This window comes from Flavobacterium sp. GW821-FHT12A05 (genome assembly GCF_058807735.1).
Window position 1 is genome coordinate 57,672 of sequence record NZ_JBXAQY010000005.1, and the last position, 56,394, is coordinate 114,065.

61 protein-coding genes (2 of these 61 running past the window's edge) are annotated in these 56,394 nt (G+C 34.3%); 21 read left to right on the forward strand and 40 right to left on the reverse strand.

The window, feature by feature from the left end:
• Positions 1–1,720 carry the 5' portion of a GAF domain-containing protein gene (locus AC1RRQ_RS12605; protein WP_493023384.1) on the reverse strand. It extends 650 nt beyond the left edge of the window, so only the first 1,720 of its 2,370 coding nucleotides appear in the window; the start codon lies at positions 1,718–1,720; the stop codon falls past the left edge of the window.
• 231 nt (positions 1,721–1,951) lie between these two features.
• Here AC1RRQ_RS12605 and AC1RRQ_RS12610 point away from each other — a divergent pair, with 231 nt between their 5' ends.
• Both AC1RRQ_RS12610 and AC1RRQ_RS12615 read left to right on the forward strand, forming a co-directional pair.
• Positions 1,952–2,704 (forward strand): SDR family oxidoreductase, encoded by a 753-nt coding sequence (locus AC1RRQ_RS12610; RefSeq protein ID WP_493023385.1) that lies wholly within the window; start codon positions 1,952–1,954, stop codon positions 2,702–2,704.
• 72 nt (positions 2,705–2,776) lie between these two features.
• Positions 2,777–3,358 (forward strand): TetR/AcrR family transcriptional regulator, encoded by a 582-nt coding sequence (locus AC1RRQ_RS12615; protein WP_493023386.1) that lies wholly within the window; start codon positions 2,777–2,779, stop codon positions 3,356–3,358.
• A 91-nt stretch (positions 3,359–3,449) separates the two neighbouring features.
• Here AC1RRQ_RS12615 and AC1RRQ_RS12620 read toward each other — a convergent pair whose 3' ends face one another.
• The 9 genes from AC1RRQ_RS12620 to AC1RRQ_RS12660 form a co-directional block, all read right to left on the reverse strand.
• A complete protein-coding gene (locus AC1RRQ_RS12620) occupies positions 3,450–4,508 on the reverse strand; it encodes a nucleoid-associated protein (protein WP_493023387.1) in 1,059 nt (352 codons plus the stop codon).
• 42 nt (positions 4,509–4,550) lie between these two features.
• Entirely contained in the window at positions 4,551–4,910 is a 360-nt protein-coding gene (locus tag AC1RRQ_RS12625) for a four helix bundle protein (protein ID WP_493023388.1), read from the reverse strand.
• A gap of 101 nt (positions 4,911–5,011) precedes the next feature.
• A complete protein-coding gene (locus AC1RRQ_RS12630; protein ID WP_493023389.1) occupies positions 5,012–5,554 on the reverse strand; it encodes an IS1096 element passenger TnpR family protein in 543 nt (180 codons plus the stop codon).
• A gap of 202 nt (positions 5,555–5,756) precedes the next feature.
• Positions 5,757–6,356 (reverse strand): HPP family protein, encoded by a 600-nt coding sequence (locus AC1RRQ_RS12635; RefSeq protein ID WP_493023390.1) that lies wholly within the window; start codon positions 6,354–6,356, stop codon positions 5,757–5,759.
• Positions 6,357–6,416: 60 nt separating this feature from the next.
• Complete coding sequence (locus AC1RRQ_RS12640) at positions 6,417–7,697, reverse strand: chloride channel protein (RefSeq protein WP_493023391.1); 1,281 nt, start codon at positions 7,695–7,697, stop codon at positions 6,417–6,419.
• A 366-nt stretch (positions 7,698–8,063) separates the two neighbouring features.
• Complete coding sequence (gene gloA2 / locus AC1RRQ_RS12645) at positions 8,064–8,453, reverse strand: SMU1112c/YaeR family gloxylase I-like metalloprotein (RefSeq protein ID WP_493023392.1); 390 nt, start codon at positions 8,451–8,453, stop codon at positions 8,064–8,066.
• Positions 8,453–9,028, reverse strand: coding sequence for a sugar O-acetyltransferase (locus AC1RRQ_RS12650; protein WP_493023393.1), 576 nt, complete (start codon positions 9,026–9,028; stop codon positions 8,453–8,455). Before AC1RRQ_RS12650 ends, gloA2 begins: the two co-directional genes overlap by 1 nt.
• Before the next feature lie 8 nt (positions 9,029–9,036).
• Entirely contained in the window at positions 9,037–9,495 is a 459-nt protein-coding gene (locus tag AC1RRQ_RS12655; protein WP_493023394.1) for a YciI family protein, read from the reverse strand.
• A 10-nt stretch (positions 9,496–9,505) separates the two neighbouring features.
• The gene (locus AC1RRQ_RS12660; protein WP_493023395.1) at positions 9,506–9,964 is read right to left on the reverse strand and encodes a DinB family protein; all 459 of its coding nucleotides are present in this window, start codon (positions 9,962–9,964) and stop codon (positions 9,506–9,508) included.
• A 145-nt stretch (positions 9,965–10,109) separates the two neighbouring features.
• Between AC1RRQ_RS12660 and AC1RRQ_RS12665 the strand changes: the two genes are divergently transcribed.
• The 9 genes from AC1RRQ_RS12665 (at position 10,110) to AC1RRQ_RS12705 (ending at position 17,267) form a co-directional block, all read left to right on the forward strand.
• Entirely contained in the window at positions 10,110–12,269 is a 2,160-nt protein-coding gene (locus AC1RRQ_RS12665; RefSeq protein ID WP_493023396.1) for a TonB-dependent receptor, read from the forward strand.
• Positions 12,270–12,636: 367 nt separating this feature from the next.
• Positions 12,637–13,044, forward strand: a complete 408-nt coding sequence (locus AC1RRQ_RS12670) for a DUF2141 domain-containing protein (protein WP_493023397.1) — start codon at positions 12,637–12,639, stop codon at positions 13,042–13,044.
• A 45-nt stretch (positions 13,045–13,089) separates the two neighbouring features.
• Positions 13,090–13,713 carry a hypothetical protein gene (locus AC1RRQ_RS12675; RefSeq protein WP_493023398.1) on the forward strand — a complete coding sequence of 208 codons (624 nt, stop codon included), beginning with the start codon at positions 13,090–13,092 and terminating at the stop codon, positions 13,711–13,713.
• 27 nt (positions 13,714–13,740) lie between these two features.
• Entirely contained in the window at positions 13,741–15,099 is a 1,359-nt protein-coding gene (locus AC1RRQ_RS12680; protein ID WP_493023399.1) for a histidine kinase, read from the forward strand.
• A 2-nt stretch (positions 15,100–15,101) separates the two neighbouring features.
• Positions 15,102–15,431 carry a 2TM domain-containing protein gene (locus AC1RRQ_RS12685; RefSeq protein WP_493023400.1) on the forward strand — a complete coding sequence of 110 codons (330 nt, stop codon included), beginning with the start codon at positions 15,102–15,104 and terminating at the stop codon, positions 15,429–15,431.
• 68 nt (positions 15,432–15,499) lie between these two features.
• Positions 15,500–15,763: a 2TM domain-containing protein gene (locus AC1RRQ_RS12690; protein WP_493023728.1), complete on the forward strand. Its 264-nt coding sequence runs from the start codon at positions 15,500–15,502 to the stop codon at positions 15,761–15,763.
• Between the two features lie 2 nt (positions 15,764–15,765).
• Complete coding sequence (locus AC1RRQ_RS12695; RefSeq protein ID WP_493023401.1) at positions 15,766–16,071, forward strand: 2TM domain-containing protein; 306 nt, start codon at positions 15,766–15,768, stop codon at positions 16,069–16,071.
• A 15-nt stretch (positions 16,072–16,086) separates the two neighbouring features.
• Positions 16,087–16,458, forward strand: a complete 372-nt coding sequence (locus AC1RRQ_RS12700) for a 2TM domain-containing protein (protein ID WP_493023402.1) — start codon at positions 16,087–16,089, stop codon at positions 16,456–16,458.
• 41 nt (positions 16,459–16,499) lie between these two features.
• A complete protein-coding gene (locus tag AC1RRQ_RS12705; RefSeq protein WP_493023403.1) occupies positions 16,500–17,267 on the forward strand; it encodes a LytR/AlgR family response regulator transcription factor in 768 nt (255 codons plus the stop codon).
• A 320-nt stretch (positions 17,268–17,587) separates the two neighbouring features.
• Here the strand turns inward: AC1RRQ_RS12705 and AC1RRQ_RS12710 are convergent, their stop codons facing one another.
• Entirely contained in the window at positions 17,588–18,613 is a 1,026-nt protein-coding gene (locus AC1RRQ_RS12710) for a COX15/CtaA family protein (protein WP_493023404.1), read from the reverse strand.
• Between the two features lie 358 nt (positions 18,614–18,971).
• Positions 18,972–20,402: a CCA tRNA nucleotidyltransferase gene (locus AC1RRQ_RS12715; RefSeq protein WP_493023405.1), complete on the reverse strand. Its 1,431-nt coding sequence runs from the start codon at positions 20,400–20,402 to the stop codon at positions 18,972–18,974.
• A 470-nt stretch (positions 20,403–20,872) separates the two neighbouring features.
• Here AC1RRQ_RS12715 and yaaA point away from each other — a divergent pair, with 470 nt between their 5' ends.
• Positions 20,873–21,631 carry a peroxide stress protein YaaA gene (gene yaaA, locus AC1RRQ_RS12720; RefSeq protein ID WP_493023406.1) on the forward strand — a complete coding sequence of 253 codons (759 nt, stop codon included), beginning with the start codon at positions 20,873–20,875 and terminating at the stop codon, positions 21,629–21,631.
• Positions 21,632–21,912: 281 nt separating this feature from the next.
• Here yaaA and AC1RRQ_RS12725 read toward each other — a convergent pair whose 3' ends face one another.
• The 15 genes from AC1RRQ_RS12725 to AC1RRQ_RS12795 all read right to left on the reverse strand — a co-directional run bounded on the left by AC1RRQ_RS12725 (position 21,913) and on the right by AC1RRQ_RS12795 (position 36,757).
• Positions 21,913–23,502, reverse strand: a complete 1,590-nt coding sequence (locus AC1RRQ_RS12725) for an MDR family MFS transporter (RefSeq protein ID WP_493023407.1) — start codon at positions 23,500–23,502, stop codon at positions 21,913–21,915.
• A gap of 4 nt (positions 23,503–23,506) precedes the next feature.
• Entirely contained in the window at positions 23,507–24,586 is a 1,080-nt protein-coding gene (locus tag AC1RRQ_RS12730) for an HlyD family secretion protein (RefSeq protein ID WP_493023408.1), read from the reverse strand.
• Positions 24,587–24,598: 12 nt separating this feature from the next.
• Positions 24,599–25,918 (reverse strand): TolC family protein, encoded by a 1,320-nt coding sequence (locus tag AC1RRQ_RS12735; RefSeq protein WP_493023409.1) that lies wholly within the window; start codon positions 25,916–25,918, stop codon positions 24,599–24,601.
• Complete coding sequence (locus AC1RRQ_RS12740; RefSeq protein WP_493023410.1) at positions 25,908–26,537, reverse strand: TetR/AcrR family transcriptional regulator; 630 nt, start codon at positions 26,535–26,537, stop codon at positions 25,908–25,910. Before AC1RRQ_RS12740 ends, AC1RRQ_RS12735 begins: the two co-directional genes overlap by 11 nt.
• Before the next feature lie 278 nt (positions 26,538–26,815).
• Positions 26,816–27,577: a tryptophan synthase subunit alpha gene (gene trpA / locus AC1RRQ_RS12745; protein ID WP_493023411.1), complete on the reverse strand. Its 762-nt coding sequence runs from the start codon at positions 27,575–27,577 to the stop codon at positions 26,816–26,818.
• Positions 27,578–27,686: 109 nt separating this feature from the next.
• A complete protein-coding gene (locus AC1RRQ_RS12750; protein WP_493023412.1) occupies positions 27,687–28,004 on the reverse strand; it encodes a gamma-glutamylcyclotransferase family protein in 318 nt (105 codons plus the stop codon).
• A 149-nt stretch (positions 28,005–28,153) separates the two neighbouring features.
• On the reverse strand, positions 28,154–29,335 hold the full coding sequence (trpB, locus tag AC1RRQ_RS12755) for a tryptophan synthase subunit beta (protein ID WP_132989783.1): 1,182 nt from the start codon (positions 29,333–29,335) through the stop codon (positions 28,154–28,156).
• A gap of 12 nt (positions 29,336–29,347) precedes the next feature.
• Positions 29,348–29,980, reverse strand: coding sequence for a phosphoribosylanthranilate isomerase (locus AC1RRQ_RS12760; RefSeq protein WP_493023413.1), 633 nt, complete (start codon positions 29,978–29,980; stop codon positions 29,348–29,350).
• 165 nt (positions 29,981–30,145) lie between these two features.
• On the reverse strand, positions 30,146–30,925 hold the full coding sequence (gene trpC, locus AC1RRQ_RS12765; RefSeq protein WP_493023414.1) for an indole-3-glycerol phosphate synthase TrpC: 780 nt from the start codon (positions 30,923–30,925) through the stop codon (positions 30,146–30,148).
• Between the two features lie 73 nt (positions 30,926–30,998).
• Positions 30,999–31,991: an anthranilate phosphoribosyltransferase gene (gene trpD, locus AC1RRQ_RS12770; RefSeq protein ID WP_493023415.1), complete on the reverse strand. Its 993-nt coding sequence runs from the start codon at positions 31,989–31,991 to the stop codon at positions 30,999–31,001.
• Between the two features lie 82 nt (positions 31,992–32,073).
• Positions 32,074–32,478 (reverse strand): GNAT family N-acetyltransferase, encoded by a 405-nt coding sequence (locus tag AC1RRQ_RS12775; RefSeq protein WP_493023416.1) that lies wholly within the window; start codon positions 32,476–32,478, stop codon positions 32,074–32,076.
• A 108-nt stretch (positions 32,479–32,586) separates the two neighbouring features.
• Positions 32,587–33,153 (reverse strand): anthranilate synthase component II, encoded by a 567-nt coding sequence (locus AC1RRQ_RS12780; protein ID WP_493023417.1) that lies wholly within the window; start codon positions 33,151–33,153, stop codon positions 32,587–32,589.
• 77 nt (positions 33,154–33,230) lie between these two features.
• The gene (locus AC1RRQ_RS12785; RefSeq protein ID WP_493023418.1) at positions 33,231–33,674 is read right to left on the reverse strand and encodes a hypothetical protein; all 444 of its coding nucleotides are present in this window, start codon (positions 33,672–33,674) and stop codon (positions 33,231–33,233) included.
• A gap of 104 nt (positions 33,675–33,778) precedes the next feature.
• On the reverse strand, positions 33,779–35,179 hold the full coding sequence (locus AC1RRQ_RS12790) for an anthranilate synthase component I family protein (RefSeq protein ID WP_493023420.1): 1,401 nt from the start codon (positions 35,177–35,179) through the stop codon (positions 33,779–33,781).
• Positions 35,180–35,479: 300 nt separating this feature from the next.
• Positions 35,480–36,757 (reverse strand): beta-helix domain-containing protein, encoded by a 1,278-nt coding sequence (locus tag AC1RRQ_RS12795; protein WP_493023421.1) that lies wholly within the window; start codon positions 36,755–36,757, stop codon positions 35,480–35,482.
• A gap of 227 nt (positions 36,758–36,984) precedes the next feature.
• On the opposite strand from AC1RRQ_RS12795, the gene AC1RRQ_RS12800 reads away from it, so the two are divergent.
• Together AC1RRQ_RS12800 and AC1RRQ_RS12805 are read left to right on the forward strand one after the other, a co-directional pair.
• Entirely contained in the window at positions 36,985–37,221 is a 237-nt protein-coding gene (locus AC1RRQ_RS12800) for a hypothetical protein (protein ID WP_493023422.1), read from the forward strand.
• Entirely contained in the window at positions 37,212–37,535 is a 324-nt protein-coding gene (locus tag AC1RRQ_RS12805; protein WP_493023423.1) for a type II toxin-antitoxin system RelE/ParE family toxin, read from the forward strand. Before AC1RRQ_RS12800 ends, AC1RRQ_RS12805 begins: the two co-directional genes overlap by 10 nt.
• 67 nt (positions 37,536–37,602) lie before the next feature.
• Here AC1RRQ_RS12805 and AC1RRQ_RS12810 read toward each other — a convergent pair whose 3' ends face one another.
• The 7 genes from AC1RRQ_RS12810 to AC1RRQ_RS12840 form a co-directional block, all read right to left on the reverse strand.
• Positions 37,603–38,169, reverse strand: coding sequence for a YceI family protein (locus AC1RRQ_RS12810; RefSeq protein WP_493023424.1), 567 nt, complete (start codon positions 38,167–38,169; stop codon positions 37,603–37,605).
• A 32-nt stretch (positions 38,170–38,201) separates the two neighbouring features.
• Complete coding sequence (locus AC1RRQ_RS12815) at positions 38,202–38,834, reverse strand: NAD(P)H-dependent oxidoreductase (RefSeq protein WP_493023425.1); 633 nt, start codon at positions 38,832–38,834, stop codon at positions 38,202–38,204.
• A gap of 16 nt (positions 38,835–38,850) precedes the next feature.
• Positions 38,851–39,312: a MarR family winged helix-turn-helix transcriptional regulator gene (locus tag AC1RRQ_RS12820; RefSeq protein ID WP_493023426.1), complete on the reverse strand. Its 462-nt coding sequence runs from the start codon at positions 39,310–39,312 to the stop codon at positions 38,851–38,853.
• A 259-nt stretch (positions 39,313–39,571) separates the two neighbouring features.
• Entirely contained in the window at positions 39,572–40,339 is a 768-nt protein-coding gene (locus tag AC1RRQ_RS12825) for a hypothetical protein (protein WP_493023427.1), read from the reverse strand.
• Between the two features lie 28 nt (positions 40,340–40,367).
• On the reverse strand, positions 40,368–41,099 hold the full coding sequence (locus AC1RRQ_RS12830) for an MIP/aquaporin family protein (protein ID WP_493023428.1): 732 nt from the start codon (positions 41,097–41,099) through the stop codon (positions 40,368–40,370).
• Between the two features lie 15 nt (positions 41,100–41,114).
• Positions 41,115–42,611, reverse strand: coding sequence for a glycerol kinase GlpK (gene glpK / locus AC1RRQ_RS12835; protein WP_493023429.1), 1,497 nt, complete (start codon positions 42,609–42,611; stop codon positions 41,115–41,117).
• 52 nt (positions 42,612–42,663) lie between these two features.
• Positions 42,664–44,241 (reverse strand): glycerol-3-phosphate dehydrogenase/oxidase, encoded by a 1,578-nt coding sequence (locus tag AC1RRQ_RS12840; RefSeq protein ID WP_493023430.1) that lies wholly within the window; start codon positions 44,239–44,241, stop codon positions 42,664–42,666.
• A gap of 155 nt (positions 44,242–44,396) precedes the next feature.
• Between AC1RRQ_RS12840 and AC1RRQ_RS12845 the strand changes: the two genes are divergently transcribed.
• Positions 44,397–45,167 carry a DeoR/GlpR family DNA-binding transcription regulator gene (locus AC1RRQ_RS12845; protein ID WP_493023431.1) on the forward strand — a complete coding sequence of 257 codons (771 nt, stop codon included), beginning with the start codon at positions 44,397–44,399 and terminating at the stop codon, positions 45,165–45,167.
• A 68-nt stretch (positions 45,168–45,235) separates the two neighbouring features.
• Here AC1RRQ_RS12845 and AC1RRQ_RS12850 read toward each other — a convergent pair whose 3' ends face one another.
• From AC1RRQ_RS12850 to AC1RRQ_RS12865, 4 genes are all read right to left on the reverse strand, one after another.
• Positions 45,236–45,757, reverse strand: coding sequence for a GNAT family N-acetyltransferase (locus tag AC1RRQ_RS12850; protein WP_493023432.1), 522 nt, complete (start codon positions 45,755–45,757; stop codon positions 45,236–45,238).
• Positions 45,758–45,774: 17 nt separating this feature from the next.
• On the reverse strand, positions 45,775–46,254 hold the full coding sequence (locus AC1RRQ_RS12855) for a DUF6691 family protein (RefSeq protein WP_493023433.1): 480 nt from the start codon (positions 46,252–46,254) through the stop codon (positions 45,775–45,777).
• Between the two features lie 10 nt (positions 46,255–46,264).
• A complete protein-coding gene (locus AC1RRQ_RS12860; protein WP_493023434.1) occupies positions 46,265–46,828 on the reverse strand; it encodes a YeeE/YedE family protein in 564 nt (187 codons plus the stop codon).
• 114 nt (positions 46,829–46,942) lie between these two features.
• A complete protein-coding gene (locus AC1RRQ_RS12865) occupies positions 46,943–48,358 on the reverse strand; it encodes an MBL fold metallo-hydrolase (protein ID WP_493023435.1) in 1,416 nt (471 codons plus the stop codon).
• Between the two features lie 227 nt (positions 48,359–48,585).
• Between AC1RRQ_RS12865 and AC1RRQ_RS12870 the strand changes: the two genes are divergently transcribed.
• The 4 genes from AC1RRQ_RS12870 (at position 48,586) to AC1RRQ_RS12885 (ending at position 52,789) form a co-directional block, all read left to right on the forward strand.
• On the forward strand, positions 48,586–49,176 hold the full coding sequence (locus tag AC1RRQ_RS12870; protein WP_493023436.1) for an HD domain-containing protein: 591 nt from the start codon (positions 48,586–48,588) through the stop codon (positions 49,174–49,176).
• 298 nt (positions 49,177–49,474) lie between these two features.
• Positions 49,475–50,821 carry a cytochrome ubiquinol oxidase subunit I gene (locus AC1RRQ_RS12875; protein WP_493023729.1) on the forward strand — a complete coding sequence of 449 codons (1,347 nt, stop codon included), beginning with the start codon at positions 49,475–49,477 and terminating at the stop codon, positions 50,819–50,821.
• A 2-nt stretch (positions 50,822–50,823) separates the two neighbouring features.
• Positions 50,824–51,900 carry a cytochrome d ubiquinol oxidase subunit II gene (gene cydB, locus AC1RRQ_RS12880; protein WP_493023437.1) on the forward strand — a complete coding sequence of 359 codons (1,077 nt, stop codon included), beginning with the start codon at positions 50,824–50,826 and terminating at the stop codon, positions 51,898–51,900.
• A gap of 433 nt (positions 51,901–52,333) precedes the next feature.
• Positions 52,334–52,789: a GNAT family N-acetyltransferase gene (locus tag AC1RRQ_RS12885; RefSeq protein WP_493023438.1), complete on the forward strand. Its 456-nt coding sequence runs from the start codon at positions 52,334–52,336 to the stop codon at positions 52,787–52,789.
• A gap of 137 nt (positions 52,790–52,926) precedes the next feature.
• Here AC1RRQ_RS12885 and AC1RRQ_RS12890 read toward each other — a convergent pair whose 3' ends face one another.
• Together AC1RRQ_RS12890 and AC1RRQ_RS12895 are read right to left on the reverse strand one after the other, a co-directional pair.
• Positions 52,927–53,712, reverse strand: a complete 786-nt coding sequence (locus AC1RRQ_RS12890; RefSeq protein WP_493023439.1) for a sulfite exporter TauE/SafE family protein — start codon at positions 53,710–53,712, stop codon at positions 52,927–52,929.
• Positions 53,713–54,064: 352 nt separating this feature from the next.
• Complete coding sequence (locus AC1RRQ_RS12895) at positions 54,065–54,691, reverse strand: Crp/Fnr family transcriptional regulator (protein WP_012026836.1); 627 nt, start codon at positions 54,689–54,691, stop codon at positions 54,065–54,067.
• Between the two features lie 439 nt (positions 54,692–55,130).
• On the opposite strand from AC1RRQ_RS12895, the gene AC1RRQ_RS12900 reads away from it, so the two are divergent.
• Both AC1RRQ_RS12900 and AC1RRQ_RS12905 read left to right on the forward strand, forming a co-directional pair.
• Positions 55,131–55,442, forward strand: coding sequence for a rhodanese-like domain-containing protein (locus AC1RRQ_RS12900; RefSeq protein WP_493023440.1), 312 nt, complete (start codon positions 55,131–55,133; stop codon positions 55,440–55,442).
• Positions 55,443–55,516: 74 nt separating this feature from the next.
• A protein-coding gene (locus tag AC1RRQ_RS12905; protein WP_493023441.1) for an NADP-dependent glyceraldehyde-3-phosphate dehydrogenase crosses the window boundary here: on the forward strand, positions 55,517–56,394 show its 5' portion. It continues 703 nt past the right edge of the window; 878 of the gene's 1,581 nt are visible here — the first part of the coding sequence; it begins with the start codon at positions 55,517–55,519; its stop codon lies beyond the right edge, outside the window.

A 56,394-nucleotide genomic window follows, 5' to 3' on the forward strand; every position in this document is an offset into this window, starting at 1 on the left:
ACATGGCGTTATCAAACTTCTTTCTTTCCTGATAAAACATTCCTGTTTTTTCATCCAGACTTTCAAAATACAATTCTTCTAACTCTTCGTTTTTAGCATTGTTTTTGGTGTTTTTTAATATCGGATGAATTTCTTCTTCGATATAACGTTGAATATGTTGTTCGGTATCTGCTTTTAACGGAAAATCTAATTCAGTTCGAAGCGATTCCAACTCAAACTTTCTTTGTTCCAAAAGAACCAGATTTGAATTTGGTTTTTGGTTGTCGAATATTTCCAATAAAGCCGTTAACTGATTTTTTAAATCAATTTTTACAGTTTCATTTCGATGTTCAGACGAACTTTTAATATCGATTTGTCCGTATAATGGGAAAACGTTTTTGAATACAATTTCCTTAAAAATGTAATCTTTTGTATGATTTATATTTTGGAAATAGTTTTGTGATTCTTTTTTAAATTTCCAATACACGCTAGGGTGAATCGTAGTATACTCACGCTGGATAATGGCTTCTATCTGATGCTGCATATCTGTATTGTAGCGATCGATAGTATCTGTTAAATACGGTAAAACCAATTCTAATTTTGTGGCATTTACGCTGTTTAAATCTCTAGGATTTTCAGAAACTAATTCGACAACGCCCAGTAAATGACCGTCTTTTACAACAGGAGCAAAAACACAGCTTTGGATCCCTTGTTTTAATAAATGTTCTCCAAGTTTTTTGTTTGAAGATTCTTCAATGAATTTTTTCACATTCGAAATGGCGAATGGTTCTTTATTGTCTAAAAGATTTTCAAATGAACATCCAAAGAAAGCATTTTTACAATCGACTTCCTGATCTGTTTTTAATAAAAAACTCTGCAGCTGATTATCAAATTTTACAGGTCTGATGAATTTTTCTTCTTCGGGATTATAAATAATGAAACCAACTTTTAAACTCGGAATTTTAAATATCGATCTAAAGATATTTTCAATGATATCATTAGACGCAACCGTTGTAGAATCTGGTTTTAATAAATTACTTTTTAAGTTTGAAATGGCACTTTCTGTAGTGGCATCAAATAAAGAAACAATACCAAAACCTTTTAAAATCCAGCTTCCCGGAGGAAATTTCGATTTCCAAAGATCAATATCATTGTAGTTATCAAATAATAAATCCATATCGTCCTGAGTTAAATGCACTGATTTATCTGTTGGAATAATTTCCATAAAATCAGCATTATACAAAATACGATAATGTTTTTCGACTCCATCTTCATCCGGAATATCGTAAAAGAAAGGTTTATTGAAATCTATTTTTTGTTTATAATAAACCCCTAAAATAAGACAGCAGTTGTTGACATAAAATTGGTGATCATCAAAATCACGAATTTCCATATAAAATTCGTCGCCGGCATTGCGTAATATTTTCTTGAAACGTTCTGTATAGTTGAAAGAGATATTTTGAAAAGGAATTGTTATAGCCTTTATTTCGTTGTTTGTCAAAGCTGTAGGGAATAAATCGGCCGTAATATTTTTAATTAATGCTTCATTATTCTTAATAATACTGTAATCGCGAATTCCGGTTCTAAATTCCGGATAAGCTTCAACTTCTTTTAAAATCGCTTTGGCGTAGTTAGATCGGTAATCAACATCTGATAAAGCAATCTGCTCAAAAGACTCAATTAGTTTATGAAATGAGATTATCGTTTCGAAAGGGCTTTCGTTGGGTAAAAGACGATCCATCTGTTTTTTTGTTTTAGAGATACAAAATTAAGCATAAATTAAGAATCAACGGCATTTTATAATCTCTTTCGTTTATAGTTCGATAGATATAAGACCTTATAAATCGGGCTTTTTTAAGTGCTATAATTATTTTAACTAAACATTAACATTATAGATAATGGAACGATCGTTCCGTTATTATATCTTTGTACCATAATAATTGAATAATCAATAACTTAAATAACAAATAAAATGAAAAATTTAGAAAACAAAACAGCTATTGTAACTGGTGGAAATAGCGGAATTGGATACGCAGCTGCTGCCGAATTAGTATCAAGAGGTGCACAGGTAATTGTAACTGGAAGAAACAAAGAAGCATTGGCAAAAGCCGAAACAGAATTGAATGTTACAGGAATCGTGGCTGACCAATCTGACTTAAAATCAATTGATAATTTAGTTGAAGAAGTAAAAGCAAAATTTGGTAAAATTGACATCGTGTTCTTAAATGCCGGAATTGCCTCTTTTTCTCCGCTTGAATCTGCTCCCGAAGATCACTACGACAGCATCATGAACGTAAATACAAAAGGAGTTTATTTTACGGTTCAAAAATTACTGCCAGTTTTAAACGACGGTGCCTCTATTATTTTTAATACTTCTATAAATGCTCATGTTGGAATGCCAAATTCAAGTGTTTATGCAGCAAGCAAAGCAGCAGTTTTATCTTTTAATAAAGTATTTGCTGTAGAATTAGCTTCAAGAAAAATCAGAGTAAATGCGGTTTCTCCCGGTCCTGTTGAAACACCGCTTTATGGAAAATTAGGTTTGCAGAAAGAAGAAGTTGAAGGTTTTGGAACAATACTTGGCGAAAAAATCTTATTGAAACGTTTTGCCCAATCTTCAGAAATTGCAAAAACGGTTGCTTTTTTAGCTTCAGATGATTCTTCATTTATCACAGGAACTGAAATTGTAGTCGATGGCGGGCTTACTGTAAATGCTGTTGTATAATTTTTTTGACTAATTCAGGAACGATTGTTCCGTTTAATTATTATCTTTGTACAGAAATTTAATTTTGATGTCATGGCTAGAACGAAAGAATTTAATGAAGATCAGGCTTTAGATAAAGCAATAGAAATTTTTTGGCACAAAGGTTACAACGGAACATCTGCACAGGATCTGGTAACACATTTGGGTTTAAGCCGTTCGAGTTTGTATGATACTTTTGGCGATAAGCAGAAATTGTTTTCAAAGTCTTTGCAGCGTTATCAAAAGCAGGCTCAGGATGCTGTGAAAGAGCTTTTAGAAAAATCAGCTAATGTTAAAGAGACATTGCATGATCTTTTTAAACAGGCTATTATAGAAAGTCTGGAAGACAGAATTACAAAAGGTTGTTTTATGGTTAATTCTTCTGTAGAATTGGCTATGCACGATGAAGAAATTGCTAAAATTGTAAAAAACAACAGCCAGACAATGGAAGAAGTTTTTACAAATGCGGTAAAGAAAGGGCAGGAGGCAGGACATATCTCTAAACAACAGGATGCAAGAGTCTTAGCCCGATTCATTTTTAATAATTACTCCGGAATCAGAGTTTTGGCTCGTACCGGAGAAAGAGATAAGCAGGTTTATGATGATATTGTAAAAGCAGTATTTTCTATTTTATAAAAAGGAGAAATTATCTCAATAAAAAATGGCAGCTACATTTTGTAACTGCCATTTTTTGTTTAGTAAGTAAGTAATAGAAAATGAATGACTCTTAGCTTTTTTCTTCTTTATTGAAATACACTAAGTAGTAATACATTTGTTTTTCTTCATCCCACCCTTTTTCAACAAATTTTTCTGCACTTTCAGGGTTGATAAAATCCATTTTAATCTGAATGTGAGTATCCAGGTTAATTACGTTTTTAATCGATTTTCTGGCGTCAGAAACTGCTGCGTTAGCAATTGGGAATGAGGTTACATCTTCGATGCTGTATTTTTCTCCTTTATCAACTTTATAGTTTTTAAATTCAGGAATTAAATCAGGATTGTCTAATACTTCATTCAAGAAATTTTGTTCTTCAAACTGATCATTTTTAGCGAAATAATTCACAGATCGGTTCATAAACATTACTTCCTCTTTCTTGTCTTCTGCTGGCAAAACCACGTCTTTTGCGAAGTTTTGGCAGAATTTTAAATATTTTTTAGTGATAAAATTTTCATCTTCAAAAGCATCTACAGATAAAAAGTGCTCTAACCAATAACGCGCATCATAACGGTTACTGTCTACAGTTAAGATTTTATATCCTTCTTCTTTTTTGTAATTGAAAATCAAACATCCTTTATCTAATTTACTAAGGTTGATACCTTGCTGTAAAATCATTTCAAGATTGCTGTCTTTTTCTTCAAACTGTAAAAAGTCGGCTTGTAATTCGCTTTTAAAAATTCCAATCGCATCCACTACATTATTATCAATGCTTAAGTTGGTTAAATACGTTACATAAACCTCTCCGTTTTTAATATGCGGATGATTTGACTGCTCATATAAATGCTTTGTAATTTTTTTAGAAACCTCTTGAATGTTGGCAGGATTAGCAAAAATTTCAGTTGCATATTTAAACATGTCGTTGTAATCCAAGTCCACTTCGTGTGCAAACTGATAGTAGTTTTCTTCTTTCTCTCTAAAAGGTTTAAAAAAGTATTCTTTTATCAAAGGCACAATTTCATCATTTAGATTAAATGGCTGTTCTGATAAAAAAATAGCTTCGTTACGGCTTTTGTTTCCTACGCGGTGTATCGCAAGCGTCTCGATGTGGGTGTTGAAAAGGTTGATCATTTTTAAAGGTGCTGAGGTTCTAAGTTGCTAAGATACTAAGGTTTAGTTTCTATTCTTTATTTTTTTAATAAATGAAACTAACATTCTTTCTACTTCGCGGGTATCCTCATATAGGTTATTAAATTCGTCTTCTTTTAGATAAGTTATATTCTTTGCAATTTCTAGCTGAGTTTGCATTTCAAATAAAGAACCTATCGAAATATTTAAAAAGCGTAAAAAATCTTTATCGCTTTCTCGTCCGTATCCTTCAGCAATATTGCTGGGGATTGAAATTGAGGAACGTCTAATTTGTGAAGTTAACCCGAAGATTTCTTCTTTTGGAAAATTGTTTGTTGAAAAATAAATTTTGGTTGTCAAGGCCATCGATTTCTGCCAGATAAGCAAGCTTCTAAAATTACTCATGTTTTAATATCTTTAATTCAAAGAATTAAAAATAAGAAAAAACTTTCAAAATAAAAACCTCAGACCCTTAGTATCTCAGACCCTTAGAACCTCAAAAAAAGTTAATTCCAATTCTCCTCAAATCCGTAATCTTCGAAGCTGTCGTCGCCTTCGAACATGTCAAGATCGTCTTCGTCTAGGTCGTCTTCAAATTCTCCGTAAATGTCGTTGTGCATATCATCTGCTTCGAAGTTTTTTTCTAATGCTTCGTCTGGCATTTCTCCGTGAGAGAATAAAGTTTCTGGGTAAGTTGCTCCAACGGCCTCATCTTCGATAGCGGCTAATTCAACTAAGAAAGTCCACATGCTGATGAAATCATAAACGTAGATAATCTTAGTATTTTCTTTATCTAAAATACTAGATAACGGATAATCGTTCATGGTTCTTTGCTCTCCCGGAACATCGCCAGTATCAAAAAGAGGAATTTCATCTTCCTGATTCCAGGTTTCATCACAAGTATAAAATGAAGCAACTTCTGATCCGTCAAAACCAAAAGCGTTGAAGATCGCATTGTGTAAGTCCTCTAGAGTATCCTCTTCAAGAATAGCAATGTCTCTAAAAATATCTTCTTCGGCGTCTAGAATTACTCTAAATTTATAAACCATAATCTTTGTTTTTATTGAGAGGTCAAAGGTAAAATATAAAAAACGAAATACGAATTGTGAAATACGATTTGTTGAAAAGATTTTAAAAAGAGATATAGACGCTAGTTTGTCATTGCGAGGAACGAAGCAACCACACTACATAGAAACGCAAAATGGTTCAGCAAGTGAGATTGCTTCGTTCCTCGCAATGACAAAAAAACAACTACTTCCCAGTCAATCTCTTTCTAATTTTATGATATTGTTTATGATAAGTACTATGACTTGGATAACTTCTGGTTGAAGTCATATTATTAAAAATCAAAGCAGTTAAAAGTAAAATCAAAGTACCTACTAAAACCGGAGAAATCACATACATATATCCAAGAGCTTTTACTTTTTCGGTACCAATAACGGCAATTAAAGCAGTGGCACCTCCGGGAGGGTGAAGCGTTTTTGTAATCTGCATAGAAATTATGGCAAGCGAAACGGCCAAAGGAGCCGCTATATACATAATATCTGGAACCAGTTTATGAACCGTTACCCCTATAAAAGCTGATATCACATGTCCGCCGACTAAATTTCTTGGCTGCGAGAACGGACTTTGGATAATTCCATAAACCAATACGCTAGAAGCTCCAAAAGAACCAATTAAATAAACGGCATCGTTTCCTGAAAAGTGAATTGACTGTACATAAGCCAGAATTCCAATTCCGATAAAGGAACCTATAAAGGACCAAAAATGTTCTTTAGAGTCAATTAGAGTTTCTTTATAAAGAATATATCGTGTTTTGCGGTAGCTTCTTTTTATTTTAGGAGTGGGCATAATGTGGTATTTTTTGCTTGAAAAGAGTTAAAGATTAATACTGAATTGATTGTTCATATATTATTTAGTTAAGCTTGGGGAATAACTATATACGGTATAAGGATATATTGTTTTTGCAGTATATTTTGAAATCAGACAAACAACAAGAATCGGCAGGAATAAGGTGTAATCGTTTGTTAGTCCGCAAACTAAGAAAATTGCCGTAAACGGAGCGTGAATACTGGCACTCAAAACAGCTGCCATTCCGATAATCATAAAGTTAACCGGAATTACGTGAACGTGAAAAAACGTATTTAAAATCGAAGCCAATAACAATCCTAAGAAAGCGCCAATAAAAAGACTTGGTGCAAAAACGCCTCCGTCGCCTCCAGAAGCTAATGTTATCGACGTTACAATTGGTTTTAGAATTAAAACTCCAATAAATGTTATGGCTAATGTAATAGTTAAAGGAATTTCTGTTCCGTTTCCGAAAATGCCTTTTATTGCATGATACCCTTCACCGTATAATTGAGGGAAAATAAATAATGAAACACTAAGAACTACAGATCCTATAATGATTTTATAATAATGAGTATCTATTTTTCCGAATTGAGATTTGAAAAACAATACGCATTTTGTTAAGTAAACCGAATTCATTCCGGCTAAAATTCCTAAAAGAATAAAATACGGAATCGCTTTTAAATGCCAGGTTGTGATAGAAACCGCAAACAAGGGTTCTTCTTTTAAAATAGAAAGCAAACCAAAAGCAATTGAAACGGCAATAATATTAGAGATAACAAAAGCACGTGTAACTTTTCGCGAAATAACCTCCAGAGCAAATAAAATTCCCGCTATCGGACTGCTGAAAAGCGCTGTAACTCCGGCCGCAACTCCTGCGCAGATTAATTCTGTTTTGTATTGACGGAAGACATTTTCTTTTTCGTGGGCAACAGATCCAATAGTGGCTGTGGCAACAACGGTAGAAACTTCGATTCCGGTCGAACCTCCAAAAGCAACTGTAATTAGTCCGTTTATAAAGTGTGATGGAATTTTATAAGAAGGAAGATTTTTTGAAGTCGATTTTGTGCTTTCAAAAACCTCTTTGATTCCTTTGTTTTCTTTTTTCTTAAAAAGATAATGTCTTAGAAAATAAATGACAGACAATCCAAAAGCAGGAAAGAGAATGTACAATAATGGATTTACCGAAACTTCATGAAAGAAGATTTCTTCGTAATACTCGGTAATTTTTTTGAGTGAAATTCCTAAAAAGGCCGAAAGAAAGCCAATTAAAACAGAAACAATAACTAATTTTCGGAACTTGATAAATTGATGATTTTTTTTGATTTGCGCCGTTTTGTTCATCAGAAGTGATCGCAGTTTTTTTTATGCGGATTACAAAATTAAGAATCAAATTCGGTTTTTTATAGAAAATAGGCAATATAATGTGTTAAAACTCATAAAAACAGGAAAATTCTTTCGATACGTATTTTGCCACAAAGGCGCTAAGGCACAAAGTTTTCTCTCATTTTATGTCATTTCGACGCAGGAGAAATCTTCGCAAGAAACTCTACAAAGATTGGTGATTTTGATTGTGGAGCTACTCGTGGAGATTTGCTTCGCCTGTTCGCTATCGCTTGAGTCTCCTTCGTCGAAATAACAAACAGCACGTTTAATCATTAATTTTAAAGAAAACCTTTGTCCCTCTGCACCTCTGCCTCTTAGAAATCCCTATCTCTCATAAAACTCTATTGGCAATAAGTCAGGATCAGCAATAAAAGTAAAGCGTTTATGAGTTGTTTCGTCAATTCTGATAGGTTCTGATTGTATGTTTTTAGAAGTTAAAAAGGCAACGGTTTCATTTAAATTAATTACTTCAAAAGCCAAATGACGTAATCCAACTGCTTCTGGTCTTGAAGGTCTTTTTGGCGGATCTGGAAATGAAAATAGTTCAATTACATAACTTCCGTTTAAAGCCAAATCTAATTTATAGGATTGTCGTTCTTCTCTGTAAATTTCTCTAATAATCGTTAAACCCAGAATTTCAGTATAAAAAGCTTTCGATTTTTGATAATCAGAGCATAAAATGGCAATATGGTGAACTTTATTTAAGGTAAGCATTAGGATTTAGATTCAGGTTCTTGATTCAGTTTTCGAATTACTTTTGCGGGATTACCAACAGCCAGCGAATTATCAGGAATATTTTTTGTAACAACAGATCCGGCGCCAATAACACAGCCTTTTCCAATTGTTACGCCTGGACAGATAACAGAATTGCCGCCAATCCAGCAATCGTCTCCAATTGTAACCGGGTAGGCATTTTCGAGAGATTTTCTTAATTCAGCATCAAGCGGATGCGAAGCCGTATAAATTTGAACATTCGGTGCAATAAATACATTAGAGCCAATATTTACTGGAGCACAGTCCAAAACAACACAATTCACATTAAAATATACATTTTCGCCACAAGTAATATTATAACCATAATCACAGTGAAAAGGCGGTTCGATATAAAATCCCGGTCCTGTATTCGGAATCAGTTCTTTTAAAATCTCTTTTGCCTTTTTGGTTAAGCGGTATTCGGTTACATTTAATCTATGCAGTAAGTTTTTTGCTTTTCGGCGGTCTTTTACCAAAACGGGATCTCCGGCAATATAATATTCACCACTGATCATCTTTTCTTTTTCTGTTTTCATATAAGGTATTACATTTTCTTCTTGGTAATCTTTTCATGTATTTTTACGGTTTCCTGCAAAGCTGCAGTGCAGTACCAAGGCGTTAATTCGGCTTCGAGTAAATTGGCTTTTATGGCCGGATCTGTTGCAACAAGAGCTTTTGCTTCGTCTACAGTTTCTACATTAAAAATATAAATACCTCGATAATTGCGGTCGTTTTTCATAAAAGGTCCGGCGACAACCAGTTTCCCTTCTTCTGCCAGTTTGTTAATGTTTGCCATGTGTCCTTCAAAAAGTTTTTGGGTTTCTTCTTTAGAAGCTGTTGTATTAGTACCGGATTTTAAAAGACAGAAAACATATTTCTTCATTCCGTATTCATCGGCATTTAGAGACTTGGCAAGACTTTCATCAAATTTGACTTCTGTTTCTTGTGAAAAACCAGTAATACTTATAAATAAAAAAGCGAGTAAAAAGAAGGATTTTTTCATGACACTATTTTTAAAGAAGTTTTTTCAAGATAACAATCTGTCCTAAATGATACACGTCATGCTGAATAATTCCGTGAATGTCTTCGTAAAAATTATGATTATTATTCTGGTCTATTTTCTCAAAATCGGCATCATTAAAATCATTTAAGCAGGCATTCCATAATTCCTGAGATTTTGCCAGACTTTGCAGAGATTGTTCCCAGGCAGGTTCAGACGAATCTAAAATGGGTACAAAATAATTATGATCTGGAGTTGTGATTATTTCTCCCTGAACACGTTTTAAGATGTTTCTTCTCCATTGTATGAGGTGATTGACAATTTCCCAAATCGTGTTTAAATTAGGATTGATTTTTTTATAAGCCTGAGCCGCAGTAACATCTTTTAAAGTATCTGCTAAGGTAACCTCAAGCCACGGATTTCCATTATAAATGGATTGATACAAATTCGAAACTCTTTTACTTTCTGACATAGTTAATAGTTTTTTAAAAACACTGTAGCTAAGATACAAATTAGAATTTTACAACTCATCCTTAAAATTCTACAATTGGGTTATTATATATTTTTTAACACGAAATGTTAAAATATATTTGCTCCATCAAAAACCAACAAATACCATGAAAACCAAAATTACTTTTATTTTATTATTACTAAGTACTTTTACTTTTGCCCAAAATATTATTTCGGGAAAAGTTGTGGACCAAAAAGGAAAACCAGTTGCCGGCGCTAATGTTTATTTAGACGGTACTTACGACGGAGCAACAAGTTCTGCAACGGGAGAGTTTTCTTTTGAAACATCTGCAACAGGAAATCAATTTTTGGTAGTGAGCTTTTTACTTTTTGAAACATTTAAAAAAGAAATCGACGTTACAAATTATAAAGACCAAACAGTAAAATTAAGAGAAAACGTAAATACTCTTGATGCCGTGGTTATTACAGCCGGAACATTAGAATCTGGCGATAAAGCAAGAGTTTCGGTTTTAAAACCTTTAGATATCGTTACAACAGCAGGATCAGCAGGAAATATTATTGCGGCTTTGCAGACTTTACCCGGAACACAATCTGTGGGCGAAGACGGACGTTTGTTTGTTCGTGGAGGTGAAGCCAGTGAAACACAAACTTTTGTAGACGGAATTCGCGTGGCACAGCCTTATGGTGCAACAACCAATAATTTACCAACCCGAAGCCGTTTTTCTCCTTTCTTATTCAGTGGAATTTCTTTTTCTACCGGAGGTTATTCGGCCGAATATGGCGAAGCTTTATCAAGTGTTTTACTTTTAAATACTCAGGATGAGGCAGATCATGAAAAAACAGATATAGGTTTCATGACCGTTGGTTTAAGTTTAGGAAATACTCAAAAATGGAAAAAAAGTTCGTTAAGTGTAAACATGGCTTATATCAATCTGGCACCTTATCAGGCTGTGATTCCTCAAAATGTAGATTGGAACAATCCGTACCAATCTCTTGGTGGAGAAACCGTTTACCGATATAATTTTACAAACGGAATCTTTAAATTATATGCTGCTTTTGATTCGGAACGATTCGATTTGAATCAGAAAAACATCAATTTCGAAAATCCCATCAGAACGGATTTAAACAATAATAACTTTTACTTGAACTCGTCTTATAAAGGAAGTTTTGGAACGGGATGGCAGTTAACAACCGGAATTAGTTATGGTTACAGCAAAAACAAAACAAAATACGATATCAACGATATTGTTGCCGACGAAAATGCAGCGCAATTGAAATTGAAATTAGCAAAAAAAGTTTCGAACTATTTTAAATTGTCTTTTGGAACGGATTATTTCATTACCAAATACAATGAAAATTTTAATGATAACATTTCTCTTGATCTTACAAACGGATACGATTCTAATATTTTTGCCGCTTACGCAGAAGGAGATATCTTATTTTCTAAAAGATTAGCAATGAAAGTAGGTTTGAGATATTCGAATAACAGTTTGTTAAATGAGAATAATGTGGCGCCAAGAGCTTCATTGGCTTACAAGTTTTCAAAAACCAGCCAGCTCTCTTTTGCTTATGGAGATTTTTCTCAAACCCCAGTTGTAGATTATATTAAATATTCAAAATACCATCAGTTTGAAAGCGAAAAAGCAAGACATTATATTTTAAATTATCAGTTTACAAAACCGGGACAAATTTTTAGAGCAGACCTTTATTATAAAGACTACAGAAATTTGGTTCAATATGATACAAGAGATATTCAGTACAATTCGGTTTTCAATAATAACGGTTCAGGTTACGCAAAAGGATTAGAATTGTATTGGAGAGACAGCAACTTATATAAAAACTTAGAATATTGGATTTCATATTCTTATATCGATTCAGAAAGACAATATAAAAATTATCCAACAATGGCAACTCCAAGTTTTATTGCAAACCATACGTTGTCTATAGTAACAAAATATTTCATAACCGACTGGAAATCGCAAATTGGTTTTACAAACAGTTATAGTTCAGGACGTCCGTACAATGATCCAAATCAAACGCAATTCATGAATGGAAAAACAAAATCGTACAATAGTTTGAGTTTTAATTGGGCGTATTTATTAACGACACAAAAAATCCTTTATTTCTCGGTTTCAAACATTTTAGGAACTCAGAACATCTTTGGATACGATTACGCAAAATTACCAGATCCAAACGGAGTATATAACAGACAAGCCATTACACCAACAGCCGATCGTTTTTTCTTCGTAGGTTTCTTCTGGACGATCAGTGATAATAAAAATGAGAATCAGTTGAAGAATCTTTAAAAGATGCTAAGGTACTAAGATTCTGAGATGCTAAGATTTTAGAAACTAAGAAAAAAACTTAGTCCCTTAGCAGCTCAGAACCTTAGAATCTCAAGAAAAAACAATTCATCATCAAAAATCGACAACTCAGTATTATTTAATTTTAAAACAATAAAATCAGACATACTTTTGAAGTATAAATTAAAAGGTACAAAGAAACAAAGTGACAAAGGTTCAAAGTTTTTAGAATATCAATAATGAGAAAATCAAACCTTTGTCCCTTAGCAGCTCAGAATCTCAGAACCTTAAAAAAAAGAGTTTTAATCATCAACAAAAAAACTTAGCGCCTTAGCAACTAAGAACCTCAGAACCTTTAAAAAAAGAAACCATGACCAAAATTATTACCTTAATCACATTATTTATCTGCAGCTTAATGTCTGCTCAAAATGTAAAACTAACTGTTGCTGTTTCAGGTATAAAAAACGATACAGGAATTGTTAAAGTAGGATTGTACAACTCAGATGGAACATTTCTTAAAACGACTTACAAGAGCCTTTCTTCGGAAATTAAAAACAATAAGGCAGTAGTAACATTTGACAATCTTCCGGCGGGAGAGTATGCAATTTCAACGTATCACGATGAAAACAGTAATGGAAAACTGGATAGAAATGCAATGGGAATTCCTTCTGAAGATTATGCAGCTTCAAACAATGCAAAAGGATTTATGGGACCTCCTTCTTATAAAGATGCTAAATTTGTTATCGATAAAGATTCTAAAATTGAAATTACATTATAATATATAGTAACCACAAATTAAACAACCATTTAAATAACCTGTAAAATGAAAAAAATCATCACTTTAATCGCATTATTTGTAGTAGTAATAAGCTCAGCGCAAACACAATTTGAGCAAGGAATGACAAAAGCTTTCGGACTTTGGAAAGAAGGTAAAAACACTGAGGCTTCGGCTTTATTCGAAAGAATCGGATCGGCAGAAAAAAACAGTTACCTGCCAAATTATTATGTAGCCTTAATCAATACTACATCGGCTTTTACTGAAAAAGACAAAACAAAAATCGATTTGTTATTAACAAAAGCACAAGACGCCTTAGACGTTGAATTTATAAAAGATCAAAACAATGCCGAACTTTATGCTATGCAGGCTTTAATTTATACAGCTTATGTGGTGGCAGATCCAATGACAAACGGAATGAAATATTCGGCTAAAGTAATGGAAGCTTACGCAAAAGGAAAAGCGATTGACCCAAACAACCCAAGAATTGTTTTTGGTGAAGCTGATTACCAATTAGGCGGTGCAAAATGGACAGGTGTTGATACAAAACCACTTTGTGCACAAGTTGATAAAGCTGTCGAACTTTTTGCTACTTTTAAACCAGAAACACCTTTTTCTCCAAAATGGGGATTAGAAAGAGCTTTAGAAACTCAAAAAAGCTGTAAAAAATAAAAAATAATATAAAGCTGGATTATTATAATGAAAGACAATAGAAATGTATATGCAGATTTAAAAAGCGGAACCATAGTTTCGTTTAAGATTTCTATGATCTTTACCGTAATATTCTCCGCTTTTTTAGGCAGTGACTTAAATGTTCAAAACGTTCTTATTACTTTTTTTATCAGCTGTCTTTATTCTTTCCTGGTAGGTTTTGGCAACGGATATATTAATGTGCTGTTAGACAGAAAATGGGATTGGTTAGAGCAGACAAACCTAAGGGTGTATTACGGAATTTTAGTTACGGTTTTGTATACAGTTCCGGTAGTTTTAGGAATAAATTATTACATCTATGTTATTCTGCAAAATGTGTCTCTGGAGAAGTTTTTCAGCGAACGAATGATTTGGACACATATGTTTTATATCGTGCTGGCTTTAGCGGTTTCGACTTTTATGCAGGCGCGAAGCTTTATGGTAAAGTGGAAACAGGCATCAAAATTTGAAATTACGCAGCAAAAGATTATTGCGGGAACGGCAAGCGCTAAATTCGAGAGTTTAAAAAACCAGATCGACCCGCATTTTCTTTTTAACAGCTTAAACGTTCTTAGTTCTTTAATTGAAGAAAATCCGGATAATGCACAGCGTTTTACGACTTCATTATCTAAAATTTACCGATATGTTTTAGAACAAAAAGACAAAGAATTGGTTTCGGTAGAAGATGAATTATCGTTTGCCAAAACGTACATGAATTTACTGAAAATGCGTTTTGAGAATAGTTTGTTTTATGAATTGCCCGCAGCAGACATAAATCCAGACGCAAAAGTGGTTCCGTTATCGTTACAGCTTCTACTTGAAAATACAGTAAAGCATAATGTAGTAAGCGAGCAAAAACCGCTGCACATCAGGATTTTTATTGATGGAGATTATTTAGCCATTCAAAATGATTTTCAAAAGAAAGAAGTACTGCAGGACAGACAAGGAGTAGGGCTGCAAAATATTGTAAACCGCTACGAAATTGTAACCAACAGGAAAGTTAGAGTGGAACAAGACGAAAAAAATTTCACGGTTAAGATTCCAATTTTAACCAAACAAATTACAGTTATGGAAACAAGTGCAGATTATAGCGATGAAACGAAAGCTTATTTCAGAGCAAAAAAGAGAGTAGAGGAATTGAAAGGATTTTACGCCAACGTAATTTCATATTGTTGTGTGATTCCGTGCTTAATTTTTGTAAATTTAACGTACTCTCCTGGATTTCAGTGGTTTTGGTTTTCGGCTTTAGGCTGGGGGTTTGGAGTAGTAATGCATGCTTTTAAAGTATTCGGTTACAGCTCTGATTGGGAGGAACGAAAAATCAGAGAGATTTTAGAAAGAGAAAACCAACAAAAAAACTGGAAATAATCATGGAAAACAATTCTACTAATAATCCGGAAGAAAATGTATTACAGCAATTAGCAAGTAAAAAAGTAGCAAAGCTGAAATCATTTTATAAATATACATTTTTTTACATCATTGCTTTAACTCTTTATCTTTTAAAAGAATACACAGATTTGCCTTTGCATATCTTTCCCTTTCAGTTTTTAAACAAAGTGGTAATGATTCTTTGGACCGCAGTTTACATTAGCTGCATAATAGATATGGTGGTTTCGTTTAAATTTTTGGGAAGAGATTGGGAAGAACGAAAGTTGAGAAGCATCTTAGAAAAGAAAAATAAAACTCAAAAATGGGAGTAACCATGGAAACGAATTGTAACAATGAACGGGAAAAATTTGAGTTTCAGCAGATCTTTAGAAAAAAAGTAATGAGACTCAGATCCTTTTATATGCATTCTTTACTATTTGGAGCAGCATTAGTGGTTTTTGTATTAAAAGAATATTATGGAGCTCCGTTGCACTTTTTCCCGCTAAACTGTTTAAACGAGGTGGTAATGTTAATTTGGAGTTCGGTATTTGTATGTTCGGCAATAGATTTATTTGTTTCTTTTAAAATTTTAGGAAATGAATGGGAAGAACGCAAACTGAAAAGCATCTTAGAGAAAAGACAAAAAAAACAAAAATGGGTATAGTCATGGAAGTAAAATATAATGAAGAAGACAGATACTATCTTGCAAAAAAGAAAGTAGAAAATATAAAAGGTTTTTATGGTAATCTTACCGCTTTTATTGGCGTAAATATTATTTTGATTATCATTAATTTATGGACATCACCAGAATATTTATGGTTTTTCTGGCCATTATTATGGTGGGGAGTTGGAGTTCTTTTTCACGGATTAAAGGTTTTTGAAATATTTCCGGTTTTAGGTAAAGAATGGGAAGAAAGAAAAATCAAAGAACTGATGGAAAAAGAAAAACTGAACAAAAACAAATGGCAATAATTTAATTCAATAAAAATGGGAAGATTTAGAAGACGTATGTACGAAGATTATAGACATGAATTTAGTACAGATGAAAGTTACAATATAGCATACAGAAAAGTAAAAAGAATAAAAGGCTTTTATACGCATTTGAAGGTATATTTTATCGTTAATGCAATTATCATTATTTCTAGTTTAAATAGCAGAGGTTTTATAGGCAATCATTTTGAAATTAGAAATTTTAGAGAATGGGAAGTTTATTCTACAGCTTTTTATTGGGGAATTGCTTTAGCCATTCATGCATTTTCAGTTTTTGGACCTGATATTTTTTTCAACAAAGAATGGGAGGATAAAAAAATTAAAAAATATATGGAGAAAGAAGCTCAGAATAAGAATAAATGGGAGTAATTTTAAACTATATTTTTTTTTCAAATTTTGCACATTAGTCAATGACCACATTAATTATAGAAGACGAAAAACCAGCTGCTCGCTTGTTGCAGCGAAAGCTTGAAAAGTTAGATATTGCCGTAAAAACAATGTTGCATTCTGTAGAAGAATCGGTTCATTGGTTCACCAATAATGATCATCCGGATTTGATTTTTCTGGATATTCAATTGTCCGATGGTTTATCGTTTGAAATTTTTGAAAAAATAGATATCAAAAGCGCCATTATTTTTACAACAGCCTACGATGAATATGCTTTAAAAGCATTTAAATTAAACAGTATCGATTATCTCCTCAAGCCAATTGACGAAGACGATCTGGAAGTGGCTGTTACTAAATTTAAAACACGCCTGCCAAAACCAAGTTCAGAAACTCAAAATCTGCAGCTAGACTTTGAGCAGATCCGACAAATGTTGTCAAATCCTTTTGAGAAAGTATATAAAAAACGATTTACAGTTAAAATTGGGCAGCATTTAAAAGTAATTACAACCGAAGAAATTGAATGTTTTTTTAGCGAAAACAAAGGAACTTATATTCATACCTACGACAATCGAAACTATTTAATCGATTCGACTTTAGAAATTCTGGAACAAGAATTAGACAAAAAGGATTTCTTTCGCGTAAACAGAAAATTCATTGTACCGCTTCAGGCAATTAAAGAAATTCAGGTTTATACCAATTCACGTTTAAAAGTAATTTTACCAACCTACAAAGAAGATGAGGTTATTGTAAGCCGTGAAAAAGTTCAGGATTTTAAAACCTGGTTAGGGTAATTTTTTTCTGGAATAAAATGAATCGTTCCTACGGAACGTTATATAATTCGCGATTAATATCTCAACGGATTAAAATCCGTTGCTGCAATATGTTTTCATTCCTACGGAATTTTTGAATGTTTCTTACGATAGATTGAAAACCATTCAATAAAAGAGCCTTCGGCTCGATACATTTTGTAGGGCCGGATTTTAATCCGGTTTTAAAAAAATGAGTAAGAGTATTGAGAGCCGTAGGCTCGGCCCATATTTTCAACACAAATATTTATATAAAAAAAGAGCTGAAAAATAATTTCAGCTCTTTTTTTATATCGTTTAAAATATTATTTACTCAATCTATGTAACGTATACGTCATGGCGCTCAAAAGGAAAAACGCCATAATTTGGTGGATTAATCCTAAAGCCAATGGAACGCTGTATAACAATGTAAAAACACCTAATAAGAATTGTATAAAAACAAAAAGGACTAAAGTATTGATTCCGTTTGCCTGCGTTCTGGTAAGTGAATATTTTTTGCTTTTAAAATAAAGGAAAAGAATAATGGCTACAACAACATAAGCAAAAGTTCTGTGTACGAATTGAACACCGCTTTTTCCTTCGATTAAATTTTTCACTAAACTAGATTGTTCTATAAAAACCGATTCGTGAATAAATTCGCCATCGCTCATTAAAGGCCAATGATTGTGAATTAATCCAGCATTTAATCCCGCTACAAATCCGCCATAGATAATTTGAATTAACAAAGCAACCAAAGCATATCTTGCGATTTTGCGAAGCGGTAATATCTTATTGATGTTTCTTTCCGGGTAAATCAAATCTAATGCAACCCAAAGCGTATAAGCAAAAGTTATAAAAGCAAAAGTTAAATGCAATGAAAGTCTAAAGTGGCTTACATCTGGATTATCAATTAAACCGCTTCTCACCATAAACCAGCCCAGGAATCCCTGAAAAGCTCCCATTGCCAAAAGCACGATGCATTTTTTTATAGTATCTGTATCCAGTTTCTTTTTCATCAAAAAGTAAACAAATGGTACAAAGAAAACCAATCCAATAATTCGTCCGATAAAGCGGTGAAACCATTCCCAGAAATAAATAAATTTATAATCTGAAAGTTGAAAATCGTTGTGAATATTGATTTTTTGGTACTCAGGAAATTTTTTATACTCATCAAATGCGGCCTGCCATTTTGCATCTGTTAAAGGCGGAAAGGTGTCGGTTACCAAATGCCAGTCCGTCATTGATAAACCCGAATTAGTTAAACGTGTGATGCCTCCTACGACAACCATTAAAAACAATAAAACACAACCTGATAGTAACCAAATGATTACTGATTTATTCTCTTTTTTCATTCTTTTCCAATTAATTCTATTTCATTTTTTGTTTTGGAAATTCTTTTCAAATAGAATTTTCCGAAATATATATTTGCAAAAATGCCTAGGGGAAATACTATACAACCATAAATAATTCTAAAAGGGTAATCATAGTAATTAATTTTTAAGTCCAAAATTTGAATTAATCGTGGACTTTTTGCTACTAACATAAAAAAAAGCATAATTAATACAGGTAAAATAATGCTCGTCAAAAAATAGACTGATTTATGTGTTATATGTTTTGTTTCAATACTTTTTAGCTTTTTAAAAAATATATAGTTTGGATAGACAACTATTATTGAAATTATTATCCAATAAATCAAAACTACATGGTTCATTATTTTTTAAGCGTTAAATTTAACTTTGCTGCTCTTTTAATCACAAAATCATAAGCCGCCTGATATTCATTTGGAATATCACCTTCTAAAATAGCCTCTTTTACCGCTTCTTTTAAAACTCCAATTTCGCGAGAAGGTTTTAAATCGAACATTTCCATAATTTCTTCACCAGAAATTGGCGGTTGAAAATTACGTACATGATCGCGTTCTTCAACTTCAACAATTTTCTTGCGGACAATTTCAAAGTTCTTATGATATTTCTTGAATTTCGACGGATTTTTGGTTGTAATATCAGCTTCGCACAACGTCATTAAATCTTCTACGTCTTCGCCGGCATCAAAAACCAAACGACGAACTGCGCTGTCGGTTACAATATCCTGCGCCAAAACAATAGGGCGAGAACTCATAATTACCATTTTTTGCACAAATTTCATTTTGTGATTTAATGGCATGTGTAAACGTTCGAATATTTTTTTAGCCATTTTCCCGCCCAAAAACTCATGTCCGTGAAAAGTCCAGCCTTGCTTTTTACTGAAACGTTTTGTTGGCGCTTTTCCAATATCATGCAATAAAGCGGCCCAGCGTAACCAGACATCGTCAGTGTTTGGGCAAATATTATCGACAACTTCCAGTGTATGGTAAAAGTTGTTTTTATGCGTATGACCTTCAATTTCTTCAACCTGATTCAACGCTGTTAATTCAGGTAAGATTAAATCTAAAAGTCCGGTTTGGTATAAAAGTAAAAATCCCGTTGACGGTTTAGGCGTAGAAAGAATTTTGTTTAATTCGTCTACAATTCTTTCGCCTGATATAATTTTGATGCGATCTGCATTTTTGGTAATCGCTTCTAATGAATTTCTTTCGATATTAAAATTCAGCTGTGTTGCAAAACGAATGGCACGAAGCATACGCAACGGATCATCAGAATAGGTAATATCCGGATCTAAAGGTGTTTTGATTATTCCAAGTACTAAATCAAATGAACCATTAAAAGGGTCCAGAAGTTCACCAAAATTCTTTTCGTTTAAAGACAAAGCCAAAGCATTGATCGTAAAATCACGACGATTTTGATCATCTTCAAGCGTTCCGTTCTCAACAATTGGATTTCGACTGTCGAAATTATAAGATTCTTTTCGGGCACCAACAAATTCAATATCGGTATCTTCAAAACGGAGCATTGCCGTTCCGTAAGTTTTAAAAACCTGAACTTTAGGTTTGTTCGGAAGTAAATCAGAAACTTTAAGCGCTAATTCGATACCGCTTCCAACTGCCACAACGTCGATATCCTTTTTAGAACCTCGGTTTAAAATCAAATCACGAACGAAACCTCCTATGACATAAGAGTCTACATTTAATTCCTGAGAAGCTTTCGAAATAATATCGAAGATTTTGTTTTGTAAAGCAGTTTTATAGTTTTTATGTGTAGTCACGAATTCAGCTATTTTTGAATAAAAGTCGATTTCAAATTTCTAGTAAATGAAATGCATGCAAATTTACAACATAGAAAATGCCTATTATAATGTATTGCTCACTTTTTTGAACAATTTCACATTTTGCAGCGTCGATTTTTATGAATTGAGAAAGAGTTGCCGCGAATTGCACGAATTTCCACGAATTATTTTTTTTCAGCCACAGATTAATGGATTAAAAGGATTAAAAAATTAGTACAATTCGTGGGGTGAAAAATATAGCCACAGATTAAAGGATTAAATGGATTAAAAAAATCTGTGGAAATCTTTTTAATCTGTGGCAAAAAAATCTTCGCAATCTCAATAAAAAATAATTCGTGGAAATTAGTGTAATTCGTGGCAGAAAACTATACCCCAATAAAACAAATCAATTGCAATAACATATTTTTAAAAATTCAATTTGTATTTTTGAATCTTAGAAAAACGTAGAGATGAAAATTGTTATATCGCCGGCGAAATCATTGAATTTCGAAAAAGAATTACCAACTGCACAACATACTGAACCTTCATTTTTAAAAGAAGCACGTCAGGTTCATAAAATATTAAAAGAGAAAAAACCTTCTGATTTATCTGAATTAATGTCGATTTCAGATAAACTTGCCGATCTAAACTGGAAACGTAATCAAGACTGGAAAACTCCGTTTACGGCAGAAAATGCCCGTCCGGCAGTTTATACTTTTGATGGTGATGTGTACACCGGTTTAGATGCGTATTCAATTCCGTTAGAAAAATTAGATGTTCTTCAGGATAAACTTAGAATCCTATCTGGACTTTACGGCGTTTTAAAACCACTTGATTTAATGCAGGCGTATCGTTTAGAAATGGGAACCAAATTGCCGGTTGGAGAATATAAAATCCTTCATGAATTCTGGAAACCTGTTGTTACAAAAGCTTTAAATAAAGAATTGACAAAAGGAGAGTTGTTTGTCAATTTAGCCAGTACTGAATATTTTTCGGCTGTTGATGTAAAAGCTTTAAAAGTTCCTGTAATTACTCCGGATTTTAAAGATTACAAAGACGGAAAGTTAAAAATAATCAGCTTTTTTGCTAAGAAGGCAAGAGGCATGATGGTTCGTTATATTATTGATACCAATGCCGAAACTATCGATGACTTAAAAGGGTTTAATTACGAAGGATATCATTTTGATGCGAATCTTTCAAAAGGGAATCATTTGGTTTTTACGAGATAGGTTTTTTTAAGGGACAAAGGTTCAAAGTGGCAAAGGTTCAGAGGTTTTTTTAAAGGTTCTGAGTTACTAAGACGCTAAGATTCTTAGGTTTTAACCGCGAAGAGCGCTAAGACAAACGCAAAGTTCGCAAAGTTTTTATGACAAAGCTTTGCGAACTTTGCATTTTATCACATTCTGGGAATAAAATCTTTGCGAACTTTGCGGTTAAATAAAAATAAAAAATAAACGCCGAATTCTAAATAACGAATTCGGCGTTTCTGCGTATTATAAAATTATTATTATTAATGCATTGCGTCGGCTGCACTAATTTTGTTCTTCCCTTTTTTAATAAAGAGAATAATCGGTATGCAACATAAAAACATGATTCCAAGATACATGAAGATATCCATGTACGCCATTACAGTACTTTGTTTCATGACAGAATATTCTATAGCCTGATACGCTTTTTTCAAAGCAACATCTGCGCTGTATCCTTTTGCCATAAAAGCGTGCTGCATTCCTGCAATTCGCTGTTGTACATCAAATTTGGCTGGATCTAAATTATTAATTAGATCGACTCTGTGCGACTGGCTGAAACGTGTAATAAAGGTGGTAATAATCGCAATACCAAAAGATCCGCCTAACTGACGCATCATTCCGGTAAATGCTGCTCCTTCACCAATTTGTTTTCCTTTTAAAGTCGAAAGTGAAAGGGTTGTAATAGGAACGAAAAGCAATCCTAAACCAATTCCTCTTAAAATTAAAGGCCAGTACATATGTTCAACACCAGTATCTGGAGTCATACGGCTGTACATCATAAAGGTAAAGAAGAAGAAAACTAAAAATCCTACTCCAACCATATACCCTTGTGGTACGCCTTTCTGAATCATATTTCCAACAAATGGCATCATGATAGCTGTTGTTATAGATCCTGGAATCAATAACAATCCTGCATCAGTTGCTGTCCACCCTAAAATCGACTGCGTATAAATTGGGATAATTAAGGTAGAACCATATAAACCGAAACCAAGGATGAAACACATTACGGTTCCAATTCTTAAGTTTCCATCTTTTAAAACACTTAAGTTTACAATTGGATGTTTGTAGGTTAGCTCTCTCCAAATAAAAAGAACCAATCCTAAAACCGTTACCACACTTAAAGTTACAATAAGTGAATCATTAAACCAGTCATCCTGTTGTCCGTGTTCTAGTACGAATTGTAAAGATCCAATAAAGGCACTCAACAAAACAATTCCCCACCAGTCAACCTGATTTGCTTTTAGTTTTTCACCATATTTTGGACTTCTTACGAAAGTTAAAGCCAAAATAGTAGCGATAATCCCTAATGGAATATTGATATAAAAGATATAAGGCCAAGAATAATTATCTACTAAATATCCTCCCAAAGGCGGACCTAAAGTTGGACCTACAATTACACCCATTCCGTAAATAGCCTGTGCCATTCCACGTTTTGCTACGGGATAACTTTCTGTAATAATCGTTTGGGCTGTTACTAGTAACGCTCCACCACCCATACCTTGTACGAATCGGAAGGCTACAAGTTCCCAAATATTTGTGGCGTTACCACACAAAAAAGAACAGACTGTAAATATTATAATGGAAGCCACAAAATAATTACGTCTTCCAAATTGCTGTGATAACCAGCTCGTCATCGGGATTACAATAACATTCGCAATTGCGTATGCTGTAATAACCCATGCCACATCGGTCAAGGTAGCACCAAGACTTCCGCGCATGTCTGTTAGAGCTACGTTTACAATCGTCGTATCTACAATTTCCAGCAAGGCACAAAGTACTGCTGTAATGGTAATAATAACACGTCGGTAACCGTATTCTACTAAATCGTCGTCTGCTTGTACTGCTGTTGCCATTTATTTATTTTAAATGTACATCTACATCAACATTCATTCCTGGTCTTAAAAGTTTTACTTTTTCAGGATCGTTTGATTCGTCAATACTAATTTTTACTGGTAATCTCTGAATTGTTTTTACGAAGTTTCCTGTTGCATTGTCAGGAGGTAATAATGAAAAACGAGATCCTGTAGCAGGAGAAAAAGAAGTTACAGTTCCTTTAAACTCATAGTTTGGATAAGCATCTACTTTTAAACTTACTTTTTGTCCCACAACCATTTTGTTTAATTGTGTTTCTTTAAAGTTTGCTACAACCCAAGCTTCATTGTTATTAATAATGTAGAATAAAGATTGTCCTGGCTGAACTAATTGTCCTGGCTGGATATCAACTTTAGAAACCTGACCATCAATAGCAGCTGTAACTACAGTATAGCTTAAGTTTAAGTGCGCTACATCAAGCATTGTTTTTGCTTTTTTGATGTTTGCTGCTGCAACTTCTGTCTGCTTGTCAGAAACTTTAGATTTTGACTGAATAACAGATTTTTGGAAAGAAGTCGCTTTTTGTTGTTGTTCTAAAACACGTACTTGGTTTTCAGCTTCTTCTTTTGCTGTTAAAGCCTGCTCATATTGTTGTTTTGTAATCGTATGAGTTTTGTACAAGTTATTGTAACGGTTATAATCGTTTGTAAGCTGTCTCAATCTAATTCTTGCACTTTCGATAGAACCGGTTGCAGATCTCATTTGCGCATCAGAAACTGAAATACTTGCGTATGCACTTCCAATATCTGCTTTTGCTGCCTCAAACTGACCTTCAGCTCCTAATAATGCAGCGTTTGCTTCATCGATTTTTAACTGATAATCTCTCTTGTCGATAGTAAATAAAGTATCTCCTTTTTTTACATAATCATTATCTTTCACATATACTTTACTGATATATCCTGATACTCTGGGAATAATCGGATTCATTTTTTTCTCTATTTGAGCATCATCTGTTTCTTCGTGAGCCTGACCGTGCAGGTATTTAGATATTCCATAAGTTCCGCCTCCTAAAATAAGAACTGCAAGTATGATGATGAATTTTTTATTTGTTTTTTTCTTTTCCATGAGAGCTATCGATTATATTTTAGAAAGATTGAATGATTGTGATAATTGTCCTGATACTGAAAGTAATTCGTAATATTTTTGAATAATAGTTGCTTTAGACACCGCTGTATTTATTTTAGCACTTAGATTTTCAACATCTGCTTCAACCAAATCATTAGTATCAGCCAAGCCGTTGTCGAATTTATCTTTTACAAGTCTGTAATTTTCTGCAGCTTGTTGTAATGCTTCATTATAAACTACACTCTGATTAATCGCCAAGTCGTAATCTTCTATAGATTTTTGAACTTCAACTTTAATGCGATCCGTCATGATAGCTTCTGTATTTTTTACTTCAAGTGCTTTACTTTCAGCTTCTTTTACATGTGCACTGTTTTTTAAAATGCCAGATAAATCATAAGATAAACCTACACCAAAATTCATAGCATATTTTACCGTAATAATATCTTTAAGATCTAAAGCCGTATAACCACCAAGCAATGAAATTGTTGGGTAATATCCTGCTTTTGCTATTTTAACATTAGCTTCAGAAGCTTTTTGTTGTAAGCGGATAGCCTCTAAATCTTTTCTGCTTTCAAGAGCCAAAGCATCAGATGTTGGTGCATTGGTTGTTTTTAAATTGAAGAAATCTTCTTCGTTAACCTGAATTTTTACAGACGGCTCTAATTTAAGTAATGTCGTTAGATAAAAATTAATGTTATTGATATTATTATTAGCTTCATCAATCGATAATTGTGTTTTTGAAACTAACAATTGTGCTTTCAATAAATCATTTCTCGGAATAATTCCGTTTTTCTCTAATTCTGTAAAATCAGTAACACGTTGTTTAGCGCTTTTTTGATTTTCGTTTAAAACATCAAGTGTCTTTTGGGCTTTGTATAAAGCGGTGTAATATGTAATTACTTTTAAAGCCACATCCTCTTTTGTTTTAATTGCATTAACGCTTTCAGCTTCGTATAAGCTTTCAGAAGCATCAATGCTATTTTGGATTTTAAATCCTGCAAAAAGCGGAAGGCTTAAATTAGCCATTCCAAGCATAGCACGGTCAGGTGAGGCAAGAGAGGCACTTTCTCCTTGATTTGGCATGTCTATAGAAGCTTTTGTAAGACGCTGATATTGACCAGAAATTTTTAAATCAGGATATTGGTTATTCTTAACCGTTTGCAGTTCGTATTTCTTTGAGTTTACCTTAGTATTGGCAAGCGTAACTTCGTTACTCTTTTCCCAGGCCATTTTTACGGCCTCATCTAAGGTTAAACTTGTTTTTTCTTGTGCTTCTATTGAAGATATTCCGATAAAGAAAACTCCAAAGAGCATTAATTGACTAATTTTCATAAACAAGTAGCGCTTTTATAGTTTGTTGAATGTGCTTTGTAAGACTGTTTTTAATGTAATCGTTATATAACGTTTCTGTTTTTAGATTTAAGAGTTCTTCAAAAAATGATTTGTTCATGTGGAAATGAAAAAAAGTTCCCATAATCGTTGGTGTAATCAACGGGATTATGACATCTTTTCTAAAAATTCCTTTTGATTGGCCTTCTTTGATAATTGCTTCAAGAGATTTTAGGTTTCCCTTTTTCAGTTCAGTAAAAACAGCAAAACTTTGTTCTCTTTTTTTAGAAGCTAGTTCGAAATGTAAAACTCTGAAAATCCCTCTGTTACAATTAATTCGGTTAATGTAAATTTCAACTAATTTATTGACTTTATCAAGAGGATGAAGATCTTCATGTTGTAAACTTTCGATTTGTAGTTTTAAATCGGCTGTTTTGTGAATGATTAAAGATTCCAGTAATTTATCTTTAGAACCAAAATAATACGAAACCATGGCAATGTTAATTTTTGCATGTTTTGAGATGTCTCGTATAGAAGTCCCTTCAAATCCTTTCTCAGAAAACAGCTTTTCAGCAACGGTGAGAATCTGAATTTTTTTATCGTTTAATTCGACGTGTGACATGGTATTGTTTCTAATCGGATACAAAATTAAACACTTGTTTAATTTAAACGCTTGTTTAATTTTATTTTAACATAATATTAACAGAGAACGGTTTCGCAAATTTAGAGCAAAAAAAAGCTGAAACACTTAGTATTTCAGCTTTCTTATCTATTTTTTTCATTCCGAGGAATGAGGAATCTTCGTAACTAATTCTACAAAGATTGGCGATTTAGATTGTGCGGCTTCGACTTCGCTCAGCCTGACAAACTAAACGTTTATTACATATTTATAAGATATAATTATCGAATCTCCCCAACAAATTCCTCAATTTTTCCACTGCCGTTTTCGCTTAAATGTTTGATAAAAGCACTTCCAATAATAGCGCCTTTGGCATATTTTGTAGCTTGATTAAAAGTTTCTTTGTTCGAAATTCCGAAACCAACGATTTGAGGGTTTTTCAAATTCATATCAGCAATTCTTTCGAAATACGTTTCTTGTGTGTTTCCAAAACCAGATTGAGATCCTGTAACACTTGCAGAACTTACCATATAAATAAATCCGTTTGAAACGCTGTCGATAAAACGAATACGCTCGTCTGAAGTTTGAGGCGTAATCAGGAATACATTGATTAAGCCGTATTTTTCGAAAATAGCTTTGTATTCGTCTGCGTAAACATCAACCGGAAGATCTGGAATAATTAATCCGTCAATACCAATTTCAGCACATTTCTGGCAGAAAGCTTCAACACCATATTGTAACATTGGGTTAAAATATCCCATAATAATCAACGGAATTTTTACGCTTTCGCGGATGTTTTTCAGTTGATCAAAAAGAATTTGAGTTGTCATTCCGTTATGAAGCGCCTGTGTAGAACTCGCCTGAATGGTTGGTCCATCGGCCAAAGGATCACTAAATGGAAGCCCGATTTCGATTAAATCAACGCCGTTTTTTTCTAAATCCTGAATAATCTGTACCGTATCGTTTAAGCTTGGATATCCTGCAGAAAAATAGATCGAAAGGATCTTTTTATCTTCTTGTAATTTTTGAGTTATTCTGTTCATTTTGAATGTGTTTTTCCTCCTGCAGGGTTTTGAAAACCCTGTAGGTGTTTTTTGTTTATATATCGAGACCTGTAAGATTTCTAGAATCTTGCAGGAATCTTTAGGAATATTAATTTTCTGTGTAAATCCAAGCCTGTATTCCAGACTTTAATCTTACCTGAACTCTTTTATACGAATTCGATTCGAATATATCTACTTTAGCCAGATCTGTATTTGAAATTGTATAAACAACCCCGTATATAATGTCAGAGAGATCATCGCTGGGAACCGCTACAACATAATCTGCCATTCCAAATTCTTCCTCGATTTGAAGACTTTTTAGTTTGTAACCAAGAAGCTGGTCAGGAGCTCCGGTTAATACTTTATTGAAAACCTGCATTTGAATTTGCTTTGATCGTAATGTTCCGTAAGAGAATAACTTTTCCATGATTTACTTTTTTCTCGTTATTTGTTTGCGTTAGGGATGGGAGCGGCATCTCCCGATTTAGCAAAACAAGGCTTTTTAGCCGTAGTTTTTGTTAATCGGGAATATAGCGTACAGCCCGCCCGAAGGGAACGCCCAAATTACGATTTTTATTACAATTTAAAATAATCAATATAATTGTCTAAATCTTTATCGCCGCGACCAGAAAGACTAATAACTACAACATCTGTAGGTTTAAATTTCTTTTGGTCTAAAACAGCAAATGCGTGTGCACTTTCGATGGCCGGAATAATTCCTTCTAATTTCGTAAGCTGTAAACCTGCGTTCATGGCATCATCATCAGTAACAGAGAAAAATTCGCCGCGTCCGGTTTGTGCCAAATGGGCGTGCAAAGGCCCAACGCCCGGATAATCTAATCCGGCAGAAATAGAATACGGTTCTGTAATTTGTCCGTCTGGAGTTTGCATTAAAAGGGTTTTACAACCATGAATAACGCCCACTTTACCTAATTTGCTGGTTGCAGCACTATGGCCGCTGTCTACACCTTTTCCTGCTGCTTCTACGGCGATAATTCCAACTTCAGGCTCGTGTAAAAAGTGGTAATAAGTTCCGGCAGCGTTACTTCCGCCACCAATACAAGCCACTACATAATCAGGATTTTCTCGTCCTTCTTTTTCTTTTAACTGCCATTTTATTTCTTCTGAAATAATGCTTTGAAAACGCGTTACCATATCTGGATAAGGATGAGGCCCAATTGCGGATCCGATGATATAATGTGTGTCAACCGGATTATTGATCCAGTCACGAATGGCTTCGTTTGTAGCGTCTTTTAAAGTTCTTGAACCCGAAAGCGCCGGACGAACTTCTGCGCCTAACATTTTCATACGGGCAACGTTTGGTGCCTGGCGCGCAATATCGATCTCGCCCATATAAACGATACACTCAATTCCCATTAAAGCACAAACCGTTGCTGTTGCTACTCCATGCTGACCTGCTCCGGTTTCGGCAATAATTCTTTTTTTGCCCAAACGTTTTGCTAATAAAATCTGCCCAATGGTATTGTTTACTTTGTGTGCTCCGGTATGGTTTAAATCTTCTCTTTTTAGATAGACTTTGGTGTTGTATTTTTCAGATAAACGTTTTGCAAAATACAACGGACTCGGGCGTCCTACATAATCTTTAAGCAATTGGTTAAACTCAGCTTTAAAATCTGGTTCGTCCATTATGCTTAGGTATTTTTGACGTAATTCTTCTACATTTGGATATAACATTTCCGGAATATAAGCTCCTCCAAATTCTCCGTAATATCCTTTTTCGTTGACGTTAAAACTCATTTTGTTTAAAGTTTAAAAGTTGGCAACATCAAATTTTCGTTTGAAATTGCTAAATAGATTTCTGTTTTTAAGCCCTGGTTCGATTTCAAATTTACTATTTACATCGACAGCATAAATAGGAAGATTTGTTTTTGAAATTTCTTCAATGGCTTTTAATTCATTTATTCCGATGCCGCCGCTCAAAAAGAAAGGTTTCTCAGATTTGTATTTTTTTAATATCGTCCAGTCAAATGTGGTTCCGTTGCCGCCGGGTAATTTTCCCTTGGTATCAAATAGAAAATAATCGGAAACGGGTTCGAAAGGCTTTATAATTTCAAAATCAAAATTCTCATCGGCTGAAAAGACTTTTATGATTTCGGTTTTTTTTGGCAGCAGTTCTTTTAGTTCCGATAAAAATTCAACCGATTCATTTCCGTGTAATTGAACGGCTTGTAAATTGTATTGTGTTACTTTTTCCAGAATTTCTTCCTGACTTTGGTTTACAAAAACGCCCACTTTCTTGATTGTTTTTATAAGTTCCGGAATGGTTCCGTTAAAATATCGTGCGGATTTTTCCCAGAAAATAAATCCCATATAATCGGGTAGGAGCGCTCCTACTTCGAGAATGTTTTCTGGATATTTCATGCCGCATATTTTGAGTTTCATTTCGTTGTGGTTTTTTAACGCAAAGGGCGCTAAGTTTTTTCTTTTGTATTGTGTTTAAAATGCGAAAAAGTTCGCAAAGCTTTGTCTTTGTTTTTTTGCCACGAATTGCACAAATTACCACAAATTGAATTAGTGAAAATTCGTGTAATTCGTGGCAAACTTAAATTATAGCTTGCTGATGAACTCTGTTGCGGCATTACCTGCGTTATCGGTTTTCATGAAGTTTTCTCCAATTAAGAAACCTTTATAACCGTAAGGTTTTAATTCCTGAATGGCTTCTACTGATGAAATACCGCTTTCAGAGACTTTTACAAAATCATCCGGAATTTGTGATGCCAGCTGTTTGCTGAAGTCTAAACTAACCTCGAACGTTTTTAAGTTTCGGTTATTTACGCCAATCATATCTAAACTCGGCATAATCGATTTTTCTAATTCTTCCTGATTGTGTACTTCTAATAGAACTTCTAACCCTAATTTCTTTGCAAATTCAGATAAAGATTTTATTTCTTCGCGAGTTAAAACGGCTGCGATTAAAAGAATCAAATCTGCTCCGTGTGCTTTGGCTTCCAGAATTTGGTATTCATCTACTATAAATTCTTTTCGCAATAGCGGAATATTTACTGAAGCTCTTGCTAAAAGTAAATCGTCCAGAGATCCTCCGAAATATTTACCGTCGGTTAAAACCGAGATACCGCAAGCTCCGGCATTTTCATAACCTTTAACCACTTCTTCAACTGTGAAATTATTGTTGATGATTGATTTTGAAGGCGAACGGCGTTTGTGTTCGGCAATAATTCCGGTTGAGCTTGTTCTTAGTTTTTGGGTCAAAGAAATCGTTTCTCTTTCAAAAAATACAGAACTTTCCAATTGCGAAATGGGAATGATTGATTTTTTGAGAACGACTTCTCTTTGTTTGTCAAGTATTATTTTATCTAAAATATTCATTGTTGTTGTTTTGCCACTAAGTCACAAAGACGCTAATTTATTAGTGCTAATTTGTGAAATTTGTGTTTGTTTTTTATTTACTTAATTCTTGTAATTTCTGTAACGCTTTTAATCCTTTTCCGGATAATAAACTTTCTTTTGCCAATTCAAATCCTTCTAATGGAGAACATTTTGTAACCGTGGCGATTGCCATTGCAGCATTGGCACAAACCACATTATTTTGTGCTTCGTTTCCTTTTCCTGAAATGATATTGGTGAATATTTCTGCCGATTCTTCGATGGTTTTTCCTCCTTCGATTTCGGTTTGTGATAAAAGATGAACGCCAAAATCTTCTGGTTTCAACATTCCTTCCATGTGTGATGTGATTGTTTTGGTTGGGCCTGTTAAAGAAATTTCGTCATATCCGTCAAGCGAATGCAGGATCGTGAAATTAATGTCGGTATTTTGGTATAAATAAGCATACATTCTGGCTAATTCCAAATTGAAAACCCCAACCAATTGATTTTGTGGAAATGACGGATTTACCATTGGTCCCAGCATATTAAAAAAGGTTTTTACGGCTAATTCTTTACGAATAGGCCCAACGTTTTTCATCGCCGGGTGAAATAGGGGAGCGTGTAAAACGCAAATTCCGGCTTTGTCAATACAATTTTCTAAAAACGCAGCATCATTGCTGAATTTGATTCCCATTTTTTCCATTACGTTACTTGATCCTGAAATAGACGAAACGCCGTAATTTCCGTGTTTTGCTACTTTAATTCCAGCTCCGGCTGAAACAAAAGAGGCTAAAGTCGAAATGTTGAACGTGTCTTTTCCGTCGCCGCCTGTTCCGCATAAATCGATTGTATTGTAGGCTGATAAGTCAACACGAATACATAATTCTAATAAAGCTTCACGAAAACCCGAAAGTTCATCGATCGTAATGCTTCTCATCATAAATACGGTCAAAAATGCCGAAATCTGACTCGGATTGTATTGACCACTCGAAATATTAATCAAGACATCTTTTGCTTCTTGTTTAGAAAGCACTTCGTGATTGATTAATTTGTTTAATATAGTTTTCATTTTTTCTTTTAAGTTGCTAAGGTTCTAAGGAACTAAGTTGCTAAGTTTTTTTCTGAGACTGAATACTGCGACTGTTTACTTTTTAATGTTCGTCTCCTTGATAAATCCACATGGGTTCTGTTTTTCCGGCTCTTTCAAATCCGTTTTTCTTGTAGAAATCCACAGATTTTCCATCGGCAGTTAGCATTTGCATATGAAATTGGCTGTATTTCTCTTGCATTTTATCTATAATCAATTTTCCAATTCCTTTTCCCTGATATTCCGGAAGTACCAATAAATGTGGATAATAAACCGTTAAGAATCCATCAGAAATTGCATTGCCAAGACCTACTAATTTCTTTTCTTCCCAAGCCGTAATCAAAGTTTCTGAATTCAAAAGACCGTTATATAATTCGTTTGGTTTATTTGCCGAACTCCATTCGTTTGCTTTATATAATATCAAAACGTCTTCGATATTGATTTCTTTAGTTTCTGAAATAGTTATCATTTTTTTTAAGTTGCTAAGGTTCTAAGGAACTAAGTTGCTGAGTTTTTTTTTGAGACTGAATACTGCGACTGAATACTATCCCGAAATTTCGGGACTGAACACTGATCACTAACTCTTTATCCAATTCTCTAAAATCCTTTTTCCTTTTGGTGTTAAAACACTTTCCGGGTGAAATTGAACGCCTCTTACATCAAAAGTTTTGTGTCTTAGTGACATAATTTGTCCGTTTTCGTCGATTGAAGTCGCTTCCAGAACTTCGGGTAAATTGCTGTCTACAACCCACGAGTGGTATCTTCCCACTTCGAATTCGTTTCCTAAACCTTCAAACAAAATTTCATCTGAAACTACTGTTTTTACGTTTGTTGCAACTCCGTGATATACTTTATCAAGGTTAGAAAGTGTTCCGCCAAAAACTTCGCCAATTGCCTGCTGTCCTAAACAAACGCCAAGGATGCTTTTGGTTGGGGCATATTTTTCGATTACTGCTTTTAATAAACCTGCTTCATCCGGAATTCCAGGACCGGGAGAAAGTAATATTTTATCGAAAGAAGCGATTTCGTCAATCTCAAATTCGTCGTTTCTATAAACCGTTACTTCGCAGTTTAAATCTTCCAGATAGTGTACTAAGTTGTAAGTGAAACTATCGTAATTGTCTATAATTAATATTTTTTTCATTTTTTTGTTTTGTTTCAGGTTTTCTTTGTTTCAAGTTTCAAGTTCTGTGACTGAAAACTGCGACTGAAAACTGATTTCTATTTTTCTCGAACGTACTTTTCAGTAATAATGCGGTCGATTCCTAATTTTTCTACTTTTTCGATTCCTTTTTGAGTTAGAGTGTCATTTTTGATGGTTACTGTAAACTCAAATTTTCCATTTTCCCATTGACGGTTATTAAAGTATTCCAGATTCTCGGTGTATGTACTGTCCTTTAATGTATATTTTCCGCCTCCGCCAAAGAATACTGCATTTGTTGAATCTTTTCCGTTATTTAAATCATGATTGAAAAAAGCAAAATGAGTATCGTTTATAATTTTAATCATTTTTGTTTTTGAGTTGAAAGTCGAAAATGTTGAATCTTTTTCGGTTGTTTCTGCTGATATCAAACGCCAGGTTCCAGCTAATGGAATTTCCTTTTTTTCCGAATTACAAGAGGTGATAGTAATGATTAAAACTAAAATTGAAATTGCTTTTTTCATGATTGTTTGTGGTTTTTATGGTTTGTTTGTTAATTGTTTCAAGTTTCAAGTTTCAGGTTCTGTGACTGCGACTGATCCCGATAGCTATCGGGAGTGACTGAATACTAAATCTTCTCCGCCATTTCAAGCGCTGTATTTAATGCTCTTAATTTGTTATAAACTTCCTGCATTTCGCTTTCTTCGTCAGAACTTGCTACGATTCCGGCTCCGGCCTGACAATGTAATTGATGATTTTTACTCAGAAAAGTTCGAATCATAATCGCGTGATTAAAATTCCCTTCAAAATCCATGAAACCAATTGCGCCGCCGTAGAAATTACGATTTGTTTTTTCGTAATCTTCAATCAATTGCATCGCTCTGTGTTTTGGTGCTCCGCTTAAAGTTCCAGCCGGGAAAGTATCTGCTACAACTTGCATAGTAGTTGCTTTTTCATGTAAATGGCCTGTAACTTTAGAAACTAAGTGAATTACGTGCGAGAAAAACTGAACTTCTCTGTATTTTTCTACATTAACATCATGACCGTTTCGGCTTAAATCGTTTCTGGCTAAATCAACCAGCATAACGTGTTCGCTGTTTTCTTTTTTATCTTCTGATAATTCTTTGGCTAAAAGCGCATCGCGTTCGTCATTTCCGGTTCTTTTAAAAGTTCCTGCAATTGGGTGAATTTCAGCTTTTCTGTTTTTTACGATAATTTGAGCTTCGGGCGAAGACCCAAATATTTTGAAATCTCCATAATCAAAAAAGAATAAATAAGGAGAAGGATTGATGCTTCTTAAAGCACGGTAAACGTTGAATTCGTCACCTTTAAAACCTTGTGTAAAACGACGAGATAAAACTAGTTGAAAAACGTCGCCCCTAAAACAATGTTTCTTAGCCAAAGCCACATTATGCTTGAATTCATCATCAGTTAAGTTAGAGAAACCTTCGCCTTCTTTGGTGAATTTGTATGAAGCAATATTTCTGGATTGTAATAGTTGCTCGATTTCGGCAATATTATTTTTTCCGTCTACGCTGTGGCAGAAAATGTAAGCTTCGTTTTTGAAGTGATTGATGGCGATGATGTTTTGGTAAACCGCATAAAACACATCTGGAATTAAAGTTGCCGTATCTTTTTTAGCAATTGATACTTTTTCGAAGTAACGAACAGCATCGTAAGAAATGTATCCGAATAATCCATTATTAATGAATTTAAAATCGTTTTTTTCTGATTGAAACTGATTTGAAAATTCCTGAATTACTTCTGGAATGTTAGTTGAAGCATCAATTGAAATTTGTTCTGTAGTTCCGTCAGGAAAAGTTTTTGAAATCGTTTCGTTTTCGATCTTAATTGTTGCAATCGGGTTACAGCAAACGTAAGAAAAACTATTGTCATTTCCGTGATAATCACTACTTTCCAGTAATAAACTATTTGGAAATTTGTCTCTTATTTTAAAATAAATACTTACCGGCGTAATGGTATCTGCCAGAATTTGTTTGTAATGTGTGTTGAGTATAAAAGGTTTCAAAGTATGTTGTTTTTTAGTTTTTAATATATTTTCGGCTGAGTTTTGATCAAAAAAAAAGGGCTTGTCGTGATGACAAGCCCTTTATATTTATAGTTTTTACAGTACCATAGGAAGCTTCGTTCACGACGTTTGACGTAAATTCTTCCACCACCAAGTATTGTTCATTAATGTTTTCATTTCTTTATTTTGATGTGACAAAGATATAAATGTAATTTGAATTAGAATACATAAAATTTCAAAAAAATCTTTTCTAAATTCTAAAATTTGTTAAATTTTAAAATCAAAAACCTCTTTAAGAGCTTAATTTCCAATAGCAATCGTATTGTTTGTGTTTGCTCTAAAATCTGGATTTCCTTTGATGTTTGGAGTTGTAAACAGCTCTGTATTTTTCATTTTTGTGTATTGAATGCCAGAATTTGGGTTGTAATAATCCTGAATCGAAGCATTACCGCTTGACGATTCGCTCGTAATTCCGCCGTTGCAATTGTTCACAATTATGTTTTTAAAACTCAATTTTGACAAGTTTACTTCGCCGTTTCCAATATTTCCTTCCAATAAAACAAAAGGAGAAAAACCAGAAACAATACTATTGCTTAGATTAAAAAATGTATTTTCTCTAACATAAACAGATTCTCTAACTAATCCCTGATTGTTTTCTTCTAAATTAACCAAAGTAATGTTTGTCGCATTGATTTTGGTCATTTTTTTGCTCATATCTGTATTTTGAATTTTGTCGTAAGAGTCAACTTCAAAACATCTTGATCCTGAAATATCTGATGAAAAAGGATGACGAATAGCAATACTATTATTGATGTTGATTTGTGCGCCTTGCGTAAAATCGAAATCATCATCTGTAGTTCGGTAAGAAACTAAGTTGTTCATATTCAAATCGCCTCCATAACATTCGAAAGAATCATCGTTTGAAAAACTAATTTGAATATTGCTTAAAACTGTTTTTCTTCCAACACCGGCAAGTGAAAGCCCGTTAAGTTCTTTTTCGGCACTTAATTTTCTGCCGGAGAATTCAATTCGAACATATTTTAAAACACCAGAATTGTCTTCGGCATCTGTACCGCCGTAATGATTTAACATTGGTTCTAAGTTAAAAGGAAGTGTATGAAGACCGCCAAGAGAATTAATAGGTGCTTTTCCTAAAACAATTATACCGCCCCAGTCACCAGGTCTTCTGTCTGCAATTTCTTTATTTGAAGTAAAAACAATAGGATCTGTTTCTAATCCTTCGGCCATAATTTTGGCTCCATTTGTAACTACCAGTGTCCCGCAGGTTTTATCATCTCCTCGTATAACAGTTCCCGGTTCGATCGTTAAAACGGCATTGTTTGTTACATAAACAATTCCAACTAATTGATACGTATTTCGTTTTACTAATCGGGTATCTTTATCAATTGTTCCTGCAATTATATTGGTTGCTTCGCTGTATTCCATTTTAGCCGGATTAAAATTGGTCCAATTGTTCATCCAATTGTTAGTTCCAATAATCCCTTTAGTCTGCTGTTGAGCTTGAAGAAAAAAAGTACTTAAAAGTGTAAAAATTACAACACGTATTTTTGTTTTCATAACTATAATTTTGATTCCTGATTTTTGATTTTTATTTTCCTCAAAATTAGAGGCCGAATGTTAATCAATACGGCTATAGTTATTATGAAAGTGTTATTTTAATATTAAGAACGTTATGTTTTTGAAAATAATTATTGAAGGTTTATTCTGTAAAATGCTGTTTTAAAATTATTTGTAATTAAATTTTCATTTAAAGATAATTTGTAACTTTGATAAAAATAAAAGAAATGGATTTAGATACTCGAAAAGTGATTTTTATTAGAGACTTTCTTAAGCTTGAAAGTGAGAAAGCAATTTCTCAGTTTGAGAAATTGTTAAAAAAGGAAATTAAAGCAGATTTAGAATTAAACCCAATGTCTATTGCTGAATTTCATAAAAGAATTGATGCTTCTATAGATGATTCCAAAAATGGAAGAATAACAGATGTGGATGAATTAATTTCTGAGATTGAGAAATGGAGTTGAAAATTTATTGGACTGATTTTGCTAAAACTGAATTAAAAAAGATTTTTGATTATTATAAGAAGGAAGCAAGTTTAACTGTTGCAAAAAAACTTGTAGTTGGAATTACCCGAGAAACTCTGAAATTAAAACCACCCTCAACAAATGCAATAGGACAAAAAGAAGAACTTTTAGAAAGCTATTCTGAAGAGATACGATATTTGGTTTATAAAAATTATAAAATTATTTATTGGATTAATTTAAAGAAAAATTCAATTGAAATTTTAGATGTATTTGATACAAGACAAAACCCAGTAAAAATTAAAAGAAGTACATAAAAAAAGAAAACCCTAACATAATCAATCTGTTAGGGTTTTTCTTATATGCGAATTTAGTGTGCTTAAATTAGAATTTTAAAGCTACTGTTAATTCGAAATCGTCATTGATAGTTTTGTCTCCTAAGTTTTGGAAGAAGTTACCAGAGTTGTATTTAATATCGTATTTAGTTCTGTCAACTTTGAAAGCTGTTGTAGCAGTGTTTCCAGCTACAGTGATATCAAAAGTTACAGGTTTAGTGATGCCTTTAATAGTTAAATCAGCAGTTACAGTGTAAACGTCAGCAGATTTAGAACCAATTTTTTTGAAAACTAATTTTGAAGTTGGGAATTTGTCAGTTCCAAAGAAATCGTCAGCTTTTAAGTGACCGTTTAATTTTCCTTGGTATTCTCCAGTTAAGTCTGTAGAAGTTAATGAAGTCATATCAACAGTGAAAGAACCACCAGTTAATTTTTTTCCTTTGAAAACTACTGCTCCTTCTTTGAAGTTTACAGTTCCAGAGTGCTCTCCTGTTACTTTTTTACCTACCCATTTAATAGTAGATGCTTTTACGTCGATTTTTTTAGTTTGAGCGTTTACTGAAATACCAGCTGCTGCTACGAATAATGCAATTGCAATTGTCTTTAAATTTTTCATGTTGTTAAAATTGAATTTGGATTAATAAATAATTATATAGTGATAAATAATTCCTCGTGAGATTTTCTAACTTTTTTGTAATGCTGTGTATCGTCTTCATCATGTCTGTAACCTACAGTTGCGATAACAGATGCATTTAAGCCTAATTTATCGAAACCTAAGATTTCGTTGAATGCAGCAGGGTTGAAGCCTTCCATTGGAGTTGCGTCGATTTTTAATTCAGCAGCAGCAGCAAGTAAAGTTCCTAAAGCAATATAAGTTTGTTTTGCTGTCCAGATGTTTTTAGCTTCTTGAGACAAGTTAGCGATTGTACCTTTCATCATGTCGCTGAATCCAGCTAATGCATCAGCAGGGACACCTCTTGTTTCGCTGATGTTTTTAATGTAAGCATCTACAGATTCTGCTCCGGCATTTAAGTCGTTTGCAAAAATGAATAACTGCGAAGCATCAGTAATTTGAGTTTGTCCGTAAGCCGCAGCTTTTAACTGTTCTCTAATTTCTGGGTTTTCTACGATAATTACTTTGTATGGTTGTAATCCGTATGAAGATGCCGCTAATCTCACAGCTTCTTTTAAAGTATTTAAATCTGCTGAAGAAATTTTTTTGCTTGCATCAAATTTTTTAGTTGCATATCTCCAATTTAGATTGTCTAATAGTGTGCTCATAATATTATTTTTGATATTAATTTTGTTGGGTTCGGTATTTTTCTAATAATGTATTTAATAATTCTAATTCTTCCGGGCTTATATTCTCGGCAAATGTGCGCTCATGCTCATCTACTTTTGGGTCTAATTCTTTTAAAACATCTAGTCCTTTTTGTGTAATTAAAACTTCAATCTTTCGTCGGTTGCCAGGACACACATTTCTTGTAACGAATTCTTTTAGTAATAATTTGTCAACTAATCGGGTTGTGTTGCTCGTTTTAGCTAACATACGCTCTTGTATAACACACATATTAGCAGGATTTCCTTTTTGTCCTCTTAATATACGCAGTACATTATACTGTTCTCCGGATAAATCATACGGTTTTATTAACTCGTTGAAATGATCCTGAATCACATTCTGTGTGTACATAATATTCAGAATAACTTTTTTCGCATTATCCATCTTAACTGTACTCTTAATAACCTCTTCAATTGTCATAGTCGTAAGTGTATAATTTGTATATACAAATGTATATCTTTTAATAGTTGTATATACAAATGTCGTGTTAAATTTTTGTTAATTCAAAAAAGACGAAATTACCAGCTAGATAAACTCTATATAATTAGTATAAAAATAATGCAATTTTTTACTTAAAATATTGGTTGGTAAATATTTAACGATTGTTTAAAGTTAAAAAATCAAACCCGACAAGCTTTTAAGACATGTCGGGTTTGATAAAGAATAATTTGTTCAGGCTTTAGAATAATGAAACACCTAATTGCATACGAGTATATTTTTCAGCCGGATTCCACATAATACCTGCAAAAACAGGAAGTTTATACTGAAATATCGAAATATCTTTAGAAGCCTTAAGTCCTGTATTTACGATGCCAAAATTGCGATCCGGATCCTTAATATATAGATTTGTTTTTTCGTCAAGCGAAAATCCTGCCCCTACATAAGCATCCAGCGTTATTTCGTTGTTTTTTATAACTGGATATCCTAATTCTACGTATGTTGAATATCTGTTTTTGTAATTAGAATCAGAGTTTAACTCTTTGTCATTGCCATAAAGAATAATATCGGCTTCGATTCGCAACGGGAATTCCTGCGAAAAACGATACGAAGTTCTTAAATCAATAAGGTGAGTCGTCGTGTTTTTATCGTAATTAAAAACTTCCGGATGCTCAACATTTGTAGTGTTGAATAAATCCCAAAGACCAATTGTAAGTCCTTTATGTTTGTACTGAACGTAATAATCTACCTCAGTGTATTTACCATCAAAACTGTTACCGCCCCAAACACCAACCGAAAAGTTTCGATTTTTATCGAAGGTATAATGAATATCTCCCATAGCGGTCATACTAGGACTGATAATTAATCCTCTCCAAAGGTGACTGGTTGCAAGTGTAACATTAAAATTTAATCGGCTTGGTTCTTTACCAGCCGTACTTTCCGGCGTTGATTCTTGAGCATAGCCAGCTAGTCCTATGATGATTATCATAGAAAGAAAAAGATTTTTCATGAAATTTCTGGATTAAAAGAAGAGGTTGTTAATTAAGGCTGAGATATAATGCTGCAGCCAAAGAAGCTCCAATTATAGGTCCTACAATTGGGATCCAGGCATATCCCCAGTTACTGCTTCCTTTTATTGGTAAAATAGCATGCATAATTCTTGGACCTAAATCTCTTGCGGGATTTATAGCATATCCGGTTGTACCTCCTAACGAAAGACCAATTGCCCATACGACTATTGCAACAGGCAGGGCGCCTATAGTCCCTAAACCAATTGCTGCGTTTGCATCAGCTGCAATTTGTAAGCTGGGTCCTGCAATGTAGAAAATAGAAAATATCAAAACAAAAGTTGCAATTGCTTCGCTTATCAAATTAGATAAATTATTCTTGATGGCGGGTCCTGTAGAAAAACAAGCAAGTTTCGCTCCTTCATCTTCTGTTGCTGCAAAATGATCTTTGTGTGATAACCATACTAAAAATGCTCCCAGCATTGCTCCAATCATTTCACCTAATATATAGGTAGGAACTAAATCCCAACTAAATTTTCCTATAAGTGCTAAGCCAAGAGTAACGACAGGGTTTAAATGTGCTCCGCTAACGGGGCCTGCAATAGTTACCCCTACAAACACGGCAAATGCCCATGCGCTGGTTACGACAATCCAACCTGAATTATTACCAATTGTACCTTTAAGATTGACGTTTGCCACAACGCCATTTCCTAATAAAATCATCACCATAGTGCCTAAAATTTCTGCTATAAAAGGAGTCATATCGTTCGTTTTTAGTTATTCTTCAATCCAGCTTAATGTGCGTCCAACGGCTTTATCCCAGTTTTTTACAAGTGTATTCACTTGTTTTTCTTCCATTTCTGGCGAAAATACTTTGTCTATAGACCATTGTTCTTTCAAATCATCTAAGTTTGCCCAATATCCTACAGCAAGTCCGGCAAGATAAGCAGCGCCAAGAGCTGTTGTTTCAAGTGTTTTTGGGCGTGTTACAGTAGATCTAAAAATATCTGATTGAAATTGCATCAATAAATTATTGGTAGCAGCACCTCCATCAACTCTTAGTTCTTTTCCTTTGTCGCCAAAATCAGCTTCCATAGCTTTTACTAAATCATTTACCTGATAGGCAATTCCTTCTAAAGTTGCTCTGGCGATATGAGCATTTGTTGTTCCTCTGGTTATTCCCATAATGGCACCTCTGGCATATTGATCCCAATATGGAGCTCCTAAACCAGTTAACGCCGGTACAAAATATACGCCTCCGTTGTCAGGAACGCTGGTAGCAAGAGCTTCAATTTCTTCTGATGAATCAATCATTTTTGCTCCGTCTCGCAGCCATTGTACAGCGGCACCTCCAACAAACACACTGCCTTCTAAAGCATAAGTAGTTTTTCCGTTGATTTTCCAGGCAATCGTAGTTAATAAATTGTTTGTAGACTGAATTGGTTTTTCTCCCGTATTCATTAACATAAAACAACCTGTTCCGTACGTGTTTTTGACCATTCCTGAATTGGTACATAATTGACCAAAAAGAGCTGCTTGCTGATCTCCTGCAACTCCTGCAATAGGAATTTTTGTTGCAAACAGAGTAGTGCAGGTTTCTCCGTAAATTTCACTGCTTTGTTTTACTTCCGGAAGCATTGCTCTCGGGATATCGAATAATTCTAATAATTCATTGTCCCATTCTAAAGTATGAATGTTGAATAATAAAGTTCTGCTGGCATTAGAAACATCGGTCATGAATAACTTAGTACGGGTAAGTTTCCAGATAAGCCAAGTATCTACAGTTCCAAAACAAAGTTTTCCTTGTTCTGCTTTTTCACGTGCTCCGGGAACATTATCAAGAATCCATTTTACTTTTGTTCCTGAGAAATAGGCATCCAGAATTAAACCCGTTTTTTTCTGAATCATATCGGCATGACCATGTGCTTTTAATTCGTCACAAAATTTTGCTGTTCTGCGATCTTGCCAAACAATAGCATTATAAATAGGCTCGCTGGTTTCTCTATCCCAAACAATAGTAGTTTCACGCTGATTGGTGATTCCGATTGCTGCAACTTCGCGGCCTGAAATTCCCACTTTTGCGATTACCTCGGCGGCTGTACTTATCTGAGAAGACCAGATTTCGTTAGGATCGTGTTCTACCCATCCTGGTTTGGGGAAAATTTGTTCGAATGGTTTTTGTGAGAGGCTTACAATTTCTCCTTCGTGATTGAATAGAATAGCTCTGGAGGAAGTTGTTCCCTGGTCTAGAGCTAAAATTAATTTTTCTTGCATGGTTGATAGTATAATTAAGTTAATAAGTTCTGTTGTTGAAATTCACATTGTTTTATCGAAATTCAGATAGAAAAAATCCTTTTGAAATCTCTTTAAAATTTAAAACTTCCTGAGCGATCCACGCTTCATCATGTCCGAGTTCTTTAGCTAGTAATCTTGCTACTTTTTCAGAAGACTGAACTGCAGCTCTGGCGTCTAAGAATAATAAACGAACACGTCTTGCTAAAATATCATCTACAGTTCTGGCCATTTCATATCGAACCGCCCAGGCAGCTTCTGCCATTGTAAACTCATGATCAGGATGTATTTTTTCTTTTAATTCAGGTTCGTTTTGTTGCAGCTGACGTATTTTAGGAATATCTGAACCATAAATATATAAGTGGTTTTCTCTGTCTAAAGTAGTAGTAGGCTGATTTCCGTGAATAGAAAGATGTTCTGTGTTACAACCTTTTGCAGGTATTTTACGTGTTTTGATTGCTTTGTCTATAATGTCTTCGGCAATTTTTCTGTAAGTAGTCCATTTTCCGCCAGTAATAGTTATTAAGCCCGTTTCAGAAACTATGATTTTATGGCTTCTTGATACTTCTTTAGTGCTTTTTCCTTCTTCTTTTGGTGCTGCCAAAGGACGTAAACCAGCGTAAACAGATAAAACATCGGCTCTGGTTGGTTTTTTTGCTAAAAAGCGTTGTGCTGTTTCGAGTACAAATTCAATTTCGCTTTCAAGAGCGATAGGTTCTAAACTTTGTTTTTTAATTAAAGTATCAGTTGTTCCTACTACAATTCGGTTATGCCAAGGCACAGCAAATAAAACTCTTCCGTCGCTTGTTTTAGGAATCATTAAAGCATGATCGCCTGGTAGAAATGATTTGTCGAAAACTAGGTGAATTCCTTGACTTGGCACAATATATTTTTTGTAAACGGTATCGTTTAGTTTCATTATAGCATTGGTAAAAACTCCGGTTGCATTAATAATGGCAGATCCTTTTAAATCATATTTGTCTCCTGTTTCCTGATCTAATACTTGAACGCCAATAACTTGACCATTGTCGTCTTTTAATAAATTAACAACTTTACAGTAGTTTATAATACAAGCACCTTTTTCTGCAGCAGTTTGAGCAATATTTATAGCAAGACGCGAATCATCAAATTGTCCGTCATGATAAATTACACCGCTTGTTAAACCTTTTTCCTGTACGTTTGGAAGCATTTCGATTGTTTTTCTTTTCGAAATATATTTTGAGCGCCCTAAGCTTAAACGTCCGGCCAGCCAATCATATACAGTTAAGCCAATGGTATAAAAATAGCCGCCCCACCAATTGTAATTAGGGATAACAAAAGATTGGTTTTTAACTAAATGTCCGGCATTTTGTGCCATCAATCCTCTTTCCTTTAAAGCTTCTTTTACCAGGTGCACATCTCCTTGCTCTAAGTAACGCACACCGCCATGCACTAATTTTGTGCTTCTGCTTGAGGTTCCTTTGGCAAAATCTACTGCTTCGACCAAGATTGTTTTGTAGCCTCTGCTTGCAGCATCAAGAGCGGTTCCAAGACCGCTTGCTCCACCGCCTATTACAATTACATCCCACTTTTCAGTGCTTTTTAGTTTCGATAACTGTTCTGAACGTTTCATATGGTGTTTGTTTTTGTTTCTTTTTATTATTTTTATTTCTATAAAGCAAAATTAACGAAACAAAACGAAACTAAAGTAATAAAATAAGGTTTTTTTAAAATTATTTTTTTATTGTACATTTATACCTTCAAAAATCTTAATACTATCAGTCTATTATGGTTATTATAAACAAAAGACAAGAGGAGATACTTAAAGAACTGGATAAAAGCGGCTACGTAAATGTGGCGGATTTATGCGAAATTCTGAATGTTTCAACCGTAACAATACGAAAGGATTTGAATTTTTTGGAAAATGAAAACTTGCTGCACCGTACTCATGGTGGTGCGAGTAAGCAGCCTATTTACGCTTTCGAAAGAGATTTAAGTGATAAAGAAGGGCTTCAGGTGGAGCAAAAAAAGCAAATAGCAAAAGAGGCTTTAAAGTATATTAATAATTTTGATTACATCATATTAGGGTCAGGATCTAATGTTCATTACCTGTCGCAAATTATTTCTGGTTTTCAAAAACTAACAGTGATTACGCCTTCTTTAAAGGTGTCTCTGGAACTGAGCAAGGAAACAAATGTTGATACGATACAGTTGGGGGGTGATGTTCGTAAGAGTTCAAATTCTGTCATTGGGCCAATTTCTGAAGCAATATTAAAAGAATTTTCGTGTAATAAATTGTTTTTAGGAGCAGACGGACTTCATCTGGATTTTGGTTTAAGTACTTCGAATGCTTCTGAGGCGCATCTGAATCAGGTAATGATTTCGCTTGCAGAAAAGGTAATTGTACTGGTAGATTCTACAAAAATGAATGTTAGAGGCTTTGGTAAAATTTGTAATCTTGATAAAATTGATGTTTTGATTACGGATGATGGTATCGATATCGAAACCAAAACGAAACTAGAAGAAATAGGAGTAGAAGTTATAGTCGCCTCAAAATAGTATTCTCGGGATAGATGAAAAAATAAACCCGACAGTTTTTTAAATTCTGTCGGGTTTGATTTGTAATATTAACCTAGTTTTTTTTCGAAAGCTTTTCGGGCTGCTCCTCTAAAATAGACTTCGCCACAATAAGTATACTCTAATTTTTCTAAAATTTTAAGCATAGGCACATTGTCAAAGTTGGTGTCTACTTTTATGCTGTGAATATTTTTTTCGAGGCATAAACCTTCTATGTTTTTAAAAAGCTTTGTTGCAATGCCTTTTCCTTTTGCCAATTTTGATACGGCTACGCGATGTACAACGCCATAATCTCCGTTAGTAAGCCATTTTCCTTCTATATCTTCGTAAGCGGGTTCTTTATCGAATATAATGGCAGAATAGGATAAAATAGTTTCGTTTTCTGTAAGTACGTATCCGTAACCATTATTTATATCGTTGGTAATGCTAAGCTCATTAGGATAACCGTCTTGCCATTGCGAACTTCCTTCCTGGCGTCTTTGTTCGATGGCATCTTGTATGATGGTCCAAATGACTGGTATGTCGGCAATTGTTGCTTTTCTTAATAGTAATTGTTCTGCTGCGCTGCTCATTTTGTATATTTTAAATTCTAATGAGGAAGTTTATCTTTTATTAATCCGTAAAACCAAGTTCCTGCAATGGCACTTAATAAAGTAACTGCAATTACGGTTGCTCCAGTCCCAATTTGAGCAAAAAGCGGTCCCGGACAAGCTCCGGTAATGGCCCAGCCAAAACCAAATAACAAACCGCCGTAGATTTGTCCTTTGTCGAAAACTTTAGGCTGAATTTCGATTTTTTCGCCCTGAAGCGTTTTAATGTTGAATTTTTTAATGATGAAAACAGATACAACGCCCACAGCAACTGCGCTTCCAATTACGCCATACATAAAGAAAGACTGCAGATGAAACATTTCCTGAATGCGGAACCAGCTGATGATTTCGGCTTTTACGAATACAATTCCGAAAAGAATTCCAACTACAAGATATTTTAAGTTTGCGAAACCTGAATCTTTAATCTGACTTGCGTTGATTCCCTCAGTGTCTGTATTTTTATTTTCTAAATTGCTCATTTTTGAAATTTTAAAGTGAAAGAATATAAGGTAAAATCAAAAGTGACATTACAAAACCGCCAATCATAAAACAGATCGTTGCTACTAAAGAGGGCCATTGTAAATTTGAAATTCCCATTATGGCGTGTCCGCTTGTACACCCGCCGGCATAACGAGTTCCAAAGCCAACTAGAAAGCCACCAACGACAATCATAATGAATCCGCGAAGCGTTAATAAACTTTCCCAAGAGAATAACTGCGCCGGAACTAAACCAGAATGATCTGTAATTCCATAACCTGCTAATTGTTCAGAAAGTTCCGGAGTAATCTCTACCGGATTTGGATTTGATAAAAAGTAAGCAGCAATAACGCCGCCCAGAAATATTCCGAAAACGAAGAATAAATTCCAGCTTTCTTTTTTCCAGTCGTATTTAAAGAAAGGAATATTCGAAGGAATACAAGCAGCGCAAATATGGCGGAGCGAAGAACTGATTCCGAAAGATTTATTTCCGATAATCAATAAAATAGGAACAGTTAATCCAATTAACGGACCCGAAACGTACCAAGGCCAAGGTTCTTTTAAAATTTCTAGCATATTTTTTTAAGGTTCTAAGTTGCTAAGATTCTAAGTTACTAAGGTTTTTTTTTAGGTTCTGAGATACTAGGTTTAAAGGTTAAAAAAACTTAGAACCTTAGTAACTCAGCACCTTTATTTCAATACTTTACTCTGACAAACAAAATCTGATTTAGGAATTTCGGTTTTTGAGATGGCTCCAAAACCACCATCAATTTCGCTGAAATTTCTAAATCCGCGTGCCTGTAAAATAGAAGCTGCAATCATACTGCGGTAACCTCCGGCACAATGCAGAAAAAAATGTTTATTTGGGTTAATGTCTTTTACCCAGTCATTAATATAAGCCAAAGGTTTGCTGTAAGCATCTTCGATATGTTCTGCTTCGTATTCCGTTTCTTTACGAACATCAATAACTTTATCTTCTTTGATATTAAATTTATTGGCAAATTCTTCTGCAGAGATTCTGTTTACGGTATCAATTTCAAAACCGGCTTTTTCCCAAGCTTCAAAACCACCTTCAAGATGACCAATAATAGAATCGAAACCTACACGGCTTAAACGCGTAACAGTTTCTTCTTCTAAGCCCACTTCGGTTACTAATATAATAGGTTGTTTTACATCTCCAATTAAAGTTCCAACCCACGGTGCAAAATCGCCATTGATTCCTATATTAATAGACTGCGGAATAAATCCTTTTGCAAAATCGCCGCTTTTGCGTGTGTCTAAAATCAAAGCTCCGGTTTCTTCGGCAACAGCCTCAAATTCTTCGGCTTTAATAGATTTCATTCCGTTATGCAAGACCGACTCAAAGCTTTCGTATCCTTTCTTGTTCATGGCAACATTCATGCTGAAATAGGCTGGAGGAGGCAATAATCCGTCGGTTACTTCTTTTATGAATTCAGCTTCAGTCATATTGGCGCGCAAAGCGTAGTTTGTTGCTTTTTGATTTCCAATAGTCGAAACGGTTTCTTTACTCATGTTTTTTCCACAGGCACTTCCGGCACCATGCGCTGGATAAACGATTACGTCATCGGCCAAAGTCATGATTTTATTTCGCAGCGAATGATATAAAACCCCTGCCAATTGATCTTGTGTCATTCCGGCTGCTTTTTGAGCTAGATCAGGTCGGCCTACATCGCCAATAAATAAGGTATCACCAGAAAAAATCGCGTGGTCTTTTCCGTTTTCGTCAATAAGTAAAAAAGTAGTACTTTCCATAGTATGACCAGGAGTATGCAATACTTTTATGGTTACTTTTCCGACTTTAAATTCCTGTCCGTCTTTTGCCGAAATACAATCAAACTCGCAGGCTGCATTTGGTCCGTAAACGATTGGTGCTTTTGTTTCCTTGCTTAAATCGACATGTCCGGAAACGAAATCGGCGTGAAAATGTGTTTCAAAAATGTATTTCAAAGTAACATTGTCGCGCTCTAAACGATCTAAATAAGGCTGGATTTCTCTAAGCGGGTCAATAATTGCCGCTTCTCCGTTTGAAGTTATATAGTATGCACCCTGCGCAAGGCATCCGGTGTAAATTTGTTCTATTTTCATGATACGTGTTGTAAAAATGATGGGATACAAAGGTAACTTTGTTTTTTATTAAAATAGGTGACTAATGTTACAGAAATTTGATTTCTCTGTAAAAAAAATGAGTGATCGACCATATAAGTAATATAAGCTATTTTAAGCAAGATCTTATTTAGCGCAAAACTAAAATGTGCTTACATTACTTATATGGTAAAAACTGCGTAATTTTGCAGCGCACGAAAATTATGGCTATGAACACAGAAGATTTATTAAATCAGATTGCTTTTATAAAAGAGATTGATAAAGTAAAATACATTCAGCGAAAAACAAAGCTGTTTAATAGTGACAGATGTGAAAATGATGCAGAACACAGCTGGCATTTGGCTTTAATGGCAATTGTTTTGGCAGAACATTCAAATGAACCTATTGATGTTTTGAAAGTCGTAAAAATGGTTTTGATACACGATATTGTCGAAATTGATGCAGGAGATGTTTTTATTTACGATACCGTAAAAAGTCACGATAATACAGATGAAGAGCGACTAGCTGCAAATCGTATTTTTGGTTTGCTTCCAGAAAAACAAGCTGAAGAATTAATTGCCATTTGGGAAGAATTTGAAGCAGGAGAAACCAACGAAGCAAAATTTGCCAGGTCGATGGATCGCTTAGAGCCTTTATTGCAGAATACCTCTAACAATGGCGGCACCTGGAAAGAATTTGGAGTAAATTACGATAAGGTTTATGAAAAAAAGAGCGTAATTAAAAAGGGTTCAACATCTTTATGGAATTATGCAGAAGGTTTGATTAATGAAAGTGTTGAAAAAGGGATTTTGAAAAAATAATCAAAAATTAACGCATAATAAAATATAGCCTGCGGTTTCAACCGCAGGAAACGTATGGTGATACGCATTGTGTTCCCGTGGTTGAAACCACGGGCTATATTTAAGCACGCAAATCCATACGCAATCTAGGAATCGAAATGGCAAACTTTGACAAAGTTGTTAAAAAGCATAAGTGTCATTTCTACCTTTCAAAATTGTTGAAAAGTTTAACAAATATCGGGTCATAAACTTTTTTTAAAGGGGCGTTGTTCGGGTTCTAATGGTTAAATTTGTGGAACTTCATAAACAAATTACCATTATGGAAGAAATGCTCTTTTATGACCGAATGCAATTTGCCTTCACCATTACTTTTCATTATCTTTTTCCACAGCTTACAATGGGTCTTTCGCTCATCATTGTGTACTTCAAGTGGAAATACTTAAAAACCCAAAACGAACAATACAATCACGCCACCCATTTCTGGATGAAAATCTTCGCCCTGAATTTTGCAATGGGAGTTGTAACCGGAATTCCGATGGAATTTCAATTTGGAACCAACTGGGCAAAATTCTCCGAATTAACGGGAGGAATTATTGGACAAACGCTTGCAATGGAAGGAATGTTCTCCTTCTTTCTCGAATCTTCTTTTCTGGGTTTATTTTTATTTGGAGAAAAACTTCTGGGCCACAAATGGCATTTTGTAACCGGATTATTAATCATGATAGGTTCCTGGGCCAGCGGTTACTTAATTATTGCCACACATTCCTGGATGCAGAACCCGGTTGGATATGAAATTCTCGAAAACGGAAAATTTGTACTAACTAATTTTCAGGCTTTATTTCTCAATCCTTGGCTTTGGCCTTCTTATTTACACAATCAGGCCGCTTCTTTAGTAACGAGTTCGTTTGTTGTGGCCGGAATTGGGGCTTTTTATATTTTGAGTAAAAAGAATATTGATTTCGGAAAATTGTTCCTGAAAACGGGAGTTATCTTCGGATTAATTTCGAGTGTTATTGTGGCAGTTCCAACAGGAGATTTACTGGCAAAAAATGTTGTGAAATACCAACCCGTAACTTTTGCCGCAATGGAAGGGATTTTTCATACTGAGAAAAAAGGTTCTGAAATTGTTTTAATAGGCCAGCCCGATGTAAAAGATAAAAAACTCGATAATAAAATTGCCGTTCCTAATATTTTAAGTTTCCTGACTTATGGAAACTGGGAACAGGAAATTAAAGGTTTAGATCAGTTTGAAGAAGATCTGCATCCAACCAATATTTCGGGATTGTATTATGCCTATCATATTATGGTAGGACTTGGAACCGTATTTATTGGACTGATGGTACTTTCACTTTTTCAATTAATAAGAGGAAAATTGTTTGAAACCAAATGGATTTTATGGTCATTAATGTTCATGATGCCGTTTCCGTATATTGCCAATACAACAGGCTGGTACACGGCCGAATTAGGCAGACAGCCTTGGCTGGTTTACAATTTAATGAGAACCGCAGCCGGAGCTTCACCAACGGTTTCGTCCGGAAATACCTTGTTTACATTGCTTGGTTTTATAGGTTTATACCTTTTACTTGGAATGTTGTTTTTGCTTTTGGTTGGAAAAATTATTAATAAAGGACCTCATAATGTGGACCTTTCATCAGAAAAAATATAAATATGGAATTTTTTTGGTACGTAGTTTTAATGGGAATCCTGGCTGTTTATCTGGTTTTAGACGGCTACGATTTTGGAGCAGGAATTATTCATTTATTTTTTGCCGATAAAGAAAAAGATAAAAAAGCAATTACAAGCGCAATTGGTCCTTTTTGGGATGCCAATGAAGTTTGGCTTATAGCAGCTGGAGGTGTTTTGTTTTTTGCTTTCCCTACTTTGTATGCTTCGTCTTTCAGCGGTTTTTATCTGCCTTTGATTATGATTTTATGGCTTTTGATTTTCCGTGCCATCGGATTAGAGATGCGCGGACAGATTCATAATCACATGTGGGAATCGATTTGGGATAAAGCTTTCGGGATTGCAAGTTTGCTTTTGGCACTTTTCTTTGGGATTGCTTTAGGAAATATCGTTCGCGGTGTAAATCTCGGAATGGTACAAAACGGAATTTCGACTCAAGAACCTCATTTTTTCTTTTTGCCTTTGTGGAATCCTACTTTTAGTCCGCAGGCAAATGAATTAGGAATTATAGATTGGTTTACGCTTTTCTTAGGAATTGTGAGCGTTGTAGCGCTAACGATTCACGGCGCAAACTGGATTATTTATAAAACAAATTCTTCATTGAATCCGAAACTTAAAAATGTGGTTTTTAAATTGAATATTGTCTTATTGGTTTTAGTTTGCATTTCCTTGCAGATCTGGCATTTTATCGAGCCAAAACCATTTCATAATTTTGTTGAAAATCCAATTTTGTGGTTTTTTCCGCTGCTGACTTTCGTTGGAATTCTGGGATTATTTAAAGTTCGTTCGTTTAAAAAAGACGGTCACGGATTTGTATTCTCTACTTTATTTTTAGTGGGAGGATTCGCTTCGACAGCTGTTTCGATTTTTCCGAATGTTTTGCCATCAACCAATAAAGTAAACCCGTCGTTAACGATTTATAATACCGCCGCTCACGAATACGGATTAAACGCCGGATTGAGCTGGTTTTTTATCGCTTTGTTTCTTGTAATTATCTACTTTATTATTCAGTATCGCGTTTTTAGCGGAAAAATGGATGATATTGGGTATGGGGAACATTGATTTTTTGTTTGCCACGAATTGCACAAATTTTCACAAATTAAATTTGATGTCAATATAATATGAATTGCCTCCAGTTTTAACTGGAGGTTTTTTGTTTGGATTTGAATTGGGCTTTAGCCAAATTTTGCGATTTTGGCTAAAGCCTTTTTATGTAGCTTTTTTATCTCCAGCTAAAGCTGGAGGCAATTAAAAAATGATTTTGAAAATGAGATTGCTTTGTTCCTCGCAAAGACATGCGCAAAGTCATTGCGAGGAACGAAGCAATCTCACGATGTATTTCAGACAGATTTTATTATGTAGAAACGGATTTTTTATTTTTATTGAGGTTAATACTTTGGCAGAAATGCTGGATGAGCCTGTTTTGTGTAAACTGGACTATTTGTGAGTTTGTTGTTTATAATACTTTCGCTTTTTAACTAAAGCATATACAACAATGAATTACAAAATCAAAAAAGCAAGTATTGAAGATCTTAATGAAACAGCAGAACTTTTTAATCTTTATCGTGTTTTTTACCGTCAGGAATCTGATGTAGAAAAAGGGAAAGCATTTCTTAAAGAACGATTATTGAATAATGAGTCGGATATTTTTTTGGTAATTACGAACGAAAAAGCGGTTGGATTTGTACAACTCTACAAATTATTTCATTATACAAAACTGCAAAAGCAATGGCTTTTAAGTGATCTTTTTGTACATCCGGATTATCGTGGTAAAGGATTATCTGTGGCGTTAATTGACCGCAGTAAATTATGGTGCGAAGAAACGGGAGCGTGTGGTTTAATGCTGGAAACGGAAAAAACAAATGATATAGGAAATACATTATATCCTCGATGCGGATTTGAATATGACGGACTTCACAATTATTATCATTGGTGGAGAACTGATAAATAACAACAATATAGAGTACTAGAAAAATTTAAATTGAATGCAAATCCGTTTATTCCCCAAAATAAACGGATTTTTTTAGTTTCATCTTTGTCAAAATGTAAAACTTCGACAAAGATTCTACAAGTGAAACTAAATTCAAATTAAAATAAAACCTCTTTTGTAATAATGTAAAACCCCATAACGAGAACAAACCAGCCAAAAAGAGGCTTTAGTTTTGTTCCGTCAATTTTTTTAGAAAGCTGACTTCCTATAAACATTCCAAGAAGTGCCATTCCTGAAACGCCTAGTAAAAAAGTATAATCGATTGGAGTTCCAATGTATAAATCGCCTCCAAAACCTATCGAAGAATTAATGGTAATAATTAATAAGGATGTTCCAACGGCTTGTTTCATTGGTAAATTAGCAAAAAATAAAAGTGCCGGAATAATTAAAAACCCGCCTCCGGCTCCCAGAAATCCGGTTACAATGCCAACTAAAAATCCAATTAAGCTTAATTGTATGTAATTGGTTTCGGTGCTTTTTATTTCGGGTTGATTTTTTTTGATCATCGAAATCGCCGCGGTTATCATCAAAACCGAAAAGACAATCATTATTAGAAAATCTTTTGAAACGGTATAAGATGCTACGCAGAAAAGTGTCCCCGCAATTTGAGGGAAAATGACTTCGCGGATTATTAGTATAGAAATAACAGACGGAATGGCAAAATACAATGCCGATTTTAGTTTGAGATTTCCCATTTTATAATGACTGTAACTTCCAAATAATGCGGTTAATCCAACAATAAATAAGGAATAGGAAGTTGCCTGATCTGGATTTACTTTAAATAAATACACCAAAATTGGAATAGTAAGAATAGAACCGCCTCCGCCAATTAAGCCCAGTGAAATCCCAATTATAATTGAGGCAAAATATCCTAAATATTCCATTGCATTTGTTTTTATGCAAAGTTGGTTTAGAAATTAGAATTCTACAGTAACATTTATCACATACAAATGTTTTTTTGCGTAGGGATTTTTCGCCCGCGGATTTTGCGGATCAAACGGGTTGTCGCGGATTGTTAAGGTTCTGGGTGTTATATTTTAAACACATAGATACATAGAGTTACTAACTCTAAAAAAGACGTTTCACTTTCATCAACAAACATAGCTATGTGTCGAGAACCCGCAAAGCATTTCGACTTCGCTCAATGTGACAAAACAATCTGTGTAAATCTTTTAATCTGTGGCAAAAAGAAAAACAGCTTGAACCCGTTTCATCCGCAAAATCCGTGGCCCAATATTATTTTAGTAATTCAATCTGGTTGCGGTTGAGTTTAACCAAGCCTCGCTGTTCCATTTTTTTTAGTAATCTTGAAACAACTTCTCTGGAGGTATTTAATTCGGTTGCGATTTCCTGATGCGACAGGTTAACTTCAGAACAACCACAGGCATCAGAATGTCTTTTTAAGTAAAATTCCAAACGCTCATCCATAGATCGGAAAGCGATGTTATCGACAACTTCCAGAACTTCTTCAAAACGGCTTCTGTAGGTTTCAATTACAAATTCGTACCACGATCTGTGTTCCATCATCCATTTGTCCATCATTTGCAGCGGAATCATCATAACCGAAACATCTTCGACTACCTTTGCCATGATTTGGCTTTTCTCACTTTTGGCAGTACAGATCATCGAAATGGCGCAGGCTTGTCCAGGTTGTAAATAATACATTAAAAATTCGCCTCCATCTTCGCCTTCACGATAAATTTTGATTTTCCCTTTGGTTATCAAAACCGTGTTTTTTATGTACTGCCCGGTACGCATTAAAATAGTTCCGGCTTCAAAATCCTGAAGGCTTCCGTTTTCTTCAATAGTAGCAATAAGTTCGCTGGAGAAATTAGGAAAGATGGTTTTTAATGAATTTTGCATGTATTGTATTGTTTTCTTGCCACGAATTACACTAATTTATACAAATCAATTCGTGAAAATTTGTGTAATTCGTGGCAAATATTTTTAATCATAATAATCTTTTAATCTGTGGCAAAACAAATTTCAGCATGAATAATTTGTATAATTCGTGGTGGAATATTTTGTCAAAAAGAGATTAAAAATTGTAATTTTTTACAAAGATACTAGATTGCATTCGCATTAATTGTCAGAAAACTATATTTAGGATGAATTTAGTGTAAATGAAAAAATCCTATTTTCTATCGATTTTGCAGACTATATTTTTAAAAATAGTAAGTAAATTTGTAAATCACTGATTATAATAGTTTCTCTAAAACGTTTTCTGAGAATAATAATCGAAATCGCATTTGGTACGTTTTTAATTAATAGAAACGTCGTAATTTTACAAAAAACACATATTATGAATTTATCACAAGAAGATTGGGTTAATCAGCTTGCTGCTGACGAGAATGCAGTTATACTGGACGTAAGAACTGAAGACGAATTTAATGACGGCTACATTGAAAATGCTTTAAACATTGATATCAATAAAGGTCAGGGTTTTATTTATGAAATCGAAGAATTAGATAAAAATAAAAACTATTATGTGTATTGTCGTTCTGGTGCAAGAAGCGCTAAAGCATGTCAGGTAATGAATGAGTTAGGGATACAAAATGCCTACAATTTACTTGGTGGAATACTGGACTGGGAAGGCGAAACCGTACAACCATAAAAATGAAGAAGAGGCGAAAAGAGCCTCTTTTTTCATTAAAACGCTATTAATAACCAAACTAAAATTACCAGATTATGAGTTTAATACCCGAAGAATTTGAAATTAAATCCCTTATAAACCAAGAAACTTACCTTGTAAATGGAGAGTTGAAACAATGGACAGGGCAAACTACACCTGTGTTTTCGACTATTTCTTCTACAGAAAAATATACGCCAACTTTATTAGGATCGATTCCGTTTATGGCAGAGGCAGAAGCAGCAGAAGTTGTAGAAGCTGCAAACGCTGCTTATGATAAAGGACAAGGTTTATGGCCAACCATGAAAGTGGCGGATCGTATTAAATGCATGGAGAATTTCGTTAAACAAATGAAAGAAACCCGCGAAGAAGTCGTAAAGTATTTAATGTGGGAAATTGGAAAATCATTAGGAGATTCTCAAAAAGAATTTGACAGAACGGTTGAATATATTTACGATACTATTGCCAGTTATAAAGAATTAAACGGACGCAGTTCACATTTTGAGAAAGTTCAGGGTGTAAACGCCATGATTCGCCGCGGACCTCTTGGAGTTGTTTTATGTTTAGGGCCTTACAATTATCCTTTAAATGAAACTTTCTCATTGTTGATTCCTGCTTTAATTATGGGGAATACCGTGATCTTTAAACCAGCTAAACATGGTGTATTATGTATTTCACCATTATTAGAAGCTTTTAGAAGCAGTTTCCCAAAAGGAGTTATCAATATTGTTTATGGCAGAGGACGTGAAGTAGCTTCTCCAATCATGAAATCTGGAAAAATTGATGTTTTGGCATTAATTGGAAACAGTAAATCGGCGATTGCTTTACAGGATCAGCATCCAAATAAAAACAGACTTCGTTTAATTTTAGGTTTAGAGGCTAAAAACCCGGCAATTATTCTTCCGGATGCCGATTTAGATTTGGCTATCCAGGAATG

What these genes read in the sequence shown, in the direction of transcription:
- AC1RRQ_RS12610 (WP_493023385.1), top strand. Translation starts at nt 1,952, where the DNA reads ATGAAAAATTTAGAAAACAAAACAGCTATTGTAACTGGTGGAAATAGC.
- AC1RRQ_RS12615 (WP_493023386.1), top strand. Translation starts at nt 2,777, where the DNA reads ATGGCTAGAACGAAAGAATTTAATGAAGATCAGGCTTTAGATAAAGCA.
- AC1RRQ_RS12620 (WP_493023387.1), bottom strand. Translation starts at nt 4,508, where the DNA reads ATGATCAACCTTTTCAACACCCACATCGAGACGCTTGCGATACACCGC.
- AC1RRQ_RS12625 (WP_493023388.1), bottom strand. Translation starts at nt 4,910, where the DNA reads ATGAGTAATTTTAGAAGCTTGCTTATCTGGCAGAAATCGATGGCCTTG.
- AC1RRQ_RS12630 (WP_493023389.1), bottom strand. Translation starts at nt 5,554, where the DNA reads ATGGTTTATAAATTTAGAGTAATTCTAGACGCCGAAGAAGATATTTTT.
- AC1RRQ_RS12635 (WP_493023390.1), bottom strand. Translation starts at nt 6,356, where the DNA reads ATGCCCACTCCTAAAATAAAAAGAAGCTACCGCAAAACACGATATATT.
- AC1RRQ_RS12640 (WP_493023391.1), bottom strand. Translation starts at nt 7,697, where the DNA reads ATGAACAAAACGGCGCAAATCAAAAAAAATCATCAATTTATCAAGTTC.
- gloA2 (WP_493023392.1), bottom strand. Translation starts at nt 8,453, where the DNA reads ATGCTTACCTTAAATAAAGTTCACCATATTGCCATTTTATGCTCTGAT.
- AC1RRQ_RS12650 (WP_493023393.1), bottom strand. Translation starts at nt 9,028, where the DNA reads ATGAAAACAGAAAAAGAAAAGATGATCAGTGGTGAATATTATATTGCC.
- AC1RRQ_RS12655 (WP_493023394.1), bottom strand. Translation starts at nt 9,495, where the DNA reads ATGAAAAAATCCTTCTTTTTACTCGCTTTTTTATTTATAAGTATTACT.
- AC1RRQ_RS12660 (WP_493023395.1), bottom strand. Translation starts at nt 9,964, where the DNA reads ATGTCAGAAAGTAAAAGAGTTTCGAATTTGTATCAATCCATTTATAAT.
- AC1RRQ_RS12665 (WP_493023396.1), top strand. Translation starts at nt 10,110, where the DNA reads ATGAAAACCAAAATTACTTTTATTTTATTATTACTAAGTACTTTTACT.
- AC1RRQ_RS12670 (WP_493023397.1), top strand. Translation starts at nt 12,637, where the DNA reads ATGACCAAAATTATTACCTTAATCACATTATTTATCTGCAGCTTAATG.
- AC1RRQ_RS12675 (WP_493023398.1), top strand. Translation starts at nt 13,090, where the DNA reads ATGAAAAAAATCATCACTTTAATCGCATTATTTGTAGTAGTAATAAGC.
- AC1RRQ_RS12680 (WP_493023399.1), top strand. Translation starts at nt 13,741, where the DNA reads ATGAAAGACAATAGAAATGTATATGCAGATTTAAAAAGCGGAACCATA.
- AC1RRQ_RS12685 (WP_493023400.1), top strand. Translation starts at nt 15,102, where the DNA reads ATGGAAAACAATTCTACTAATAATCCGGAAGAAAATGTATTACAGCAA.
- AC1RRQ_RS12690 (WP_493023728.1), top strand. Translation starts at nt 15,500, where the DNA reads ATGAGACTCAGATCCTTTTATATGCATTCTTTACTATTTGGAGCAGCA.
- AC1RRQ_RS12695 (WP_493023401.1), top strand. Translation starts at nt 15,766, where the DNA reads ATGGAAGTAAAATATAATGAAGAAGACAGATACTATCTTGCAAAAAAG.
- AC1RRQ_RS12700 (WP_493023402.1), top strand. Translation starts at nt 16,087, where the DNA reads ATGGGAAGATTTAGAAGACGTATGTACGAAGATTATAGACATGAATTT.
- AC1RRQ_RS12705 (WP_493023403.1), top strand. Translation starts at nt 16,500, where the DNA reads ATGACCACATTAATTATAGAAGACGAAAAACCAGCTGCTCGCTTGTTG.
- AC1RRQ_RS12710 (WP_493023404.1), bottom strand. Translation starts at nt 18,613, where the DNA reads ATGAAAAAAGAGAATAAATCAGTAATCATTTGGTTACTATCAGGTTGT.
- yaaA (WP_493023406.1), top strand. Translation starts at nt 20,873, where the DNA reads ATGAAAATTGTTATATCGCCGGCGAAATCATTGAATTTCGAAAAAGAA.
- AC1RRQ_RS12725 (WP_493023407.1), bottom strand. Translation starts at nt 23,502, where the DNA reads ATGGCAACAGCAGTACAAGCAGACGACGATTTAGTAGAATACGGTTAC.
- AC1RRQ_RS12730 (WP_493023408.1), bottom strand. Translation starts at nt 24,586, where the DNA reads ATGGAAAAGAAAAAAACAAATAAAAAATTCATCATCATACTTGCAGTT.
- AC1RRQ_RS12735 (WP_493023409.1), bottom strand. Translation starts at nt 25,918, where the DNA reads ATGAAAATTAGTCAATTAATGCTCTTTGGAGTTTTCTTTATCGGAATA.
- AC1RRQ_RS12740 (WP_493023410.1), bottom strand. Translation starts at nt 26,537, where the DNA reads ATGTCACACGTCGAATTAAACGATAAAAAAATTCAGATTCTCACCGTT.
- trpA (WP_493023411.1), bottom strand. Translation starts at nt 27,577, where the DNA reads ATGAACAGAATAACTCAAAAATTACAAGAAGATAAAAAGATCCTTTCG.
- AC1RRQ_RS12750 (WP_493023412.1), bottom strand. Translation starts at nt 28,004, where the DNA reads ATGGAAAAGTTATTCTCTTACGGAACATTACGATCAAAGCAAATTCAA.
- trpB (WP_132989783.1), bottom strand. Translation starts at nt 29,335, where the DNA reads ATGAGTTTTAACGTCAACGAAAAAGGATATTACGGAGAATTTGGAGGA.
- AC1RRQ_RS12760 (WP_493023413.1), bottom strand. Translation starts at nt 29,980, where the DNA reads ATGAAACTCAAAATATGCGGCATGAAATATCCAGAAAACATTCTCGAA.
- trpC (WP_493023414.1), bottom strand. Translation starts at nt 30,925, where the DNA reads ATGAATATTTTAGATAAAATAATACTTGACAAACAAAGAGAAGTCGTT.
- trpD (WP_493023415.1), bottom strand. Translation starts at nt 31,991, where the DNA reads ATGAAAACTATATTAAACAAATTAATCAATCACGAAGTGCTTTCTAAA.
- AC1RRQ_RS12775 (WP_493023416.1), bottom strand. Translation starts at nt 32,478, where the DNA reads ATGATAACTATTTCAGAAACTAAAGAAATCAATATCGAAGACGTTTTG.
- AC1RRQ_RS12780 (WP_493023417.1), bottom strand. Translation starts at nt 33,153, where the DNA reads ATGAAAAAAATATTAATTATAGACAATTACGATAGTTTCACTTACAAC.
- AC1RRQ_RS12785 (WP_493023418.1), bottom strand. Translation starts at nt 33,674, where the DNA reads ATGAAAAAAGCAATTTCAATTTTAGTTTTAATCATTACTATCACCTCT.
- AC1RRQ_RS12795 (WP_493023421.1), bottom strand. Translation starts at nt 36,757, where the DNA reads ATGAAAACAAAAATACGTGTTGTAATTTTTACACTTTTAAGTACTTTT.
- AC1RRQ_RS12800 (WP_493023422.1), top strand. Translation starts at nt 36,985, where the DNA reads ATGGATTTAGATACTCGAAAAGTGATTTTTATTAGAGACTTTCTTAAG.
- AC1RRQ_RS12805 (WP_493023423.1), top strand. Translation starts at nt 37,212, where the DNA reads ATGGAGTTGAAAATTTATTGGACTGATTTTGCTAAAACTGAATTAAAA.
- AC1RRQ_RS12810 (WP_493023424.1), bottom strand. Translation starts at nt 38,169, where the DNA reads ATGAAAAATTTAAAGACAATTGCAATTGCATTATTCGTAGCAGCAGCT.
- AC1RRQ_RS12815 (WP_493023425.1), bottom strand. Translation starts at nt 38,834, where the DNA reads ATGAGCACACTATTAGACAATCTAAATTGGAGATATGCAACTAAAAAA.
- AC1RRQ_RS12820 (WP_493023426.1), bottom strand. Translation starts at nt 39,312, where the DNA reads ATGACAATTGAAGAGGTTATTAAGAGTACAGTTAAGATGGATAATGCG.
- AC1RRQ_RS12825 (WP_493023427.1), bottom strand. Translation starts at nt 40,339, where the DNA reads ATGAAAAATCTTTTTCTTTCTATGATAATCATCATAGGACTAGCTGGC.
- AC1RRQ_RS12830 (WP_493023428.1), bottom strand. Translation starts at nt 41,099, where the DNA reads ATGACTCCTTTTATAGCAGAAATTTTAGGCACTATGGTGATGATTTTA.
- glpK (WP_493023429.1), bottom strand. Translation starts at nt 42,611, where the DNA reads ATGCAAGAAAAATTAATTTTAGCTCTAGACCAGGGAACAACTTCCTCC.
- AC1RRQ_RS12840 (WP_493023430.1), bottom strand. Translation starts at nt 44,241, where the DNA reads ATGAAACGTTCAGAACAGTTATCGAAACTAAAAAGCACTGAAAAGTGG.
- AC1RRQ_RS12845 (WP_493023431.1), top strand. Translation starts at nt 44,397, where the DNA reads ATGGTTATTATAAACAAAAGACAAGAGGAGATACTTAAAGAACTGGAT.
- AC1RRQ_RS12850 (WP_493023432.1), bottom strand. Translation starts at nt 45,757, where the DNA reads ATGAGCAGCGCAGCAGAACAATTACTATTAAGAAAAGCAACAATTGCC.
- AC1RRQ_RS12855 (WP_493023433.1), bottom strand. Translation starts at nt 46,254, where the DNA reads ATGAGCAATTTAGAAAATAAAAATACAGACACTGAGGGAATCAACGCA.
- AC1RRQ_RS12860 (WP_493023434.1), bottom strand. Translation starts at nt 46,828, where the DNA reads ATGCTAGAAATTTTAAAAGAACCTTGGCCTTGGTACGTTTCGGGTCCG.
- AC1RRQ_RS12865 (WP_493023435.1), bottom strand. Translation starts at nt 48,358, where the DNA reads ATGAAAATAGAACAAATTTACACCGGATGCCTTGCGCAGGGTGCATAC.
- AC1RRQ_RS12870 (WP_493023436.1), top strand. Translation starts at nt 48,586, where the DNA reads ATGAACACAGAAGATTTATTAAATCAGATTGCTTTTATAAAAGAGATT.
- AC1RRQ_RS12875 (WP_493023729.1), top strand. Translation starts at nt 49,475, where the DNA reads ATGGAAGAAATGCTCTTTTATGACCGAATGCAATTTGCCTTCACCATT.
- cydB (WP_493023437.1), top strand. Translation starts at nt 50,824, where the DNA reads ATGGAATTTTTTTGGTACGTAGTTTTAATGGGAATCCTGGCTGTTTAT.
- AC1RRQ_RS12885 (WP_493023438.1), top strand. Translation starts at nt 52,334, where the DNA reads ATGAATTACAAAATCAAAAAAGCAAGTATTGAAGATCTTAATGAAACA.
- AC1RRQ_RS12890 (WP_493023439.1), bottom strand. Translation starts at nt 53,712, where the DNA reads ATGGAATATTTAGGATATTTTGCCTCAATTATAATTGGGATTTCACTG.
- AC1RRQ_RS12895 (WP_012026836.1), bottom strand. Translation starts at nt 54,691, where the DNA reads ATGCAAAATTCATTAAAAACCATCTTTCCTAATTTCTCCAGCGAACTT.
- AC1RRQ_RS12900 (WP_493023440.1), top strand. Translation starts at nt 55,131, where the DNA reads ATGAATTTATCACAAGAAGATTGGGTTAATCAGCTTGCTGCTGACGAG.